The organism is Novosphingobium sp. (assembly GCF_031417815.1).
Taxonomy (GTDB): Bacteria; Pseudomonadota; Alphaproteobacteria; order Sphingomonadales; family Sphingomonadaceae; genus Novosphingobium.
In genome coordinates this window covers 115,344-169,493 of record NZ_JANOWI010000041.1, presented here as the reverse complement: position 1 = coordinate 169,493, position 54,150 = coordinate 115,344, and the positions used below count along the sequence as shown (strand labels likewise).

The window sequence follows — 54,150 nt, the reverse complement described above, 5'->3', positions numbered from 1 at the left end:
CGTTCTGCCCCCGATTGGCGTAATGGCGTTTAATTGAAGATGCTGAGCCGGACCCCGGCACCGAAGCGCGGGCTGGCATCATTCAGCCCGGCCAGGCCGTAAAGCGTGATCCCGAATTTATCAGAAACACGCTGGGTCAGATAGGGCGCGATCACCGCTTGCGATTCCAGACCGGTCGCCACCGGCTCGCGGTAGCTGAAGCTCGCGCCCAGATCGGTGCGCGGCGAAGGCTTGAAATTGATCCCGGCAGTCGCCGTGATGCCGTTGCTGAGCTGGTAAGCGGCGGGGCTGCCAAGCCATGAATAGCCGACCGAGCCGAACAGCATGGCGCCCGGCGCAACGGTCTTGAACGCGCTAAGCTGCACCGAATAATCCACTTCGCCCGTGCCGATGGTATCCGCAGCGGTTGGCACTTTGACCGTACCGCCCAGTTCAAACGCGGGCAGTGCGCCGTTTTCCAGTGTCAGCAAGTAGCCCGACGAAAGGGTCAGGTCACCAAGCCCCGAAGAGTTGACAGGGGTGGTGCTGTTGGGATCGAACACCACCACGCCGCCAACCACGCGGCCCGGTCCCTCGACCGAAACATAGGGCAGACTGGCGGAAACCCGGAACCGGCCCGAGCGCAGCTTGGCTTCGATCGGAATGCTCCAGACCTTGGTGTCAGTGGCCGCGCCGTAGCTGCCTACCGAATAGTCTGCCCCGGTGGACAGCTCGAATTCGGTGGTGTCGACGCTAACCGCGTCGTTCTCGTTGGTCGCTTGCGCAAAGGCGGCGGTGGACGTGGCCATCACCAGCAACGGTGCAGCAAACAAATGAACCTTGGACATTGAAAACTCCTGTTGCCTGCGGGCGTTTAGACTGCATGGCTGAATGGCAGACGAACAAACCCGCTTTTCGTGGTGTTAAGCAAACGAACGGATCGCGCATTTTCATGCACGTTCGTTGCTTTTTTCGGTAACGCGGTATCGGTTTGGGTCAGAGCGAAGCGGTCTTGCTCGCGAACCTGCAGTTCGCGGTGGTTAGCGCAGGGTTAATCCCCGAACCTCGGCGCCGTGCTCGTCAAGTTTTGGCGGCACGCGCCGCTCGTCCGGGGTGCCGCGGCCAAAGCGCACCGGCTGCGCCTGCTCGACGTAAGGTCCGACATGCGGGTGCTCGCGGCGGCGGAAAAATCCGGTTGCGTTCAGGTGCGGGTCGTCGATGACTTCGTCCAGATCGCGCACCGGCTGCGCGGGTAATTGCGCCGCGTGACAGGCATCCAGCAGCTGCGCCGTGGTCATTTGCGGGGTCAGTTCAGCCAGCCGCTGGTAAAGCGCATCCTGTTGGGCCACCCGTCCGCGGGCATCGGCAAAGCGCGGATCGGCAAGGAACGCGGCATCGTCCAGGATCCCGAAGATCCGGTCCCAGGCGTCGAGCGTATAAATCACGATGCTGATGTGCCCGTCGCTGGTCGCGAAGGGCTGGCGATAGGGATCGATCTGGCGGCCATAACCGGCCGGGCCGAGCGGTGGTTCAAAAGTCTGCGCGTCAAGGTGCTCAAGCAGCATGAAGCTGGTGAAGCATTCGAACATTGGCACTTCGACATATTGGCCCTCGCCCGTGCGCTGGCGGTGGAACAGTGCCGCCAGCGCGGCATAGGCACCGTGCAGGCCGGCTACCTTGTCGGCGATCAGCGAAGGCAGATAGCGCGGGCTGGGATTGCCATCGACCCGCGGCAACAGCGTGGCGGTGCCGCTCGCCGCCTGGATCACATCGTCATAGGCCTGCAGATCGGCATAAGGGCCATCCTGCCCGAAGCCGACGCAGTGCAGGTAGACGATCTTCGGATTGAGCGCGCTGACCGCAGCATAGTCCAGTCCGAGCCGCTCCAGCGCCTTGCCGCGCACGTTGACGGCGAACATGTCAGCATCGGCCAGCAGACCCAGCATCACCTGGCGGTCTTCCGGGTTCTTGAGATCAAGCACCACCGAGCGCTTGCCGCGGTTGAGCGCCAGGAAACCCGGCGCCATGCCGGGCCCGCCCGGCGATGCGCCCGACCAGCGAAAGGCATCGCCCGATCCGGGCACTTCCACCTTGATTACATCGGCGCCAAGATCAGCCAGGATTTGCGTGGAATAGGGGCCGAAGACCACCGAGGTCAGGTCGATTACCTTGATCCCATCGAGCATGCCCGGTTGCATCGCGTTCCTCCGTAAGCGTCAAAATGCAGTGTCGTTAATCGAACGATTAACACAAGCGTGAACTTCGCGTAACCTGCCCGGCATGACCCAGATTCGCCCATTCACGCTCGCCGTGCCGCAAGCCCAGCTTGATGACCTCAATTCCCGGATTGATCTGACCCGCTGGCCCGAAAAGGAATGCGTTGACGATTGGTCGCAAGGCACGCCGCTGGCCGCGCTGCAGGATTTGCTCGGGTACTGGCGCGGCGGTTATGATTGGCGGCGCTGCGAGGCGCGGCTTAACGCCTTGGGCCAATACACCACCGAGATCGATGGGCTCGACATCCATTTCATCCACCGCCGCTCCTCGCACGCCGATGCGCTGCCGCTGGTGATTACCCACGGCTGGCCGGGTTCGGTGGCGGAATTCCTGGGCGTGATCGATGCCTTGGCCGAGCCTGATGACGGCGGACTGGCGTTCCACGTTGTCGCGCCGTCGCTGCCGGGGTTCGGCTTTTCGGGCAAGCCGGAGCGGGCGGGCTGGGGCGTGGAAAAAATCGGCCAGGCCTGGGCGCAGCTGATGCAGCGGCTCGGCTACAGCCGCTGGGTGGCACAGGGCGGGGATTGGGGCAGCGCGGTGACCACCGCGATCGGGGTGCAGCAGCCAGAAGGCTGTCTGGGCATCCACCTCAACATGCCGATCGCCCGCCCCACGCCCGAAGACCTTGCCGCGCCCAGCCCGGCCGAGGTCAAGGCGCTGACCGCGCTCAAGCATTATCAGGATTGGGATTCGGGCTATTCGACCCAACAACGCACGCGCCCGCAGTCGGTCGGATATGGACTGGTCGATAGTCCAGCGGGACTGGCCGGGTGGATTCTGGAAAAGATGTGGGCCTGGACCGACAATCAGGGATCGCCTTACGACGCGCTCAGCCGCGATCAGATCCTCGACAACCTGATGCTCTACTGGCTTCCGGGCACCGGCGCGTCTTCGGCGCGGCTCTATTGGGAAAGCTTTGGCTCGTTCGCGCCGCATGCGATCAGCCTGCCGGTTGCGGTCAGCGCGTTTCCCAAAGAAATCCTGCCGACCCCGCGCAAGTGGGCCGAACGCAACTTCGCAAACCTGGTCCACTGGGGCGATATGGAGAAAGGCGGCCACTTTGCCGCATGGGAGCAGCCTGAGGCTTTTGTCCGCGAACTGCGCACTGCCTTCGCGCTGATGGCCTAGGCTACTTCGCTTTCACAAACCCGGCGCTGATTTCAAGATCAACCTGATCGCCAACCAGCCCCAGGTCCGCCGTCAGGCCAAAGTCTGACCGCTTGATCGATGTGGTGGCGTGAAAGCCGATGGTCAGCGCGCCGCCAAGCAGCCCTTTGCCCGCACCGACAAAGCTTGCATTCAGCGTGACCGGCTTTGTAACGCCGTTAAGCGATAGATTGCCGACGATCCTTGCGCTTTTGCCATCCGCACCGGGGACCACAGCGGTGGACGTGAACACGGCGTCAGCTGGCTGCGGGCCAAAATAATCAGGCGAGCCATTGCCATTGGGACGCAGCAATGCGCCAGTAAGCCCGACACTGGCGGTGGTAAGCTTGCGAACCGGGATCCGCACCGCCACCTTGGCCCGTTCGAGATGCGCCGGATCGATCACCAGGGTGCCACTGATCGTGCCAAACAGCCCCAGAGCATCGTTGAAGCCCATGTGGCTGACCCGCCAACCCACCACGGTGTGCGCCGGATCGGCTTGATAGGTCCCGGCAAGTACACGTGCCGGATCAGGCTGGCCAGGCAGCGGCCCCGCCGCCCACAGCATCCCCGCAAACGCGAGCGAAGCGATGATAGCGGAACCAAATCGGGCAGGAGCGGGGATGCGCATTGACAGTCTCCAAAGCAACACAGCGTCAAATCGTGGCGTTACGCCGCTTGATGCGGTCTGAACAGCCGCAGCCGCCACTTGCCTCGCGCCAGCCATTGGTTAAGCCTGTCTTTTGGGGAGACCAGCACCATGACGATCTATGCCGAAGCCGATGTTGCCGCCGCCGGGGATGCGCCAGGGCTGGGCCAGAGCCTTGAGAACCGCCACGTAACCATGATCACGCTGGGCGGGATCATCGGCGCGGGGTTGTTCGTGGGATCGTCGACCACCATTTCGCAGGTCGGCCCCGCAGCGGTGGTCTCGTTCGCGATTGCCGGCCTTGCGGTGATGCTGGTGATGCGGATGATCTCGGAAATGGCTTCCTCGCTCGATGGGGTGCAGGCCTTTCCCGATTTCGCGCGGGCGGGGCTGGGGCACTGGGCCGGGTATCTGTCAGGCTGGCTCTACTGGTATTTCTGGGCGGTGGTCGTGGCGATCGAGGCGGTGGCGGGAGCCAAGATCATCAACGCATGGTATCCACAATTTGCCGAATGGCAGATTGGTGTGGCGCTGATGCTGGCCTTGACGGCCGTGAACTTGCTGTCCACCCGCACCTACGGCGAGTTTGAATTCTGGTTCTCGCTGATCAAGGTCGCGGCGATTGTGGCGTTTATCGCGCTGACTGGCGCGTTCGTCTTCGGGGTCACCAATCCTGATGGCGCGAGTATTGCTGCATGGACCGGCTATGGCGGGTTTGCGCCCAAAGGCTGGGGCGTGGTGCTGGCTGCAGTGGCATCGACCATCTTCACGATGTGCGGGGCCGAGATCGCGACGATCGCCGCAGCCGAAAGCAAGGAAGGCGCGAAAGTCATCGGGCGGCTGTCGCTGTCAGTTTCGATCCGGATCCTGTTCTTCTACGTGATCTCGCTGGGGCTGATCGTGGCGGTGCTGCCGTGGAACGAAGTGCAGCCGGGCTATTCGCCGTTTGCCGCCACGCTGGCCGCGATCCAGATCCCCTATGGCAGCCAGATCATGACCGCGCTGGTGCTGGTGGCGGTGCTCTCGTGCCTCAATTCCAGTCTCTACATCACCTCGCGCACGCTGTTTGGCCTCGCGCGGCATGGCGATGCGCCGCAGTGGCTGGTTTCGGTCAATAGACGCAAGGTGCCGGCGCGGGCGATCGTGGTGGCCAGCCTGTTCAGCTACGCCGCCTACGCCGCTGAGCGGCTTTCGCCCAACACGGTGTTCAGCTTCCTGATCAATTCTTCAGGGGCAACGATGCTGCTGCTCTACATCATGTGCGCGGTCTCCCAATTGCGGATCCGCCGCAGACTTGAGGCGACCGCACCCGAAAAGCTGACGCTGAAGATGTGGTTGTTCCCGTGGCTGACCCTGGCAACGATCGGCGTGATGGCCGCGGTGCTGCTGTTCATGGCGGCATCGCCGATGCTGGCCAGCCAGTTCTGGCTGAGCTTGCTGGTCGCGGGGGGCTTGCTGGCTGCGTTTGCCGTCATGAAAAAGGCCCGGGGTTAAGCCCGGGCCTGTTTCGCTCGACAGATCTGCTGATTCTCAGTTCTTTTCCTGATCGACCAACTTGTTCTTGCCGATCCACGGCATCATTGCGCGCAGCTGCGATCCGGTCTTCTCGATCTGGTGCGCTTCGGCGGCCTTGCGCGCGGCCTTCAGCTCGGGCTGGCCGGCGCGGTTATCAAGCACGAAGTTCTTGACGAACCGGCCTGACTGGATGTCAGCCAGCACGCGCTTCATCTCGGCCTTGGTTTCGGCGGTGATGATCCGCGGGCCGGTGGTGATGTCGCCGTATTCAGCCGTGTTGCTGATCGAATAACGCATGTTGGCGATCCCGCCTTCATAAAGCAGATCGACGATCAGTTTGGTTTCGTGGAGGCATTCGAAATAGGCCATTTCGGGGGCGTAACCGGCCTCGACCAAGGTTTCGAACCCGGCCTGGATCAGATGGGTGATCCCGCCGCACAGCACCGCCTGCTCGCCGAACAGGTCGGTTTCGCACTCTTCCTTGAAGTTGGTTTCGATGATTCCGCTGCGGCCGCCGCCAACCCCGCTGGCATAGGCCAGCGCAACATCATGCGCGTTGCCGGTCGCATCCTGGTGCACCGCGATCAGGCACGGCACGCCGCCGCCCTTCTGGTATTCGCTGCGCACGGTGTGGCCCGGGCCCTTGGGCGCAATCATGATCACGTCGATATCGGCGGGAACCTCAATCAGCCCAAAGTGGATGTTGAGCCCGTGGGCGAAAGCCAGCGCCGCACCGGGCTTGATGTTGCCCGCAATGTCGTCGGCCCAGATCGCCGCCTGGTGCTCATCGGGGGCGAGGATCATCAGCACGTCGGCCCATGCCGCAGCGGCCTTGTTGTCCATCACGGTAAACCCGGCGGCTTCGGCCTTCTTGGCGCTGGCCGAACCGGGACGCAGCGCGATCGCCACATCCTTGACGCCGCTATCGCGCAGGTTCTGTGCGTGGGCGTGGCCCTGGCTGCCATAACCGACGATGGCGATCTTCTTGCCGGTGACCAGATTCAGATCGGCATCGGCGTCGTAGTAAACCTTCATTCTTCAGTCCCTTACCCTACATTCGTCATGCTGAACTCGTTTCAGCATCCATTGTGCCCCGTTCCCCGCCCTGTGCCTGTTGCACGATGGACCCTGAAACAAGTTCAGGGTGACGGAGGAAGGGGGCGGTGAAATCCTAGGCCGCCTCGGCCCCGCGCATCATGCCGACGACCCCGGTGCGGCCAACCTCGACCAGCCCCAGCTCGCGCATCAGGCCGACGAAGCGATCGATCTTGTCGGGCGCGCCGGTCAGTTCGAACACGAAACTGCTCGTGGTGGTGTCGATCACCGAGGCGCGGAACACTTCGGCCAGCCGCAGCGCTTCGACCCGGGCATCACCAACCCCTGCCACTTTGACCAGCGCCAGTTCGCGTTCGACGTGATCGCCCATTTCGGTCAGGTCGATCACCTTGTGGACCGGCACCAGCCGTTCGAGCTGGGCGTGAATCTGGTCGATCACTGCGGGCGGGCCGTGGGTCACGATGGTGATCCGGCTGACCGCGTGGTTTTCGGTAATGTCGGCCACCGTCAGGCTGTCGATGTTATAGCCGCGCGCGGTAAACAGCCCGGCGATCTTGGCCAGGATTCCGGCCTCGTTATCGACCATGATGGTCAGCACGTGCCGTTCCGAGGCTTCTTGCTTGATCTTCATCATCGTTACACCAGCGCCTTTGCCGCATCGTCCATCGAACCGGCGACCTTGTCACCATACAGGATCATATCGGTATGCGCCGCGCCCGATGGGATCATCGGGTAGCAATTGGCTTCCTTGGCCACGCGGCAATCGACGATCACCGGGCCATCATGATCGATCATCGCCTGAATCCCGGCGTCGAGATCGGCTTCATGTTCGATGCAGATGCCTTTCCAGCCATAGGCTTCGGCGAGTTTGACAAAATCGGGCAGGCTGTCCGAATAGCTTTCCGAATAGCGGCTTTCATAGGTCAGTTCCTGCCACTGGCGGACCATCCCCATCCATTCGTTGTTGAGGATGAACACCTTGACCGGAAGCCGGAACTGGGTTGCCGTTCCAAGCTCCTGGATGTTCATCTGGATCGAGGCATCGCCGGCGATGTCGATCACGAGCGATTGCGGATTGCCGCACTGCGCGCCGATCGCCGCCGGAAGGCCATAGCCCATCGTGCCGAGTCCGCCCGAGGTGAGCCACTTGTTGGGGGCATAGAAACGAAAGTACTGCGCCGCCCACATCTGGTGCTGGCCGACTTCGGTGGCGATAATCGGATCGCGGTGCTTGGTCAGCGCGAACAGCCGCTCAACCGCCAGCTGCGGCATGATCGCGCTGTTGTTCACCGGATAGGCCAGACTCAATCGCGCCCGCCAGCCGTCGATGCGGGCTTTCCACTCGGTCAGGTCCTGCGCCTTGCGGGTGCCCCAGGCTTCGATCAGCTGTTCCAGCACCATTGCACAATCGCCCAGGATCGGCAGATCGACCGGCACCGTCTTGTTGAACGAGCTGCGGTCGATATCGATATGAATCTTGGTCGAATGCGGCGAAAAGGCATCAAGCCGCCCGGTCACCCGGTCATCAAACCGCGCGCCGATACAGACCATCAGATCGGCCCGGTTCATCGCCATGTTGGCCTCAAACGTGCCGTGCATGCCCAGCATGCCCAGCCAATCGGGGTGATCGGCGGGGAACGCGCCCAGACCCATCAGCGTGGAGGTAACCGGCGCGCCGGTCAGGTCCTGCAGCCGGCGCAACAATTCAGACGCGCGCGGGCCTGAATTGATCACCCCGCCGCCGGTGTAGAAAATCGGCGCCTTGGCATTGGCAAGCAGTTCGATCGCCTTGGCGATATCCCGTTCGCCCGCGCGGCTGGGCGGATTGTAGCGGATCTTGCGCTGCGGCGGACCATCGAGCAGCGTAGCCGAGGCGACCTGAACGTCTTTGGGAATATCGATCACCACCGGGCCAGGGCGGCCGGTGGTGGCGATCTGGAACGCTTCATCGATGATTGCCGCCAGTTCCGCCGGGTCTTTCACCAGGTAGTTATGTTTGGTGCAGTGACGAGTGATGCCGATGGTATCGGCTTCCTGAAATGCGTCCGAGCCGATCAGCGGCGTGGCGACCTGTCCGGTGATCACCACCAAAGGGATCGAATCCATAAAGGCATCGGCAATCCCGGTGACCGCATTGGTTGCGCCCGGGCCGGAGGTGACCAGCACCACGCCGGGCTTGCCGGTAGAGCGGGCATAGCCTTCGGCGGCGTGGGCCGCGCCCGCTTCGTGGCGCACCAGAATGTGGCGAATGCGGGCATCGCCGAACAGCGCATCATAGATCGGCAGCACCGCGCCGCCGGGATAGCCGAACACGAATTCGACCCCCTGGCGGACCAGGCTTTCAACCAGGATACTGGCGCCGCTGCGCTCCTCGCTCACGATACATTCTCCAACTTCAATTCCCCTCCCGCTTGCCGGAGGGGTCAGGGGTGGGCTTGGGCCGCATATCAGGCCCGCCCCCGGTCCTTCCCGCAGGCGGGAGGGGCGTATCCCCCATTACAGGACCGACCCGGCACAGTTGCCTGTGCCGGGTCTCTCTCCAACTCGGATCGCTCTGGCAAGAGCGGATATGCCGCCAGCCTCTATGTATAACGAAATGTCATGTCAAGCGCTAAACACGCAATAATGATGCGAAAATGCTATCCACTTCGTAATCTTGACACTCGACCCGCAGCCAGTCGGCGGGCAGCTGGTTGCGCATCCAGGTATATTGGCGCTTGGCGTAATTGCGGGTGTTCTGCTGGCCCATGGCAATCGCACCATCGCGGTCCCAGCTGCCATGCTGCCAGCCGGCAATCTCGCGCACCCCGATTGCACCCATCACCGGCAGCAAAGGATCAAGCCCGCGCGCCAGCAGCACCGCGACCTCAGCCACCGCGCCGCCCTCCAGCATCGCCGCAAACCGGGCATCGCAGCGGGCATAGACCAGATCGCGCGGCGGCAGCAGCACGGCGGGGGCCAGGGCTACCGCTGCGCCGATCCCGCCCGCCAGCTCGCGCTGCCAGCTTTTGAGCGAGCGTCCGCTCGATCGCACCACTTCCAGCGCGCGGGCCAGCCGCTGCCGATCACCGCGGTTAAGTTGCAGCGCATAGCCTTCATCTTCGCGCAGCAGCGCCAGATACAGCGCAGGGGTATCCATCGCCCGCACTTCTTCCCGCACTGTGTCGTGGATCGGCGGCACCGGGGCAATCCCGTCGAGCAGCGTGCGGATATACAGGCCTGTGCCGCCCACCACGATCGGCACCGCACCGCTGGCATGGGCCGCAGCAACGGCCTTCCTGGCCTCACCAGCCCACTCCGCCGCAGAACAGGCATCGGCCCCGTCCCAAGCGCCGAACAGGCGGTGTTCGATCCCCTGCATATCTTCGGGCGAGGGGCGGGCGCTGAGCACGGCCAGATCGGCATAGACCTGTGCGCTGTCTGCATTGATAACGACGCCTTCGCGCCCGCGCGCCTTCAGCGCCAGTGCGAGGCGGACCGCCAGATCGCTCTTGCCGCTGGCGGTTGGCCCTGCGATGAGCGCCAGCGGCGGGAGATCGACCGATTCAGGGGAATGCGAAGTGCTCATTGCGCGGGTGATAGCAGATCAGGCGGCGCTGTCCGCCCATAGCGGCGCGGCAATCCACGCGATTGAGGCTTCGGGCGCAAAAGTGCTGGGCGCCGATCCACTGGCAAGCGATGATGGCGTGCTGCAATTGATGGTCGATCATGGCGAAGCGGCGGTCCTGCGCGGGGTGATCGATCGGCATTTTGTGCCGTCTGACCTGCTGATCACCGATCATCTGCCGCAAATGCCGCGGGTATTCGTATCGGACATGGATTCGACCATGATCGGCCAGGAATGCATTGATGAGCTGGCCGACTTTGCCGGACTCAAGGATCAGATTGCCGCAATCACCGAACGGGCGATGCAGGGCGAACTCGATTTTGTCGCCGCGCTGACCGAGCGGGTGCGGCTGCTGGGCGGGCTGGGTGAAGGTGCAATCCAGCAATGCCTCGATGAGCGCATCCGCGACATGCCGGGCGCAGCCACTTTGGTCGCAACGCTGAAGGCACATGGCTGCGTAACGGTGCTGGTCACCGGCGGCTTTCATGCCTTTGCCGATCCGGTAGCCGCGCGGCTCGGGTTTGAGCGGGTGGTCGGCAATCGGCTCGCGGTTGCGCAGGGCAAGCTGACCGGCGCCCTCATGGGGGATATTGTCGATAGCGCGGTGAAGGAACGCGTTCTGCGCGAATGCGTGGCGGCGGCTGACGGCGCGCACAGCCTTGCCACCGGAGACGGGGCCAATGATATCCCGATGCTGCAAGCCGCGGACTATGGCATTGCCTATCACTCTAAGCCCAAAGCCCGCGCTGCAGCCAACGGCGCGGTGGATCACGGCGATCTGACCAGTGTGCTGCGCTTGCTGGGGATTGCGCGCGGCGCGTGGGCCGAATAATCGGTATTGACACTTCTGTAAGTAAGTCACATTAACAGGCTTGCCATGAACATGATGACCCCGCCTCTCGATGCTCGGCCCTCACAGCGCCAAGCCCATGTCGATTTTGCTGCAGCCGATCTGCCGATCATGCTGCCGGGCCGCCCCAAGGCGCGCTACAATCTGCCCAAGGCCTGGCACCACTTCAAGGAACTGGTCAAGGACAAGGAAGATACCGCGCAGGTCACGCCGATCTTCGAAGCACTGCCGTGGCGCGGGATTTACAAAGCGGCGCTGGGCTTTTTGGGGACCGAGCGCGGGCAGGAAATCCGCCGCAAGGAGCCCTCGCTGGTCAAGATCCTCGATGATCACGCTGCGCTGCGAAAAATGCCGCCCGGCAGCCTCGCCCACGTCTATTGCGATTTCATGGAGCGTGAGGGCTTGTCCGCGCAGGGCCTGGTCGACGAACTCGACAAGAACCGCCCGGCTGAGATGTACTGGGACGATCAGGTCACCTGGTATTTCAACCGGATGCGCGACACGCATGATCTGATGCACATTCTCAGCGGTTTCGGCCGCGATGCACTGGGCGAACAGTGCGTGCTGGCCTTCACCTACAGCCAGCAGCCAAGCCCCGCGCACCTGTTCCTGGGCTATGCCGGCGGGCTCGAAATCCGCAAGCACCCGGTCAAGGTCCCGGTATTCCGCGCAGTGCGTGAAGCGCAGAACATGGGCAAGGCCTGCCCGCGGCTGGTCGAAATGTCGATCACCGAGCTGCTCGCGATGCCGATCGAGGATGTGCGGGCGAAACTGAACATCAAGCCGCCGAAGTTTTATAACGAGGCGCACGCCATCTGGCGCGCGGCCGGGGTTGATCCGTATGATCTGATGGCACCCGAGCAAGCGGCGGCCTGAACCCGCTAGGTCCTCTCCATTTTCGCGTAGTGCAACGGGGGAGGTGGCAGTCGCTTTAGCGACTGACGGAGGGGTCTCGACCCTCGCGCCATTACCCCTCCGTCAGCGGCTAGCGCCGCTGCCACCTCCCCATTTGTGGCCTTCGCCAAAAATGGAGAGGATCTTTGGTGGTCACCGCAATTCCTTGCGGATCACCAGCTTCAACCCTGACCACACATCGTCCACCGCGCAGACCTTGGTATCAACAAACCCCAGCGGCAGGCACAGCTCGCGGATGGTGTCTTCGGTTACGTCGGAGGCCACGCCTGAGGCCTGTTTGGGCCAGCTGACCCAAACCTGACCGTCCGGCGTGATCTGGTGGCGCAGGCTCGTCAGCCGCGCGTCCAGCGCGCTGCGCTCTGTCACAAACACATGCGCCGCATCGATCCCTTCGGCCGGATTGGCCACGAACATCAGCTCCAGCGCATATTCGGCGATTTCGTCGAACACGTCTTCGGGCATGCCATCGAACCACACCCGCATGCCGTCGCGCAGCGAGAGCTTTTTAGCGAGCGGGGTGGTTGAGTAGCCTGTGGTCATGCCAACCGTTCCTTCCAAATCCAAGGTCGTCACCCTGAACTTGTTTCAGGGTCCATCGTGCCATCCGCCCGAAGCGCGGAATCGTTAGCAAACCTCGCAGTCAGCTCATTCCACGCAGCAACTGGGCCATCTGCGAAATGGACCCTGAAACGAGTTCAGGGTGACGGGTGTGGTGGGGCGATAGTGGAGTGCACCCTCAATCCCCGCGCTTGCCCTTGTGCTCACCAATCAGGCCATCAAGCGCCGCAATCCGGTCGCGCTCCGGGGTGCCGCGCGCCAGACCCTTGAGCCGGCACGTCGCCCACAACTGCTTGCGCTCGCTCTCCAGCGCCTTGAGGTACAAATCGGCCATCAGCTTTCCATCCAATCGCGGAAGAAGCTGTCACTGGCTTCACGCAGGGCGGTGAGGGAAACTGACTGCTCGCTGCCGCTTTCGATGTATTTGAAAGTGCAGGCTTGGCCGCCGGTTTGACCAACCGGAACCGCTATCAATCCGGCGGCATCGGTGCGGGCCTTGATCGCGGCAAAATCCTTGGTGGTCACAAGGTAGCGGCCCTGGTCTTCGCCGAAGTAAAGTCCTGCCAGTGACGGCATACCGGGGGCGATCTGGCTGACGAAGCCGATGTTTCCGGCCAGCGCCATTTCGGCCATGGCCACCGCTGCGCCGCCATCCGCGCAGTCGTGCACCGCGCTGACAAGGCCATCGGCGATCAGAGCGCGCACTATTTCGCCCGCTGCGCGTTCCTTGACCAGATCAACCGGCGGCGGCGCGCCCGCTTCGCGGCCATGCAATTCGCGCAAGTAGAGCGATTGACCCAGATGGCCTGAGGAATGGCAGATAAGGACGATCAGATCACCCTCAGCCTTGAACCCAATCGTCGCCATCGTCTGATGGTCGTCAATTATACCAACCCCGCCAATCGCCGACGTCGGCAGGATGGCCGAGCCACCGCCAGTCGCCTTGCTCTCGTTATACAGCGACACATTACCGCTCACGATCGGATAGTCCAGCGCACGGCAGGCATCGCCCATGCCGCGCAAGCACTCGACGATCTGGGCCATGATTTCGGGCCGCTGCGGGTTGGCGAAGTTGAGGCAATTGGTGATTGCCAGCGGCTTGGCACCGACTGCTGACAAATTGCGATAGGTTTCCGCCACCGCTTGCTTGCCGCCTTCGTAGGGGTCGGCGTAGCAATAGCGCGGGGTGCAATCGGTGGTGATCGCCAGCGCCTTCTTGTGCCCGTGGATCCGCACCACTGCCGCGTCGCCGCCGCTTTTCTGCAGCGTATCGGCGCCGACCTGGCTGTCATACTGCTCCCAGATCCAGCGCCGGCTGGCGAGATCAGGGCAAGCCATCAGCTTGAGCAGGTCCGCGCCGATATCGGTGCTTTCGGGCACATCGCCCAGCGGCGCGACATTTGCCCAGACCTTGTAGTCCGCAAGGCTCAGCGCCGGGCGATCATACAGTGGCGCGTCCTCGGCCAAGGGACCCAGCGGAATGTCGCAGACCACCTCGCCCTGCCAGGTCAGCACCATGTGGCCGGTATCGGTCACTTCGCCGATCACCGCGAAGTCCAGCTCCCACTTCTTGAAAATCGCCTCAGCCATCGGCTCCTTGCCGGGCTTGAGGACCATCAGCATCCGCTCCTGGCTCTCGCTCAGCATCATTTCGTACGGCGTCATGCCCTGTTCGCGGCACGGCACCTTGTCCATGTCGAGAATGATCCCGGCCTTGCCGTTGGTGGCCATTTCGACCGAGCTGGAGGTCAGCCCGGCCGCGCCCATGTCCTGGATCGCGACGATCGCGTCGGTCGCCATCAGTTCAAGGCAGGCCTCGATCAGCAGCTTTTCGACGAATGGATCGCCGACTTGCACCGTCGGGCGTTTTGCATCGATATCATCGCCGAAATCGGCGCTGGCCATGGTCGCGCCGTGAATTCCGTCGCGTCCGGTCTTGCTGCCGACATAGACGATCGGATTGCCAAGGCCAGTGGCGGCGGAATAGAAGATCTTGTCCTGATCGGCCACGCCAACGGTCATCGCGTTGACCAGGATATTGCCATCGTAAGCGCTGTGGAAATTGGTTTCGCCGCCCACGGTGGGCACGCCCACGCAGTTGCCGTAACCGCCGATCCCCGCGACCACGCCCTTCACAAGCGACTTCATCTTGGGGTGCTTGGGATCGCCAAAACGCAGCGCGTTCATGTTGGCAATCGGCCGCGCGCCCATGGTGAAGACATCGCGCAGGATGCCGCCCACGCCGGTCGCCGCGCCCTGATAGGGTTCGATGTAGCTCGGGTGGTTGTGGCTCTCCATCTTGAAGATTGCCGCCTGGCCATCGCCGATATCGATCACGCCCGCGTTCTCGCCCGGGCCGCAGATCACCCACGGCGCTTCGGTGGGCAGTTTCTTGAGGTGCAGGCGGCTCGATTTGTAGCTGCAATGCTCGGACCACATGACCGAGAAGATGCCCAGCTCGACCATGTTTGGCTCACGCCCCAGCGCGTGGAGTACGCGGGCATATTCTTCCTCGGACAGCCCGTGCTGGGCAACGACATCAGCAGTAATTTCGGCCATGCGCGGGCGCATAGCGGCGGAGCGCGATTCTCGCCAGTGCTCAAACACCCTTTGGCGGGGAAATCTGCCTAGCCTGGCCTTCGTATGACCGGCAGCAACGTTGCTTCAGGGCTTGGTGTGGGGTCGGGCTGTGGAACCGGCGGTAGTCGGCGGACCGGTCCCACCGGCGGCGGTTCCACTTGCGGACTGGCGCTTGGGCGAGTGGTTGGGGCGGGACTGGGACTTGGCCCGGGCTGTGTGCGGCGCTGGATCGGCACCTTGCTGAAAAGACCAGGAAAGACCGGCTGCCGTGCTGTAGCCACCCGGCAATACTTGTTATCGAAGGGCGCATAGGCTTCGCGGCATAACTCAACCGGGACTACGCCGATGCTGCTCTGCGCCTGCACAACCTTTGGGCCATCGGGGGTCATCACAACTTTGGGACCTGCAGGCACTGTTTTGGGTTCAGCCGGGCAATCGAGCCCTTTCTCCCCGTTTTTGCGGCGTACGCAGCCCCAGCTGATAGCCGCATCAAACGACTGGCGGCGACCGGCCAGTTCCAGATTGAAGGTGTCGCCACACCAATTGCGCGATCTCCCAGCCCAATAGGCCGGTCCTTGGCCGCCAACCAGGGTTGCAGGTCCGCTATAGCCATTGTCATGCGCGCGCGCGGCACCGGCGCCCCAGTTGACCAAGGTCCGAAGCGGCGCTTCAACGCTATCGCGGCAGGCCTGCAGCAGCGGTTCCTGCCATTTGCCGATATGCGGAATGGCCCAATCGAAATGATCGACGGCCAGTTTGGGCAATGTGTCGTTCCGCCACGATTGCTGCGCCATCTGAACCTTGACCGGGTAATCGGCCAACAGTTCCCCGGCCGCCTTGTTTACTTCCTGAACCCAACGCGCGTTCAGTTCCTTGGCAAGAGGTTCAAAGGCTTGGGCATTGACGTCAAGCAGGTTGGCGGGAAGCGGCGAAACCTTATGTATGGCCAGCAATTCGGAAACCCTTTGGTTGACCGTTCCCGAACCCAGCGCATCACCCGACAGGAAATAGCTGGCCACGCCGACTTGATCGATCACAGCGTCGATCGCTGGTGAATTTGGGGAACTGCCACCACTGGGGTTGGACCACGAACCAAGCCTTGGCTGTGGGACCGCGATCATCCGTGCCAGATGGTCAGGATCGGTCAGTCGTGCGGCAATCCCTTCGCCAAGGCGCGGCACGAAGTCATTCTGCCACACAGCGGCAATATCGAACTTGACGATCGAGAGCTTCCCTCCCGGGAAATGATAGTTGAACTTGTTCGGATCATCCTTGTCATCGTCGGGGCAATAGATTCCGGTGAAGCAGGTAACTGCAGTACCCGCGCCGACCAGACTGTTGACCACCGTTGTGCCGACTTCCTTGGCAATGGAGCCGGTTTTGTTGATCGCGGAGGCACTGAAATTGACGATGGCTCCGGCGTACGTGTTGCAAACGATACCGCTTCCCGGCACCTGCCCGAATGCGGCGCAGGCCACGGTCAATCCCAGCGAGCTCACCAATTTGGGGAAGTTGCCCGATTTGGCCAGCTCGTAGATATAAACGGTGTAACTGATGTCAGCCATCAGGCTGCCCATCTTTTCGCTGATCTGGCCATTCGCGGCATTTTTTGCGCAGGTTTCAACCGCAGTGCCGCCGATGGCACAAACAATTATCGGTCGGGCCGGGCGCAGGTCTGGATTTACAGCGCCGATCGCCAGGTCAATCAGCTCGTCATTTGAAAGAGCTTGGCTGGGTGTGCTCGACGTGGCCATCAAGAACATGGCCGACAGTGACGCCAGTGTTGGATATCGCATCAGCCGATCCTCCTCGCGCCATTTTTGGCGAATGCGGCTCCACACTGCCCAAGAGAGTTGGCTGGACAGTTCAGCTTCGCGCGCTTTCTCCTATCCACCATGCCGTCCAGGTCGACAGGCCAAAGGCGAAGAACGCCAGCAAGCTGGTGGCCATCGTTACTTCAGTATCAACCGGGCCAAACCAGTTGACGGCTTGCAGCACCAGCAGGATCAGGCCCAGAGCATAGACCCGGCCAATCGCGGGCCGGCGATGCTTGTTGTAGAACCACAGCGCGCCAAAGGTGATGCCCAATTCCAGCGGCATTTCGATCCATGGATAGTTCCACAGACCAAGGCCCAGCTTGGGCGGCGATCCGGTGATCGTCAGATCAGGGATATGGACCAGCAGATCGAGCAGCCAGTGCGATACCACCACCGCGGCGGCGAACACCCCGGCGGTCCGGTCCTTGGTCAAGAGCCAGACCAGCCCGAAATAAACCATCGCAAAACCCAGCGTGCCTTTCAGGCTGTGGGTGGCCGGCATGTCATAGAGGTCCATCGGGTTCATCGCCGAGATGCCCGGCGTGATCCGCATATGCTCCCACCCCAGCAGCAGGAACCCAAAGAACAGCCAGTCAACCAGCTGGGCGGCGATGAACAGTGTGGCGAGGCCCGGTTTCTTCCGGACCGCGCCGACTACCAGCGCCGGTGCCCAGTGGCCGATGAACATGGCTGGATCAGCCCATTTCGCCGCCGGCAGCCTTGCCGAGCTGCTCAAGCAAACCCAGCTTGGTCAGTGCCAGCACGGCAAGACCGGCCGCAAGCCCGCTGGCCGCCGCGCCCCAGGCCAGATCGATCAGCGTGACTTCGGTGGGCCAGCGCCTCAGCGTTGCCTGGTTGGTCAGATCATAGGTCGCGTAGGCGGCAAAGCCGAAGAAGGCCCCGCGCATCACCGCCACTGCGGTGCCCTGGATCGTGCCCCCGGCCTGGTTGAACATCAGGCCCGGAATAACCGCGAAGAACGTCAGCGCGGCAACGTAGATGAAATAAAACGCCACCGCCGGGCCGACGCGGATCTTTTCGGCCAGCAGATCGCCCAGCGCCGGGCGATAGAGCAGCGGAGCGGTAAAGCGTAGCCACACAGCGTCAAGCGCTCCGAAGAACAGACCGGTCGCGATATAGGCGAGAAACCATTTGAGGATCATGAAAACTCCTGTGCGCGGCCTCGATGCCGCGTTGCCATGCAACTTGACCGCTGCGCCGCGCGCGGTCAATGCTTGTGTCATGAGTGATACCGAACCCGACATTGCCGCGATGAGTTTTGAAGATGCGCTGCGTGCGCTGGAAGACATCGTTCGCAAGCTGGAAAGCGGCGAAGTGCCGCTTGATGCCACGATCGGACTGTATGAGCGCGGTGAGCAGTTGCGGCAGCACTGCCAGGCGCGGCTTGATGCGGCACAGATGCGGATCGAAAAGATTGTGGCCGGGGCTTCGGGCGAAGCGGCCGGCACCGCCCCGTTCGACGCCTGACCATGGCTCCACCCGATCCGCTGCTGGCCGCTTCGCTTGGTGCCATCGCGCGCGATATCGACTCGCTGTTCGATGCACTGCTGCCTGCTGGCGCAACGGGTGTGCTGGCGCAGGCCATGCGCCATGCCGCGATCGGCGGGGGCAAGCGGCTTCGCCCGCTGCTGCTGACCGCCACCGCCGCGATGTATGGGGTTGATCGCACGCAGGCGCTGCGGGCCGGAACCGCGATCGAGGCGATCCATGCCTATTCGCTGGTGCATGACGACTTGCCCTGCATGGACGATGACGATCTGCGCCACGGCAAGCCAACGGTCCACAAGGCCTTTGGCGAGGCAATGGCGGTGCTGGTCGGCGATGCCTTGCAGGCGTTTGCGTTCGAAGTGATCGCCGATCCTGCCACCAGCGGCGATCCGTTCGTTCGGGCGGAACTGGTCGAAGTGCTGGCGCGCGGAGCCGGGGCCGGGGGCATGGTGGGCGGTCAGGCGCTTGACATTACGGCCGAAGGAGCGGCGCTCGGCATGCGCGAAATCACCCGCTTGCAACAGCTCAAGACCGGCGCGCTGCTTGGCGCAGCGGTGGAAATGGGCGCGGTGATGGGCAAGGTTGCGTCCGAAGGCCGCTCACACTTGCGCGGTTATGCCCGCGATATCGGACTGGCCTTCCAGATCGCCGATGATCTGCTCGACCATCAGGGTGATGCGGCCAAAGCCGGCAAGGCGCTGCGCAAGGATGCCGCCGCTGGCAAGGCTACCTTTGTCGGCCTGATGGGGGCAGAACGGGCGCGCGAACAGGCGCAGATGCTGGTCGATCAGGCGATTGCTCAACTCGCCAGCCATGGCAACGAGGCAGACGTGCTGCGGGCGCTGGCCCGGTACATTGTGGAAAGGGACCATTGATGAAGCGCATCGGCGTATACCCCGGCACTTTCGATCCGATCACGCTGGGCCACATGGACATCATCGAACGCGGCGCGAAGCTGGTCGATGAACTGATCATTGGCGTCACCACAAACATCGCCAAGAGCCCGATGTTCAGTGATGACGAGCGCATGGCGATGGTCGAGCGCGAAATTGCCGGGGTCGGCAATGCCAAGATCCGTGTGGTCGGTTTCAATTCGCTGCTGATGGATTTTGCTGATGCCCAAGGGGCTCAGGTGGTGATCCGCGGCATCCGCGGGGTGACCGACTTCGAGTATGAATATCAGCTCACCGGCATGAACCGGCAACTCAACCACGATGTCGAAACGGTGTTCCTGATGGCAGACGTGGCGCTGCAGCCGATCGCATCGCGGCTGGTCAAGGAAATTGCCATCTATGGCGGCGATATTTCCAAATTCGTCAGCCCGGCGGTGCGCGATGATGTGGTGGCGCGGATTGCCGGCCAGCGCTGATCCGCCGCTTTCGAAATCCCGTTCATTGCCTTGTCAGGCAGCGAAGGCTATTCGGACGCCGCAATTGCCTTACCGTGAGTCACACACCCTTATGAAAACCCGCCTGATCGCCGCTGCCCTGCTGGGTTTGACGCTTGCCGCTGGCCCGCTTTCCGCCAAGGACAAGCCCGCGCCCACACCTGCACCGGTGCAGCTTAGCGCATACGTTGATCCCGATCCGGCCAAGGATCCTGACAACATTCTGGTGCTCGATCTGTCGAACGGCGGACGGGTGATGATCCGGCTGATGCCAGCCTGGGCGCCGGGCCATATCGAACGGATCAAGCTGCTGACCCGTCAGGGTTTCTACAACGGGATCGTGTTCCACCGCGTGATCGATGGCTTCATGGCGCAGACCGGTGATCCCACCGGCACCGGCACCGGCGGCTCGTCCATGCCCGACCTCAAGGCCGAATTCAACTTCATGCCACATGTGCGCGGCACTGTTTCGATGGCGCGGACCGAACAGCCCGATACTGCCAACAGCCAGTTCTTCATCGTGTTCTATCCGCGCTTTGCACTCGATCACCGCTACACCAATTTCGGCCGGGTGATTTCGGGCATGGATATTGTCGATGCAATCCAGCGCGGCGAACCGCCCGCCAGCCCTACCAAAATTGTCCAGGCCTCGATCCTGTCCGATGGCAAGGCGCAGCCGGCCCCTGTAGCGGCCCCCGCGATGCCGTCGATTTCGGCCAGCCAGCTGAACAATTCGAAATCGAATTGATGGCGTCGTCCTGGGTCAGGCCCGGGATGACGAGGTATCATGCGCGTTGATCTGTTTGATTTTGAGCTTCCGCCAGAACGGATAGCGCTGCGCCCGGCGCGGCCGCGCGATGCGGCGCGGATGCTGGTGGTAACGGGCGAGGGCGCCTTTCAAGACCGCGGCGTGCGCGATCTGCCCGGTCTGTTGCGCAAGGGTGATGTGCTGGTCTTCAACGATACCCGCGTGATCCCGGCGCAGCTTGAAGGGCGACGCGGTGCGGCAAGGATCGGGGCAACGCTGCACAAGCGGATCGACCTGCGGCGCTGGCAGGCGTTCGTGCGCAATGCCAAGCGGCTGCGCCCCGGCGATGTGATCGAATTTGCTGGCGGGGTTGCCGCCAGCGCCGAAGCGCGCGGCGATGATGGCAGCTGGACCTTGGCGTTTCACGGCGAAGAACCCGTCGAACTGCTGCTCGAACGCGCTGGGCAGATGCCGCTGCCGCCGTACATCGCGGGCAAGCGCCCGACCGATGCGCTGGACCAGGCCGATTATCAGACGATGTTTGCGGCGCAGGATGGGGCTGTTGCGGCACCCACCGCGGCATTGCATTTCACCCCCGGCCTGATGGCTGCGCTGGCCAAGGCCGGGATTGGCCATGAAACGCTGACCTTGCATGTCGGGGCGGGGACCTTTCTGCCGGTCAAGGCCGAGGATACCGCCGATCACAAGATGCACGCCGAATGGGGCACGATCTCTCCGCAAGTGGCTGCGCGGCTTGGCGCGGTGCGCGCGGGTGGGGGCAGGGTGATTGCAGTCGGCACCACCAGCCTGCGTCTTCTCGAAAGCGCGGCAGATGATGCCCGGACGATCCATCCCTTCAGCGGCGATACCGCAATTTTCATCACCCCGGGCTACCGCTTCAAGGGCGTTGACGGGCTGATGACCAACTTCCACCTGCCCAAATCGACGCTGTTCATGCTGGTTTCGGCGTTGATGGGGCGCGCGCGGATGCAGGCGGCCTATGCATATGCTATCACGCAGGATTACCGCTTTTACAGCTACGGCGATGCGTCGTTGTTGCTGCCCGAGGGCTGAGCGGGGAACAACGACTTTGTATCGATTACCCGGTTGATCAGGGCATCGTCAGGTGGCAATCGGCCGTCGAGCATCAGCATGGCGAGGCCGTGTGCCACGGCCCAGGCCTGCAAGGTCAGCCGTTCGGCATTTTCGCCGCCAAACTGTTCGGAATAGCTGCGCAACAAGCGCGAGGGTTCGTCGCTGCTGTTGGTTGGCGATCCGGCGTGGCCGGCGTGGGTGAAGGTCAATCTGAACAGCGCGGGATTGTCCAAAGCAAAGTGGACATAGGCGCGCCCGGTGGCCGCAAATCCGGCTGGCCCGCCGCCGGCATGTTCCGATGCGATGCGCTGTGCTTCGCCCAATCTGGCAATTCCGCTTTCAGCCAGCGCAGCCAGCAGCGCCTTCTTGTCGGGAAAGTGGCGATAGACAGCCGTTGCCGAGACGCCAACCTCGCGGGCCAGCTGGCGCAGCGAAATGTCCGTTTCGCCGCCCGCTTCGAGGTGGCGCAGCCCCGCCTCGACCAGCGCCGTGCGCAGATCGCCGTGGTGATACGCTTTCGATGTTGACACTGTTACCATGGCCTCTATGTTTACAGCAGAAACATTAAGAGGAGATTCGCGAGATGGCAAGCGTAGTCGAAACTGCAATCCGCGGCGTGGTGACCAAGGGCATCCAGGCAGTGGCCGGATTCAACCGCGTGCGGATGGATGGCGAAGCCGAACATCCGTTCCTGACCGGCATCCACACCCCGATGCATGAAGAGCGCACGCTGACCGATCTCAAGGTCACCGGATCGATCCCCGCGCAGCTCGCCGGGCGTTACGTCAGGATCGGGCCCAACCCGTTCAAGCCCGATCCGCGCGGGCATCACTGGTTCATTGGTGATGGCATGGTCCACGGCGTGCGGCTGAAGGATGGCAAGGCCGAATGGTATCGCAACCGCTATATCCGCAGCCAGATGCTTGAAGCTGCGGGAGGCCCCAAGGCCGCACCGGGTCCGCGCCGGTCGCAGCGCGACGGGGTCAACACCAATGTGGTCCAGATCGCCGGCCAGATCACCGCGATCGTCGAAGCCGGGTCTTCGCCGGCGCTGCTTGACGACAATCTGGAAACCGTGGCCTACACCGATTTCGGCGGCACCTTGACCGCGCCGTTCACCGCCCATCCGCACGAAGACCCGCTAACCGGTGAATTCCACGCAATCACCTATGATGCGATGGCGCCCGACCGGGTGTGGCACGTGGTGCTGTCCCCGGAAGGCAAAGTGGTGCGCGAACTTGCGATCCCGGTTGAACACGGCCCTTCGATCCACGAATGCACGATCACTGAAAACTATGTGGTGATCCTCGACCTGCCGGTGACGTTCTCGATGAAATCACTGATCGCGGGGCAGGGCTTCCCCTATCGCTGGAACCCGGAACACAAGGCCCGGGTCGGCCTGCTGCCCAGGACCGGCGGAGCGGACAACGTGATCTGGTGCGATGTCGATCCGTGCTATGTCTTTCACGTCGCCAATTCCTATGAAGACGCTGAAGGCAAAGTCATCATCGATAGCGCGGTCTATGAAACGATGTTTTCCGAAGGCGCCGAAGGACCGAACGGCAATTCGGCCGGGTTCGAACGGTGGACCGTCGATCCGGCGACCCGAAAGGTTGCCCGCCGCACCATCGATGCTGCCCCGCAGGAATTCCCGCGTCCAGACGAGCGCTTCTTCGGCCAGCCCTATCGCTATGCCTGGGCAATCGGCATTCCCGGTGATGCCAACCCGGCGTACCTTGGCGAACAACCGCTGTACCGCCACGATCTCGCAACGGGTGAGCGCCAGGTTTGCCACTTCGGGGCAGGGCGCGTTCCGGGCGAATTCGTGTTCGTGCCGCGCAGCCATGACGCACAGGAAGGCGATGGCTGGATGATCGGTTACGTGATCGATACCATCAGCGATACTACCGATCTGGTCATCCTTGATGCCGCCGATATCACCAAACCGCCCGTTGCGGCCGTGCATATTCCGCACCGCATTCCGCCAGGCTTCCACGGCAATTGGCTGCCCGACGCTTGACCGAGGTCATGACAAGCTGCCGCTCCCTGGTCTAAGCCGGGCCGGGGAGGGCGGCGTGACAGATCCACGTTCTGAACAGATCGAGACCGGTCTTGGCCGCGCGGCTGAGGCACTGGGCGATGTCACCCAGCCGGTGATGGATCTGTTTTACGCGCGCTATCCCGGTGCGCGGGCCAGCTTTGTCCACCATTCCCCGCACAATCCCGCCAGCCTTGAGGCCGAGATGGTCGGCAACACGCTCTATTATGTGATGCGCTGGTTTGAAAACCCGGTGGAGGCGCGGATCTATTTCGATACGTCGGTGCCGCAGCACCGCGTCGCGCTGGGCGTGCCGCCTGATTGGTATCGCGGATTTATCGAGGCCTTCCTCGACGTTGTCGAACCTGCCGCAGCGCCCGCCACCGAATCCGAGAAGGCGGCCTGGGCTGCGGTACGTGATGGGCTGGTCGGGCTGGTCGAACGCAACAGGCATATTTGAAACCCTTGCATTTCAATTTCAAATCGCCACTTGTTGCCGCGATGAATCAACCGATCCTGTCGCTGCGCGGCCTCACCAAACATTACAAGGATGGGCCGACGGCGCTGGAAGCGGTCGATCTGGATATTCGCCGCGGCGAAATTTTTGCGCTGCTGGGGCCGAACGGGGCAGGCAAGACAACGCTGATCGGCGCGGTCTGCGGTCTGGTGCGACCATCGGGCGGGACCATCACCGCGTTTGGTCAGGATCTTGCGAAGCAGTGGCGCGATGCGCGCCGCCGGATTGGTCTGGTCCCGCAGGAAATGGCCACCGACATGTTCACCAAGGTGATCGATACGGTGCGCTTTTCGCGCGGGCTGTTCGGCCTTGCGCCCGATGCGGCGAAGATAGAGACGATCCTGCGCAACCTTTCGTTGTGGGATAAGCGCGACAGCCAGATCCGGCACTTGTCAGGCGGGATGAAGCGCCGGGTGCTGATTGCCAAGGCGCTGGCGCACGAACCCGAACTGCTGTTCCTCGACGAACCCACCGCCGGGGTCGATGTCGAGCTGCGCCGCGATATGTGGCGCCAGATCGGCGAACTGCGTGATGCCGGCACCACCATCATCCTGACCACCCACTACATCGAAGAGGCCGAGGAGATGGCCGACCGGGTGGGTGTGATTGACAACGGCAAGCTGCTGCTGGTCGAGGAAAAGCGCGCGCTGATGGCGCGGATGGGCAGCGTGACGGCCGAGATCATGCTGGCCCAGCCGCTGACCGCGCTGCCGGCGGCTTTGGCGGGCAAGCAAGTCGCGTTGAAGGACGAGGGCAGGCTGCTGGTCTTCACCGGCGATGGCGGGACCGATGCAGCGCGCGAAGGCGTGGCCGACCTGATCCGCACGCTGGTGGCGCAAAACATTGTGTTCACCGGGATCGACCAGCACCAGTCGAGCCTGGAAGACATCTTCGTGCGTCTGGTGGAGAACGCGTGATGGGCCACTTCAACGCGCGCGGCGCCTTCGCGATCTACTGGAACGAACTGATGCGGGCGTTCCGCACCTTCTTCCAGTCGATCTTCGCCCCGGTGCTCACCACTTCGCTTTATTTCGTGGTGTTCGGCGCTGCGATCGGCGGGCGCATCGCCGAGGTTGGCGGAGTAAGTTACGGGGCCTTCATCATCCCCGGCCTGCTGTTGCTGACCTTGCTGGGCGAAACGACCAGCAACGCCAGTTTCGGGATCTATATGCCGCGGTTTACCGGCACGATCTATGAACTGCTGTCGGCACCGGTCGGCGTTGCCGAGACGTTGGTCGGCTTTGTCGGCGCGGCGGTGACGAAATCGCTGATCCTGACCGCGATCATCCTGATGACGGCCAGCTTTTTCGTCGATTACCATATCGTTCACCCGTGGCTGGCGCTGATGTTCGTGGTGCTGGTGGCATCGGCTTTCGCGCTGTTCGGGTTTATCCTGGGCTGCTGGGCCGATGGGTTCGAGAAGCTGGGCATCGTCCCGCTGCTGATCCTGCAGCCGCTGACGTTTCTTGGCGGCACCTTCTATTCGATCGACATGCTGCCCGATCCGTGGCGCACCGTCGCGCTGTTCAATCCGATCGTTTATCTGGTCAGCGGGCTGCGCTGGTGCTTCACCGGCCAGGCCGACATTGCCTTTGGCACCAGCATGGCCATCACCTTTGGCTTCCTGCTGCTGTGCATCGGCGTGATCACCACGATCTTCCGCACCGGCTGGCGTCTGCGCGCCTGACCGTATAGAGGGCGGCGCCATGTCTGCCGTCCCGCGCTTCGATTTCGCCGTCCACGCCCGCGATGGCAAGGCCCGCACCGGTATGATCCGGATGCGCCGCGGCGAAATCCGCACGCCTGCGTTCATGCCGGTCGGCACCGCCGCCACGGTCAAGGCGATGAAGCCCGAAACGGTGCGCGCCACCGGGGCAGATATCCTGCTGGGCAACACCTATCACCTGATGCTGCGCCCCGGCGCAGAGCGCGTGGCGCGGCTGGGCGGGCTGCACACGTTCATGAACTGGGACCGCCCGATCCTGACCGACAGCGGCGGCTATCAGGTGATGAGCCTTTCGGAACTGCGCAAGATTACCGAGGACGGGGTGACCTTCGCGAGCCATATCGACGGTTCGCGCCATTTGCTGACCCCGGAACGGTCGATGGAAATCCAGCGGCTGCTGGGCAGCGATATCGTCATGGCGTTCGACGAATGCCCGCGCGCCGATGCCCCGCCCGATGTGATCGCAGAATCGATGCGGATGTCGATGCGCTGGGCCAAGCGCAGCCGCGACGGGTTCGATTCGGGGTCGGAACATGCTGAGCGAGCGGCATTGTTCGGGATCCAGCAAGGCGCATTGGACCAAGTCTTGCGCCGCGAAAGCGCCGAAGCGCTGCAGGCGATCGGCTTCGATGGCTACGCGATCGGCGGGCTGGCGGTGGGCGAAGGGCAAAAGGCGATGTTCGCCGTGCTCGATTATGCCCCCGATATGCTGCCGCAAGATAAGCCCCGCTACCTGATGGGGGTCGGCAAACCCGACGATCTGGTCGGCGCGGTGGAACGCGGGGTCGATATGTTCGATTGCGTACTGCCGACCCGCTCGGGCCGCAACGGGCAGGCCTTTACCTGGGCGGGACCGGTCAACATCCGCAATGCAAAGCACGCCGAAGACAGCGCCCCGCTGGCGCAAGGCTGTCCGTGCGATGCCTGCAGCAAATACAGCCGGGCCTATCTGCACCACTTGGTCAAATCGGGCGAAATCCTTGGCGCGATGCTGCTGACCGAACATAACCTGACTTTTTATCAGGCCTTGATGGCGGGCATGCGCAGCGCCATCGCGGAAACGCGCTTTGTCGCATTTGCTGCCGATTTCCGGCGTGATTATCTGCGCTGAGCCGATTGCATTCGCAGCCCGCACATAACAAATTCGTATGCGGCCATTTCCCTTACGGGAGCTTGGCCCTATAGGCCGAAATCGACGTCCCAATCCCCAGGGGAGCCCAACTTGGCCAAGACTGCACCGAAGAGCAAAGCTGACGCCGCCGACGAACCCTTTGCGCTGCGCAGCTTGCAAGACGCACTTGAGACCAGCCCGCGCTACGCGGCAAGCGATGCGGAATTGCTGCAGTTCTACGAGACGATGCTGCTGATCCGCCGGTTTGAAGAAAAGGCCGGGCAACTTTATGGCCTCGGGCTGATCGGCGGGTTCTGCCACCTCTACATCGGCCAGGAAGCGGTTGCGGTGGGGCTGCAATCGGCGCTTGAGGAAGGCAAGGACAGCGTCATCACCGGTTACCGCGATCACGGCCACATGCTCGCCTATGGGATCGACCCCAAGGTTATCATGGCCGAGCTGACCGGGCGCGGTGCCGGGATTTCCAAGGGTAAGGGCGGGTCGATGCACATGTTCTCGACCGAGCATAAATTCTATGGCGGCCACGGCATCGTCGGCGCACAGGTGCCGCTGGGTGCAGGGCTGGCGTTCGCGCACAAGTACCGCGAAGATGGCGGCGTCTGCATGGCCTATTTCGGCGATGGCGCGGCCAACCAGGGCCAGGTCTACGAAGCCTTCAACATGGCTGCGCTGTGGGCCCTGCCGATCGTGTTCGTGGTGGAAAACAACGGCTATGCGATGGGCACCGCGGTCAACCGCGGCAGTGCAGAAACCCACTTCCACCGCCGCGGTACCGCGTTCCGCATCCCCGGCATCAGCGTCAACGGGATGGACGTGCTCGAAGTGCGCGCCGCCGCCGAAGTGGCGCTGAAGCACGTCCGCGGCGGCAAGGGTCCGGTGCTGATGGAACTGGTAACCTACCGTTATCGCGGCCACTCGATGTCCGATCCGGCCAAGTATCGCAGCCGCGAGGAAGTGCAGGAAATGCGCGACAAGCACGATCCGATCGACGCTGCCAAGGCCGAGCTGCTGAAGCGCGGCGTAACCGAGGAGCGGCTCAAAGAGCTCGAAAAGACGATCCGCGCTGCGGTGGGTGAAGCTGCCGATTTTGCCGAAAATTCGCCCGAGCCCGAAATGAGCGAACTCTACACTGACATTCTGGTGGAGCGCTACTGATGGGTATCGAGCTGAAGATGCCGGCGCTTTCGCCGACCATGGAAGAGGGCACCCTGGCCAAGTGGCTGGTCAAGGAAGGCGACACGGTCAAATCCGGCGACATCCTTGCCGAGATCGAAACCGACAAGGCGACGATGGAGTTTGAATCGATCGATGAGGGCGTGATCGGCAAGATCCTCGTGGCTGAGGGCACCGAGGGGGTGAAAGTCGGCACTGTGATTGCGGTGATTGGGGAAGGCGAAGAAGCCCACCCCCGACCCCTCCCGCAAGCGGGTGGGGTGCCTGTCGCGCAACCTTCCCCCCTCCCGCTGGCGGGTGGGGTTGGGGGTGGGCCAGTGCGTCCCGAAGCGGCAGCCCGACCGTTAGACCCCAGCATCCCCGCCGGCACCAACATGCGCCAGATCACGCTGCGCGAAGCCTTGCGCGATGCCATGGCCGAGGAAATGCGGCGCGACGACCGCGTGTTCGTGATGGGTGAGGAAGTGGCGCAGTATCAGGGCGCCTACAAGGTCACCCAGGGGCTGCTCGACGAATTCGGTCCCAAGCGAGTGATCGATACCCCGATCACCGAATACGGCTTTGCCGGGATCGGCACCGGGGCAGCGATGGGCGGCCTGCGTCCGATCGTCGAATTCATGACCTTCAACTTCGCGATGCAGGCGATCGATCACGTGATCAATTCGGCGGCCAAGACCAACTACATGTCGGGCGGGCAGATGCGCTGTCCGATCGTGTTCCGCGGCCCCAACGGCGCGGCCAGCCGGGTGGGGGCGCAACACAGCCAGAACTATGGGCCGTGGTATGCCAGCGTGCCCGGGTTGATCGTGATCGCGCCGTATGATGCGGCAGACGCCAAGGGGCTGTTGAAGGCCGCGATCCGCAGCGAGGACCCGGTGGTATTCCTCGAAAACGAGCTGCTCTATGGCCGCACTTTCGAACTGCCGGAACTTGACGATCACGTGTTGCCGATCGGCAAGGCGCGGATCATGCGCGAGGGCAAGGACGTGACGATCGTCAGTTATTCGATCGGCGTCGGACTGGCGCTGGATGCCGCCGAGGCGCTGGCCGCAGAGGGCATCGACGCCGAAGTGGTCGATCTGCGCACGCTGCGCCCGCTCGATACCGAAACGGTGCTCGCCTCGCTCGCCAAGACCAACCGGATCGTGGTGGCGGAAGAAGGCTGGCCGCAATGCGGCATTGCCAGCGAGATCATCGCAGTGTGCATGGAGCAGGGCTTCGACAATCTCGATGCGCCGGTGCTGCGGGTCTGCAACGAGGATGTCCCGCTGCCTTATGCCGCCAATCTGGAAAAGGCCGCGATCATCGATGCGCCGCGGATCATCGCGGCGGTCAAGCAGGTCTGCTATCGCTGATCAGGTGAACGTATCGTAGATTTTGCAATCGGCGATCGGCGTGCCGGCGTTGCGCTTGTAAATGTCCCATTGGTCGCGAACGTCCCGCACGACGAAGCTGGAATAGGATTTTATCGTGGTGGAACTGATGAATCCTGTGCTGAATATCGGCTGATAATCATATGTAATTTCAACAAAAATAATCGGGGTTTCGGGTTCGGGGTAAACCTCCTCACCGGCTGGACCCAATCCTTTTTTCATCGCGGAATTCTGGACCCCATAGTCCGATTTGATCGGCTTGACGCCTTTGCAGCGCTGCCAGGCAATGTAAGGCGTCCCGCCGGTGGTTACGACGCCGTTGGCCTTGTGATTGTCGGGCTTCCAGATCTCGTAGCTGGATACGATGACCCGTCCGCGTTGATACAGATTGAGACCTTTGCCGGCCTGGATGTTCGCGCCCAGCAGCAAGTCATTGACGTCCTCTTCAAAGATCTTGCGGTCCTGCAGGGTGGCGCTATCGCCAATTCTTGAGGCATTGTCAGCGACGTGGATCGCCAGCTGATTGACCTTCATCGTGACCAGGGCGTAATTGGCAAGCTCGATACCCCACAGGCCCGCCATCAGCAGGAATGGCGCACCAAGGGCAAATTCGACCATTGCAACCCCGGCGTTACACCTGGTCAGTCGTGGATCTTTGAACGTGCCAGTCATATGCAGTTTCCGGTCTTCGGAAGCGTTTGCCCCTGCTGGCCGTAAGGCTGATTGCGCAGCACCGTGGAGGTCGCCATTGTGAAGGTCTTGGATTGGCCGGGGATGAATGCCGCAATCGGGAAAAGCCGGTTGTAGGACACGGACACGGTATAGAGCACGGCATCGCGTGCCCCTCCAAAGCCGTCCTTGCCCATGTCCTTGTCCCACGTACCATTGCCGTTGGCATCCTCGAACGCCTCGCCATTGTCGCATATGCCTGAGGCATTGAGGTCGGTGTAATCTTCAGGCCGCGCAACCGCAGTGAAGTTCGAATAGGACTTGCGCCTGAAAGTCAGCGTGGCACCTGGCGCGATCGCGCGCACTGCTTTGGTTACCATGCTGTCGAGCTGGGCAGAACTGGTCGCGGCGCTTTCGATTGTGGAATCGCGCGCGGATTTCTGGATCGCGCCTTGCAGCATCTGCGCCGTGTACATGTTGTGGCCCAGGTCAAACAGACCGAACAGCATCGTCAGCAGGACCGGCGCGACCATCGCGAATTCGACAGCGGTGGCGCCGCTTTCATCGCGCATAACCGTTGCCGGGCCCCGCAACGTCATTTCGAGATCCTCAGATCGCCCATCTGCGCAGCGATCTTGTTGAAAACATCGCCAAGCTGCGAGGCCGTGGATGCCTCGAAATAGTGACCCGGGCCAGCGCATTGCGTCATGACCGGGTTGAGCGCGGTGCCAAAGCCGATCACCCAGACCGTGATGTTGCGCTTCTTGACCTCATCACAGGCCACGCCGAAGCGCTTTTCGACCACTTCGTCGAGGCTGATCCCCGATTCCGCCTGCGAGCGCCAGCGCCGCCGGTCAAGGCCGTCAACTCCGTAAGATCCATAGACGATATCACGGGTATTGGTCTCGCCATCGGTCAGAAAAATCATGTGGCGCGATGTTGGCTTGCCCGGCACATCGGCGTTCTCGCTGGCAAACAGACCGGTGGGCGAGAGGATCCTGCCGCCCCAGATCATGCCGATGTCGTGATAGGTAGCGCCGTCTGGGTTCAGGGTATTGAGATAGGCCTGGACATCTGACGCGGTCATCTCGCCCATCTTGCGCGCCGCTGCCGGGCACGCGGCATTGCCGGCCCAGGCGGGATTGAGATAGTAGTCCGCAGTGTCGACCGCGGGAACGCTGAAACTGCCGGAGCCATCGGAGTCTAACGTGCGTTCGAAGATCATCTCCGGCAGCATCGGGCGCCATTGGGTTTTGGCCTGGCCGGGAGTCGGAACCAGATCGATGTCAAGATCAAGCGCGCGCGTCAGGTCGACATTGGCCCAGTCGGTGATCTCGTATGTGTCGCGTTCTTCGACACAGCCGGTGTTGTAGATTGGATAGGGATTGGGCGCCGAGCTGTAGTTGTTGCCTTCGATTTCAGCCTGGACGCTGCCATAGACCGGAGCGTCCTGGCCCGTGGCGCCTTTCAGCGAGGACACGTCCACTTCAACCGGAGCGTACTTGTAGGTATAGTTGAAATAGGGGGCGTTCTTGGCATATTTCCAAGTCGTACGCTGGGAAAAATTCGTAAACACGTCACCGGTGATGGTATAAAGACCATCGGCCAGCATGCAGTTATAATCGGTCCCGTTTGACAGGGAGTCGTAATAGTATTCGTGGGGCGATGCGCTCACCTCCACCGTCGGACCATATGTCGTTCCCTTGGTGTCTGCGGGGCACGTGGCACTTTTCGGAAATGTCTTGCTTTCGGACGTTCCACCCAGCTGTGTGTATGTCACAGTATAATAAGAGGCGGTGGTTTGCGTGGGCGTGTTGGGCCGGCGCGATTGATAGCTCCACTTGTCGACCATCCAGTCAGACTTGAGGATATCGGCGACGCGAACGTTGGCGGAATAGGGCAAAAAGCCATAGCGCACTCGCGTGCCCGGTGACTTGCTGCCTTCAAGCTGGGCGTGGAAATCCTTGACGACCTTTTTGAGGACATCGATCCGCGGGATGTTGTCGCTGGTCTCCTGGGCCATCGAACCGGTGGTATCGAGCACGAACATGATGTCGGTGTTCGAAAAGTTCAGTTTCGCGGCGCATTTCACATCAACCGCGACATTGGTGGCGCCGAACAGGTACATGATTGAAGTGGGCACATCGACATGAGCGACCCCGCTGATCGCGAAATCGGATTCCAGCGTCATGACGAAGCTGCGGTTCCTGGTGCCGTAAGATCCGTTGCGGAAGTTCTGGTTGAAGAACCTTTCGCCCGTGGTCTGAACGTCGGCCGGGACCGTTCCCGTCAGCACGATCTGCGAACCAAGCTTCTTGCGCGCGGCCAGCACGCCGGCGTCGCAGGCCTGTTGCAGCCGGCTTTGCGACAGATAGCTGCGCCCCATGTCAATCCCGCCGCCGACCAGCGCCAACAGCGGGAACAGGCCCGCTGCGATCATCGCGATGGTGTTGCCCGCACGGTCACGCAGCAGCTGGCGAGAGAGGCCGGCGGCGGCATGGGTGCTAGCAATGCGATTGCGACCGGTCATCAAAGGGCCTTTGACAAGGAATCCTGCAACCTCAGCCATAGCCGCAAGGCGTAAGGCATTGATGAATGCGCCTGGTTAATATGTTGATGTAAGTTAGGCACTTGTGCCCATCACCGCGGAGCAGGTGAGTAACTTCGGAACTATTGGTCGACGTAGATCGGACGCGTTACCGAAAGCGTCGGCGATGAGACTCCGATGAAGTTCAGCACATTGCGTGGCACATAGCTGACCTGGACGAGCATCTTGATCGTGCCCGTAACATCGGTGGTTGGCCGGCTCGTCGTGGTCGTCAGATTGTCGGCTTCAAGCAGATAGGGTGCATTGACCGCGTAGGCCGTCGCCTTGCTCTCAATCTGTTCGTCGGTAAGGGTGTTGCCCTTCTGGTATTCCACGATTACCCAGCGCGCGGTATCAGTAGCTACCGATCGCACAGCGTTATAATTGTGCATGTGCAGCCCAAGCTGCAGCACACCCAGCATCAGCGAGAAAATCACCGGCGCCAGAATCGCGAATTCGACCGTCGTGCTGGCGCGGTCGCTGCGGGGCAGCGTGGTCAGGCGGCGCAGCATCGTCACGATACCTGCACCGTGCGCACGAGGCTGTAGTTGACTGTCGAACCCAGCCCGAATTTCGTCCACATCGGTGTGTAGCTGTCAGTCAGGGTCACCTGGACGTAGGTTGAAAGCACGTCGTTCGAGCCACAATCGCCGTTGGTCGTGGTCAATGTGGTCTGCACATTGCAACGGTACATCTTGACCACGGTTACCTTGTTTGCACTGAGCGAGAGCGAGTTCATCAGCACCGATTTGATCGTGCTTACATTGGTTGCCGTGCTGGTGCCAGCCACTGCCAGGACAATGCCTTCGACGTCGGTTGAACCGGCCTGCAATTCGGACTGGCGCGCGATCAGCCGGCTGATATCGAATGCCCCCAGACCCAGCGTGACCAGCACCGGGGCGACGATCGCGGTTTCCACCACGACCGAACCGGCAGTGTCGCTGCGCAATCGCGCCAGACATGCTGTGATCCGCCCGATCATGCGACCAGGTTCACTTTTGCAATGGAAGTACCGGCGCTGTTGGTCTGGTTGCTGTTGCAACGGGTATCGAGATAGGCGTTGCCCAGAATCTTGATCTTGAAGGCCGAGATCTGCAGGCAGGTGCTGCTGATGCTCGACGTGCCGTTCAGCCGCGCGGTGCCATCGGGCAGATAGATCGTGCCCTGGAACAGCGAGTTCGAATTGCCATTGATGATGTGATCGCCCGGCGGGTTGTTGTTGCGATCTTCAAAGATCAGCATGTTGGCATAGCGGCTCGCCATCGTTGCCGAATAGCCCAGCGCGGTGAAATCCGCGGCCTGCATCGGGGTCAGCGAGAGCGTATTTCCGTTCCCGCTACCGCCCAGCTTCAAAGTGGCGCCGTCCTTGAGCACGAACATCACGTTTGTGCCGGTTATCGTATAGTTGGCAGTCAGATCGAGATCGCCGCCTTTGACCACGTAGATGCCTGCAGCAAACGTGGTCTTGCATTTCACCTGAAGTCCGCCGGTATACGTGCCGGGACTCGGCGATGCCTGCTTGTTGTTGCCGGTTGAACAGGCATAAGTGCGGGCTGTGGGATTGTTCGGCGGAACCAGATCGGCGTACTGATCCGAGAGCACACCTTCACCCACCTCGGCGACCACCGATTGATTGACGGTGGGAACCGAAGCCGTGCCGCAGGTGACGATCGAATCGGTGACCACGGTTGCCGAGGCATCGATCACCAGCGCGTCGTTCGAACAGGACAGGGCGGCCAGGCCGCAGTGTGCCTGAACGTTCGCATTGCCACCAATTTCAAAAGTCGTCCCGGTCTCGCCAAGCGAGGTCAGGCACGCCGAGAAGTTGGTGCCGGCGCGAAAGGACGCCTGCGAATTGGCAAACACGGTCACGCCGCGTCCGGTCAGGAACGAGGAGAATGGCAGCGACTTGGTTGCGCTCGCGCTGGCGATCACGCTGTTGTTGGTGCCGTTCGAATAGCTGGCCAGCCGGAACGTAACGTCGGTTGCGAAGCCCTTGGTCAGCGCCAGGTTGTTGTTGTAGTCCTGACGCCCGCGGGTGGTGTACTTATCGCGCATGCTGGTGTTGGACAGCGCCCAGGCGGCGGCCATCGCGCCCTGATCGGTCGCCTGCTGCAGTTCGCGCTTCCAGGTATACCACTGGGTAATATCGACCGCGGCACCGCCGGCGCCGATCAGCATCGGGATGCCCACGGCCACGAGCAGGATCGCGTTTCCGCCGGTGTCGGCCTTCAATTGCGCGAGTTTGCGTCGAATCGTGTTGAGCATGATGCCCCCAGTTGGTTTTGAGACAACCTGCCAATAAGCGAAGCTGGTATCCGCACCTTGAAAGTTTCCGGTTAACATGTGTTTAGCAATGCAAGAAAATTTCGGGTGCGGCGTTGCCTGATCGGCCTCCGGCGATACAATGTCGGCCATGGCCGAAACCGAACTGCTGGGGCTGCTCGCGCCCGACCGGCGCTTGGCACTGAGTTATGCGCCGCGCGCCGCGCGCTGCCTGTTCCTCGGGCTCTACGCGCTCGATGCGCGGCTGGGGGCGGTGGTGCGATCAGCGCGCGAACCGGTACTCGGCCAGATCAAGCTGGCGTGGTGGCGCGAACGCATCGCTGAAAATCCGGCCCAGCGCCCGCGCGGCGAGCCGGTGCTGGGCGCTTTGGCCGCCTGGGGAGAATCCGGCTCTGCTTTGACCGCGCTGATCGATGGCTGGGAGCAGCAACTTGGCAAAGAGCCGACCAGCACCGAAAGCATCCGTGCTTTCACGCAGGGACGGGGCGAAGCTTGCGCTGCGCTGGCCGGCCTGCTTGGCGCAGATCCGATCATGGCGAACCGGGCCGGGCGTGGCTGGGCGCTGCTTGATCTTGGCGCGTTGCAAGGGCCATCGGCTGGCCTGCGCGCCGTTACAGACGAATCCGATTGGCAATTGCCGAAGCTGCCGCGCGCTCTGCGCCCGCTTTCGGTCCACTTCGGTTTGGCACAGCGGACCAGAGACCGCGAATTTGCTGTTGGAGGTATTGGCGATTTATTGGTTGCCATGCGGCTTGGCTTGCTAGGTATTTAGAATATACTGTTTCTGCGTGCAGCAGGAGCGAATATGAACCGGATGATACTTGGCGCTGTTTCGGCACTTTTGCTGGCCGGGGCGGGGCTGTTCTGGTGGCAGGGACAAGCGTCGGTCGATGCCAGTGCGCCGCCGCCGCCACCGGCCTTGGGGATCGAGGACGACCAACCCAGCGGGCTGCCGCTTGAAGAGCTTCCCGATGAGGACGGTTCGGGCATGCGCGGGGCAGCGCCGCCTGAGGCGGATGACGCATCGAAAGAGGAGAAGCGCTTCAACCGCGTTGATCGCAACCGCGACAATCTGGTCAGCCGCACCGAAATGCTGCAGCCGCGGGTCGCCGCGTTCCGCAAGCTCGATACCGATCACAACAATCTGCTCAGTTTCGACGAATGGTCGGTCGCGACCAACAATCGCTTCAGGGGCGCTGATGGCAATGGCGATGGCACCCTCAACCGCGGTGAATTTGCCAAGACCCGGCCCAAGCCGTCGAAGAAGCCCGCTTGCCGCTGCTGACCGGTCAGGCCAAGGCGGCGATCTCGCTGATGCTTTGCCAGGTGGCCAGATCGGCCTTGGCACGCTGGGTATAGCCAGCCTTGCGCTGCTTCTTTTTGACCTCATCCGGGAGCGGCGGGAACAAGCCGAAATTGATGTTCATCGGTTGATAGCTGTCTGCCTCGGCATCGCCGGTGATGTGGGCCAGCAAGGCACCAAGCGCAGTGGTTTGCGGCGGGCTGGCCCAATCCGATCCGGTTAGTTGCGCGGCAGTCATCAAGCCAGCCAACAGCCCCACCGATGCGCTTTCAACATAGCCTTCGCAGCCGGTGATCTGTCCGGCAAAGCGGATGTGGGGGGCCCGCTTCAGGCGCAGCTGCCGATCGAGCAGTTCGGGCGCATTGAGGAAGGTGTTGCGGTGCAGCCCGCCCAGCCGCGCGAACTCTGCCTGCTCCAGCCCCGGGATGGTGCGCAGCAGGCGAACCTGCTCAGCGTGCTTTAGCTTGGTCTGGAACCCGACCATGTTCCACAGCGTGCCCAGCTTGTTGTCCTGGCGCAGTTGCACCACAGCATAAGGCCAGCGCCCGCTGGGATGTTCTTCGGTGGCCCAATGCGGGTTGTCGAGCCCGACCGGTTTCATCGGTCCGAACCGCAAGGTTTCCACCCCGCGCGATGCCATCACCTCGATCGGCATGCAGCCTTCGAAATAGGGGGTGTTGGCCTCCCACTCGCGGAATTCGGTCTTTTCGCCGTCCATCAGTCCTTGGTGGAAGGCGTAGTACTGTTCGCGGGTCATCGGGCAGTTGATGTAATCCTTGCCCCCCTTGTCCCAGCGCGCCGCCTTCCAGGCGATGTCCATGTTGACCGAATCATGGTGGATGATCGGTGCGATCGCATCGAAGAACGCCAGGCTATCCGCACCGGTTGCCGCGCCGATGCTGGCGGCAAGCGCCGCTGCGGTCAGTGGGCCCGTAGCGACGATGGTGAGGCCAGCAGCAGGCAGAACGTCGATCCGTTCGCGCACCACTTCCAAAGTCGGCTGCGCCGCCAGTGCCTTTTCCACTTCGGCCGAAAAGACATCGCGGTCGACCGCCAGGGCAGAACCCGCCGGAACCTGCGCCACGGCAGCGGCGCGCATGATCAGCGAATCTAATGCGCGCAGCTCTTGATGGAGCAGCCCGACCGCGTTGTTTTCGTGATCGTCAGAGCGGAAACTGTTCGAGCAGACCAGTTCGGCAAGGCCGATGCCCTGATGCGCCGGGGTGCTATCCCCGCTGCCACGCATTTCCGACAGGCGCACGTGAATGCCGCGCCGGGCGAGCTGCCAAGCGGCCTCGCTGCCGGCCAGGCCGCCGCCGATAATGTGGACCTGGCGGGTCAAGGCATGTCGGGCTGGAGCAGGCGGTGGAGATGGACCACCACGTACCGCATTTCGGCATCGTCCACCGTGCGCTGGGCGCTGCTGCGCCAGGCGTCTTCGGCCTCGGCGTAATTGTCGTAGACGCCGACATAGTCCAGCGCTGCAAGATCGACGAATTCGAGGCCTTGCGGGTCCTTGACCCGGCCTCCGATGACAAGGTGCAGTTTCTGGCTGCTCATGGCTGGTTTACCCTGGGGAAAGAGAAGCCGCGCCAATAGGGCGGGATCGCCTTCCAATCAAGGGCGGGGCGCTCGGGTCTTATCGCTATTTGCGCAGCCGCGCCGCCAGCTTGATCGCTTCCCCGGCCAGCCGCGCGCCCTGGCTGCGAGCCGCACCACCGGCGCGGGCGGCACGCTGGCGCAAAGGCGCGGTGCGATCGTCAAGCTGGGTAAGGCCTTCCCGCCCGGCATCTTCGGCCCGTTCGCGCGTTTGCTTGCTGAGTACGAAGCCAAGTTCAGCCGCCGCCGTGGCAACGGTGAAGGCTCGCTTGCCAAATCTCCCGCCGATCCCTTTGGGCACCAGCGCGCCGATCAGCAGGCCAATGCCAAGGCCCGCAGCCAGAGTCAGCACGGGATATTCGGCAGCCAGGCTACGATAGTCCTCGGGCGGATAGCGATCGGGCAGCGGATCGCGGCGCGGCAGCGCGGGCAGGTCTGCGCTTTCGCGGTCAAGCCGGGCCTGCGACGCGGCTATGCGTTGCTTGATCCGGTCGCGGCGATCATCGGCTCCACTCACGTTGGGTCACTCCTCGTTGTCTGCTTCGTCGCTAGACGGCTGATCCTGAACCGTATGTTGATCGGCCCCGGCAAGGCGGCGTAGCAGCGCGAGCAGTGGATTGCGAAAGAACCACAGCGTCAGCGCTGCGCCGGTTGCGGCAACCACGCCCTTGTTTTCGCGGGCGACATCAAGCCCCTGGGCCATCGCGTCAGCGCCCTTGCTGGCTGCGCCGTGCTTGATCCGCCCGGCGATCCCGCGCGCGCCAAGATCGCTTTTCACTTGCGCCAGTCGCTGATCGAACAGCGCCCGTGCGCTGGCGCGGTTCTGGCGATCTTCGGCAAGCTGGCGCTCGGTGTCGCTCATGGCGCAGGATCCTGATCGGCCAGCTGGCGCGCGGTGTGTGCCCACTTGCTGCGCGCGGCGAGCGCGGCACCAAGGGTGGCCATCAGCAGCACGCCGGTCACCATCCCTGTCGCCAGCACCGGCCCGAGGTAATGCGCCAGCACCAGCAGCGCACCGACGATTAGCGCCATCAGCGTGAAAAACACCAGCGCCAGCGCCAGCGCGCCCCACACCGCCACGCCCTTGGCCCCGACGCCCGCCACTGCAGCGCGGCTTTTCTGGTAAGCCAACTCCGCTTCGAGCAGCGTCCGCCCGTCGGAAACCATCTGGCGCACATCATCGACCAGCGAACGCTGCGCCGGGTCGTCGCAATGCTCCGCAATCAGCGGCGGGGATTCATCGTTCATGGTTGACGACAAGACGCAAAGCCGGGTGGCCTGTCAACGCCCGCAGCTCAGCTTTGGTCCGACGATCCACCGCGGAACAGCCGGGCCAAGAAGAAACCGGCCACTGCGGCGATCCCCACAGCCAGGCCCGGGCTCTTGCGGACGAATTGCTTGGCGTCGTCGCCCAGTTCGCCCAGTTCCTTGGATTCGATCTTGGCGGCGGTTTCCTGCATCGACCGCGCGGCGGTACGGGCATAGTCGCCATAGCGGGTGCCCAGCTTTTCATCGATCGTGCCAGCGTTTTCCGAGACGATCTTGCCAAGGCTGGCAATCGCGTCGCTGGTGCGGGCCTTGCCTTCAACCGCCAGATCGCCGGCGCGGGTCTTGGCCTGCGCGGCAAGATCCTTTGCGTCTTCGGCCCAATCGCCGCTTTTGGCGGAAAGCTGATCGCGATAGGCACCGGCCTTGGCCTGGGCTTCGCTCTTCAGAGCAGTGGCACCGGCCTTGGCTTCTTCGATCGCCTTGCTGAATTTGGCCTTGGCATCGACTGTTGAAGCCGCCGCAGGTGCTGCGGCCTTCTTGGGCGCGGCGGGCTTCTTGGCGGGGGTTGCTTTTGCGGCGGTACTCTTGATCGGGGTCTTGGCCATGCTGAATGCCTTTCGTTGGCCCCAGTGGGGCAATAGATTCCATGTGGTAACGCAGCTTGCGACCTGCAAGTTCCAATTGTGCATAGCTATTATGCTGCATTGCAACTTGCCTGCCTAGTCCCCGCTGCTAAGGCAGCGCAAACGCCGCTTGAGGAGGCCCCGGCCATGACCGCAATCATCGATATCCACGCCCGCGAAGTGCTTGACAGCCGGGGCAATCCCACCGTCGAAGTCGATGTCCTGCTTGATGATGGCAGCTTTGGACGCGCCGCCGTGCCTTCGGGCGCATCGACCGGGGCGCACGAAGCGGTTGAGCTGCGCGATGGTGACAAGGCGCGGTATCTGGGCAAGGGCGTGCTCAAGGCGGTGGCTGCGGTGAACACCGAAATTACCGATGCGCTGCTGGGCTTCGACGGCGAAGACCAGCGCGATATCGACCGGTTGATGATCGAGCTGGACGGGACCGAAAACAAGGCCCGCCTTGGCGCCAATGCGATCCTTGGCACCAGCCTGGCGGTGGCCAAGGCCGCGGCGAATGCGCGGGGCCTTCCGCTCTATTCGTATATCGGCGGGGTTTCGGCGCATGTGCTGCCGGTGCCGATGATGAACATCATCAACGGCGGCGAACACGCTGACAATCCGATCGATTTCCAGGAATTTATGATCATGCCGATCGGTGCGGACAGCCTGGCTGAAGCGGTTCGCTGGGGATCGGAGATTTTCCACACGCTGAAAAAAGGCTTGCACGACAAGGGTCTGGCCACCGCAGTGGGCGATGAGGGCGGGTTCGCGCCCAACCTTTCCAGCACCCGCGCCGCGCTCGATTTCATCATGGAATCGATCGCCAAGGCCGGGTTCAAGCCGGGCGAAGAAATTGCGCTGGCGCTTGATTGCGCGGCGACCGAATTCTTCAAGAACGGCAAGTATGAAATCAGCGGTGAAGGCCTTTCGCTGAGCCCGGTGGCGATGGCCGATTACCTTGCCGCATTGTGCAAGGACTATCCGATCCGCTCAATCGAAGACGGCATGGGCGAAGACGATTTCGAAGGCTGGAAGGCGATCACCGACCTGGTCGGGGACAAGGTCCAGCTGGTCGGCGACGATCTGTTCGTCACCAATCCGAAGCGTCTGACCATGGGGATCGAGATGGGTCTGGCCAATTCGCTGCTGGTCAAGGTCAACCAGATCGGCACGCTGTCGGAAACGCTGGATGCGGTCAGCATTGCCAATCGCAATGGCTACACTGCGGTCATGTCGCACCGTTCGGGCGAAACCGAGGATGCCACGATTGCCGATCTGGCGGTGGCCACCAACTGCGGCCAGATCAAGACCGGCAGCCTCGCCCGCTCGGACCGGCTCGCCAAGTACAACCAGTTGATCCGGATCGAAGAAGAGCTGGGCGACGCGGCGCACTACGCCGGCGTCGGAGCATTTGGCCGGCTGGCTTGAGGTCATGCGAATTTGAATTGCTAAGAGCCGTAATTCGATCATATTTCGCCTCGGTCGCGATCTGGGGGGAACTATGGCGACCGGCACGAGACCAATTGCGCGCGGCACCTGGCGGGATCGGTTCCTCAACCGGGTCGAGCTGCTCGGAAATGCCTTGCCTGATCCCGTTGCGATTTTTGCAGGGATAATCCTCATCCTGATGATGGTTTCGGCGATCGGCGCCGCACAGGGCTGGACTGTGACCAACCCGGTCACCGGGGAAGTGCTGAAAGCCAGAAACCTCCTCTCCGAAGATATGATCCGCCAGTTGCTTACCGAAGTACCCAAGACCTACACCGGGTTTACCCCGCTGGGTTTTGCCCTGACAATCATGCTGGGGGCCGGGGTGGCAGAACATTCCGGGCTGCTGCCGGCGCTGCTGCGGCGGATGATGCAGGGCGTGCCTCCGGTTCTACTGGTTCCGGCAACAATCCTGCTTGGCATGTTAACGATCCATGCTTTTGATTTCGGGTTTCTGGTGTACGTGCCGCTCGCCGGGATGATGTTCGCGGCGGCCGGTCGCAACCCGGTTCTGGGCTGTATCCTGGGATTTACTGGCTGTTGCACCGGCCTGGCCGGCAATTTGTTGCCCGGCCAGTACGACGTTCTGATATTCGGTATTACGCAGACCGGGGCCAGGTTGCTGTCACCGCAATGGGAAATGAACCCGTTCGGAAACTGGTGGTACCTGATCGCAATCGCGGTGGCCTTTATCGGGCTTGGCTGGCTTCTCGCTGAAAAAGTTGTCGGGCCGAGGCTGGGAGATTGGCACGGTCACAGCAACGGCAGCTATGAATCCCCCGCACCGCTGAGCAAGACGGAACTGCGCGGGCTGCGCCGGGCGGGCGCGGTGACGGTTCTGTTCGTCGGGATCGTGCTCGCGCTGATTTTCGTGCCCGGCTATGCGCCGCTTTATGATTCTGCGGCAGAACCAGCGCAGCGGATCCTGCCATTCTACCGGGCTACCGTTCCGTTGTTGACGGGTCTTATGGTCGGTGCGGGATGGATTTATGGCAAGGCGGTCGGCACGATCACCACGCACCGTGATGTTGTGGTGATGATGGGCAAGGGGCTGGAGGGCATGCTGCCCTACCTGGTCCTGGCTTTTTTCGCGGCGCATTTCGTGGCAATGTTTGGGTGGTCCAACCTTGCCCCGATTGTCGCAATTCAAGGTGCCGGAACGCTGCGCGAACTGCATGCGCCGCCCGCTTTGCTACTGCCTTTGCTGGCTACCGCTTCGGCCTGGCTCGACTTTCTGATCGCCTCGGGCTCGGCCAAGTGGACGGCAATGGCGCCGGTTGTCGTACCGATGTTCATGCTGCTCGGCGTTTCGCCTGAAATGACCACCGCAGCTTACCGGGTGGGCGATGTGGTGACGAACCTGATCTCGCCGCTCAACGCCTACTTCATCCTCACGCTGATCTATTGCCAGCGCTGGAACCCGGCGTTCCGGCTAGGCTCGCTGCTGTCGGCGACACTGCCTATTGCGATCGCCTTTTACCTGGCCGGACTGGTGATCACCGCAGGCTGGGTGGCGCTCGACCTGCCGGTCGGGCCAGGTGCTGCGGTCTCGTACCAGGTGCCGGGCCAGGTACTACCCGCCCCGGCGCAGTGAATGAGGTTGTCCTAAGCCTCTGGCAAGAAGGGCAAAGCCACCAGTCCGAACAGCGCGCTGACCAGCCGGACCGGCAGGTAGCACACGCTATTGCTCAGCCCGGTTAGGTGCCGTGCGACCGGGTGGCCCTCGGCGCGCCAGGCGATTGGCGGAGGCGGCCCGGCAAAACCATAGGTGCCATTCCACTTGCCGGGCTGCCAGCGCGGGCCGACCGGGCCGGAATTGTCTGCCGCGCTGCCGAGCAGCCTGGTTCCCAGCTTTCCGCCCAGGATCACCGCCGCAAAGGCGAAGGCCAGCGCGGAAAGGCCCAGCGTAAGGATGTGCAGCAACAGCACGGTGGTCGCCATCCGCCCTTCAAGCAGGGCCTTGAGCGCATCGACAAATCGCCGGGTAAACCGCCCCCCGGCCGGATCGCGCGCGCCCCAGCGCCACGGGAATTGCAGCCAGCCAGGCTCGGGCAACGCGGGATCGTTCCACGAAGTTGAAATCAGCAGATGGTGTTCGGGATGACCAAGGTTCCAGGCCCGGCCCGGGCGGGTCTGATCGATCAAGGCCAGCTCAATCCCGCAAATTACCAATGGCTTCCAGGTGTAGAACAGCTTGCGTTCCTCGGCATGGGCATAAGTGGCATGGCCATAGAGCGACGAATAGAGCCGGATCCGCCCGGTTTCGTCGCGCTCAAGTTTACGCATTGCTTCGGCCCCGGCATGGCAATCGCCGTCCTTGTGCTGCGAAGTGAAGACCGCGCAGGGTTCCAGCGTGGCATGGTCGATCCTGATGGCGGCCAGCTCCCAATCGGCCTCGTGCATCCCGCCGGGCCACAGGTTGAGCAGATGATCGGCGCGCATCGCCCCCAACTCGACCGGGCGCAGCCGCGCCAGGCCGGGGCCGTCGTAAGGATAGAACATCCAGAATTGCAGGTCGGTGGCGCCCAGATCGGGATGGTGCACCGCACGGACATAGGCCCTTGCACTGTCAAGATTGCCGCGGCGCGGATCATCGGCGGGGGCGAGGTGTGGCTCGATCGCCGGGCCGGCAATTTCGGGATCAAGCGTCAGCCAGAACGGATCGGGCGAGGCGGGATCCAGCGGACCCGCTGGCAAGTCGGCCGGGGCAGGGCGGCGCAGCACCACCGAACCATCCGCCGCATCCACCAGCACCGCGCGCGCCAGGTACCATTCGATGCTGGCGGGGAAATAGGCTTCGTCGGGATGGAAATAAACGATCGGGGCATGGCGCGCGATCAGCGCCGCGATTTGCACAAGCGATAGTGGCCGATCTGCGGCATGCCCGCCGCCAAATGTTTCGTCGCTCATCCCCTGCCTCTCCCCGTTTGGCGCAAACCTATCGCCATTTTGCGCGCGGGGCTTGCATCTATTCGTCAGAAGGCCAGACATAGCGGTTGCCAGATCGCGCTGCAGCCGTTTTATCAGGCGATTAAATTAGTGGGCAAGGAGAGGGCATGGCCGGTTTTCCGTCTCATCCGGCCGCAGTGTCGGCCGCATGGCTGACTGCGGCCTTGCGCCATCATGGCCTGCACGCCGATGCTTCGGTGGTAGATGTGCAGTGGGAACCGATCGGCACCGGCCAGGTGGGCGATAGCGCGCGCTTTCACCTGACTTTCGATCACGAACAGGGCGGCCCGGCGACGGTCGCGGGAAAATTTCCGGCCGAAGACGCCGCCAGCCGCGGCACCGCCGGCGCGTTTGGACTCTACGCCAAGGAAGTCGGGTTCTACCGCGATCTTGCCCCGCATCTGGATGTTCGGGTGCCAAAGGTGCTGGGCGCCGAACTGGCCGAGGACGGGATCGAATTCGTCCTGATCTTCGAGGATCTGGGTCCGGCGCGTGGCGGCAACCAGCTTGAAAGCTGCACGCTGGCCGATGCCCGCGAAGGGTTGCGTCAGGCCGCGGGCCTGCATGCGCCAAGCTGGAACAACCCCGCGCTGATCGACACGCCATGGCTGAAGCCGAAAGATGGCCACATCGATCAGGTGAAAGCGCTTTATGGCAATGCTCAGACAGTGTTTCGCGAACGCTATGGCGATTTGCTCGAACCCGAATTCATGGCGATCTGCGAGGAATTGAGCGAAGGGCGCGACGCCTGGTTCGGGATTGATCACGGCACCAAGTGCCTGATCCACGGCGATTTCCGGCTCGATAACATGCTGTTCGATATCCACGGCGGGGCCGAACCGATCGCGGTGCTTGATTGGCAGACCGTGGCGGTGGGCAATGCGATGACCGACATCGGCTATTTCATGGGCACCGGCATCGGCGATGTGATGCGCCGCCAGCACGAAGCCGAACTGCTCGATCTCTACTGCGCCGAAATGACCGAGCGCGGCGTGGCGCTGAGCCGCGATGCGATCTGGGACGAATATGTGGTGGGTGCATTGCACGGGGTTTCTACCGCAGTATTCAGCGCCGCCTATGTCGAACGCACGCCGCGCGGCGATGCCAATTTCCTGTCGATGGCGCGCGGCGGCTGCGCGCTGGCGCTGCAGCACGGCAGCTTATCGAAACTGAAAGGCTGATCCAATGGTCCTGACCAAGTGCGACGATTATCCGCTGCACCAGACCCCGGAACCGGTGGCCTATGCCGGCACCGATCGCAATTTCTACGACCGCTATTTCTTCAACGGCTATGCCGGCGATGGCTCGGGCTTCTTTGCCGCGGCGATGGGGATCTATCCGCACCTCAATGTGGCCGACGCGCATTTCTGCGTGATCCGTGACGGGGTGCAGCACAATCTCCACGCCAGTCGCGAGCTGGGGATGGAGCGGCTGGATATGCAGGTCGGCCCGATCCGGATCGAGATCATCGAGCCGCTGCAGAAACTGCGCGTCATTGTCGATGGCGATGGGATCAAGGCCGAGATCACCTTTACTGGCCGCGCCTTCCCGATCGAGGAGCCGCGCTTCATCCACCGGATCGGCCCGCGCACCTTCATGGACTATACCCGGATGACCCAGAACGGGCATTACACCGGGTGGATCGAGGTCGACGGGGTGCGGATGGATTGTGCGCCGGGAACCATGGGCACCCGCGATCGCAGCTGGGGGGTGCGCCCGGTTGGCAGCCGCGATGAACAGCCGCATGGCACCGGCGTAGTTCCGGGATTCTTCTGGCAGTGGACCCCGCTCAATTTTGCCGATCGCAGTGTGTTCTTCCACGTCAATGCCGATGCCAGGGGCCACCAGTGGAACACCCGCGCGGTGATCGCGCCCGATGGGGCCGGGCCCGAAGCCCTGTTCGATACCGAAGGCGAGATGGCGGCGCCGCTGACGCCGGGGACGCGCTGGCCCAGGGACGGCGTGCTGACCATCGCAGGCCCGGACGGACCCGAGACCCTGACGTTGACCCCGGTCGGCCGGTTCCAGATGCGCGGGCTGGGCTATACCTCGCCCAAATGGAACCACGGGCTTTATCACGGACCCCTGGTGGTGGAGCGCGAGGATTTCGGGCTGGAGCAATGCAGCCCCGGATCGATGGACAACTACCACGTCCAGCTGCCTTGCAAGGTCACCAGCGACAAGCACGGCGAAGGCTTCGGCGTGTTCGAGCAGCTGATCATCGGTCCTTATGCGCCGATGGGGCTGAAGGAGTTCATGGACCTTGGCTGAGACCCGCGCATACGCCCGCCTGGCCATCGCGGCGACAATTGCGCTGGGCCTGATCGCCGGGCTGCTCAGCGGCTGGTGGGCCATCACCGGCGGAATGGGCGGCAAGAACTATGCAGGCTGGTACGGCAGCAGCGTAACCGGTTCGGCCGACGCCGGACCGTGGCTGCGCGCCCGCGTAGCGGTCAGCGGGCTGCTCGCGCTCAACAAGAGCCAGGCGATCTATTTCACCCGCAAGACCGACGATGCCGGGCAGGCACTGCGGGAAGGGTGTCAGTACAAGGTCAGCGGCGGTGCAATGCCTGGACGCTGGTGGTCGGTGACGGTCTATGCCGCAGACAATTTCCTGCCGCGCAACGATGACGATGCGCTGTCGTTCGATGCCACCGAAGTGACCCCCGCTGCAGACGGGCGGTGGAGCGCGCTGCTCTCGCCCGCGCGCCCGCAGGCGGGTGCTTGGGCATCGACCCGCAATGCCGGCAGCTTCGACATTACCTTGCGTATTTATCAGCCGACAGCCGCCGCCCAGCAGGATTTTGCGACGATCCCGATGCCTGAAGTGACGCGGCTTGATTGCAAAGGTGCAGCATGAACCGGACGCTCAAATTGCTGGCGCTGTTTGGTGCCGCCGCCGCCGTGGGCCACGTCGGCCTGGTGCTTGCCACCCCGCACGTGCTGATGCGCGCGGCGATGAACAAGCTTGGCGGGCCCGACAAGGCCGTGAACGCTTTTCTGTTCGGCCCGCGAACGACACAGAATTCGCGCGGCGTGGTGCGGCCTTCGCCCGATCTGGCCTATTCGACCTGCGTCTATGATCTGTCGAATGGCCCGGTGCGGATCAGCGCCGCGCCCAGTCCGGACGAGGGCTACGTCTCGCTTTCGGTCTTTGCGGCCAACACGGATAATATCGCAGTGTTCGATACCACCCGGCAGCCGCAAGGCATCGTTTTCGTGCTGGCGCGCGAAGCGCAGAAAACTCCGCCAGGTGTGACAGTGGTGATCTCGCCATCGGACCGGGGGATTGTGCTCGATCGGCGTCTGGCGCCCAATGCCGAACGATTTGCCGCGGCAGATGCGGCGCGCAGCGCGGATCGCTGCGCGCCGCTCTAGCCGCTATTTGAGCAAGGTAACGTGGCCGCTCTTGGTGTGCTTCATCTGCCCACCGGTGAAAGTCATCGTTACAGTGCCGCTGCTGGCAAGCGCTGGCTGTACCTTCTCGCCAAACGTGGCGCCCTGGGTCTGTTTGCCGACCGTCATGTTGGTGCTGATCCGGGCCGGGGTGGAATCGATCCGCGTGATCCCGCTGCGGGCGTAGCTTGCAGCGGCTGCGCCGCCGCCTGCGCCGCCCTTGGTGCAGACCACGCTGACGCTGGAGACAGCGAAGCTTTCGGTGCCGTTGGTCAGCGTAGCGGAAGCAATCTTGCCTGTTGCACAAGCCGCAGCAACGCCCGGTGATGCCGCGTCGAGCGTCAGGCTGAAGCCATAGACCGTGCTCTGGCTTGCCGAGAAGATCAGATCGGGGCTGCCATCGCCATCGACATCACCGGTGGCGACGCTGACCTGGCCGCCCGAACCGCCGCCACCACCGGCAGCCATGCGGCCGCCCTTATTGGTGGCAAGATCCCAGCTCGCGGTGCCGCTGCCGCCAGTTCGGCCGCTGGACTGGCCGGTCGATGTATCGCGCGATGCTGTGCTGGACGTGCATTGCCCCGAATTGCAGACCCCGAACGACCAGCTGTCGACGGCCACCGGTGTGGCGGCCGACTCTCCCTTTACGTCGTCGATTTGCAGCAGATAGTCGCTGGCAGCCATCGCCGGCGCGGCGCTGGCCAGCATCGCGGCCAATGCGAAAAATGCGGTTGTCTGTTTCATGTGCCCCTCTCCCGTGTTGCGGTGTTCAGTTGTGATGTGATCAACCTGAACGGATCATGGGCCTTTGGTAATCTGCGCGCAAGGTTTCACAGTGCCAGCAGAACGGCGCTGCCCGCAGCAATCAGGCCTGCACCCAGCGCGCGCCCGGGGCTGATCCGTTCCTTGAGGAAAAAGAACGCGATAGCGACCGCGAACAGGATTGAACATTCGCGCAAGGCGGCCAGGCGGGGGACATCACCAAGGCGGTAGGCCCACAGCGCCAGCCCATAGGTTACCAGTGAGAGTGCCCCGGCGAACAGCCCCGGCTTCCATTGGCTGCGCGCCTCGGCGATGAAGCGCGGGCCGCGCCACAACGCAAACAGCACGGCAATGCATCCGCCCAGCGCCAGAAACACCCAGACGAAATAACTGAAGGCTGAAGGGGCTGCGCGCACGCCTTTGGCATCGATCACGGTATACAGCGCGATCGAGGCCCCGGTCGCCAAAGCCCAGCCGAGTGCCTTGCGGCTTGGTGGGTTCCACCACGCCACCACCATGGTCCCCAGGCTGACCAGCAGCACCCCTGCGGCGACTGGCACCGTCATCGGATCGCGCAACCACAATGCGGCTGCAACGGCGGAAATTACCGGAGCGGTGCCGCGCATCACCGGATAGACCGCGCTCATATCGGCGGCTTCAAATGCCTTTACCAGGCAGACCAGGTAAACCAGATGCACGATCAGCGATCCTGCCAGATAGCCCCAGGCCCCGCTTGGCAGCGAGGCCACGAAGGCCAGCGGCAAGACCAGTAGCGCGCTTGATCCATCGACCAGCGCCCGGCTCGACATCTTGTCGCCGCCGCTTTTGACCACGGCATTGACCACCGCATGTGCCGCACCTGATGCCACCATCAGCAGCGACGCGGTTTCGATCACGCGGCCGTAACGGACTTGGTCAGCAAGGTCAGATGATCGGGCATCAGTTCGATGTCGACCGCTTCGACCAGTTCATCGAGCTGGTCGGCGGTGGTCGCGCTGGCGATCGGCGCGGCAATCCCGGGCTGGTCCAGCAGCCAGGCCAGCGCGACCTGCGCGACGGTGGCTTCGCAATCCTTCGCGATGCGGTCCATTACGGCGAGCAGCGCCGGGCCCTTGCCTTCGTGATACTTCTTGACCCGTTCACCGCGGGGATAGCGCGTGAAATCGGCGTCCTTGCGGTACTTGCCGGTCAGGTACCCGCTGGCGAGCCCGAAGAACGGCAGCATCGCCACATCATTCACGACACAAAAGTTCTGATAGTCGGAATCGAAAGCGTCGCGCTCCAGCAGGTTGTATTCGTTCTGCAGCACGCTGAACCCGCGCACGCCGGCGGTTTTGGCAGCGGCGAGGGCCGAACGCAGGCGGGCTTCGGTGAAGTTCGAGGCACCGGCCTCGCGCACTTTGCCCTCAGTCATCAGCGCAGCGAAGCCCTCGGCCACTTCGTCCTGCGACGTTTCGGGATCATCGCGGTGGGCATAGTAGAGATCGACGTAGTCGCTCTGCAGCCGGTCCAGCGATCCCGCCAGCCGTTCGCGCAGCTTTTCGGGCTTGAGATCGCCGGGCTGGCCCATCACCCCGGTCTTGGTGGCGATGCGCATTTCTTTGCGCACCCCGCGAGCCTTCATCCAGTTGCCAATGACGGTCTCGCTTTCGCCGCCCTTATGGCCCGGAACCCAGGCCGAATAGGCTTCGGCGGTATCGATCATCCGCCCGCCGGCTTCGTAGAACGCGTCAAGAATTTCAAAGCTGGTGTCCTCATCCGCGGTCCAGCCAAAGACATTGCCGCCCAGGACCAGCTTGAGGCCCGAAAGCGAAGGGTGGCGGCTCATGCAAATTTCTCCTTGAGGGCGAGCAGGGCGAGCGCGGCCTTGGCCGCTTCCCCGCCCTTGTCTTTCTGTCTGGGGTCGGCGCGGACCAGTGCCTGCGCTTCGTTTTCCACAGTCAGCACACCGTTGCCGATGGCGATCCCGTCCATGGTCAGCGCCATGATCCCGCGCGCGCTTTCACCGGCGACGATTTCGAAGTGATAGGTCTCACCCCGGATCACCACGCCGATGCCGACATAACCTTCATAGAGGCCGGACTGTTCGGCCAGCGAGATCGCGCCTGGAATTTCAAGCGCGCCGGGCACGGTGATGACATCGACCTGATGGCCCGCCGCCTTGAGCGCGGTATTGGCGCCTGCGATCAGCATATCGTTGAGATGATCGTAGAAGCGCGCTTCGACGATGAGGAATCGGGCCATGGGTTACTCCGCCGGGATCGGGCGTTCGCCCACGATGTTGATGCCGTAGCCTTCGATGGCGACGACATTGCGATGCGAATTGGTCAGCAGGATCATATCGTGCACGCCCATATCGGCAAGGATTTGCGCGCCGATCCCGTAACTGCGCAGGTCCATGTCCTGCGCCGGGCCTTCGCCGGGCAGGGTGCCGCCTTCGCGCGGCTGGATCAGCAGTACGATCATCCCGGTGCCTTCGCGGCCGATTTCGGCCATGGCGCGCTGCAGCGTGCGCTTGCGCGGGCCGGGCTGGCCCAGCATGTCATCCAGGATCGAGATGGTGTGAACCCGGGCCAGGGTCGGTTGGGCCGGATCGACCTGGCCTTTCTGCAACACGAAGCTGGTGGTATCGTCGACCTTGTTGCGGAAGGTCAGCAGCTTCCAGTCGCCGCCATAGTCAGAAGTGAACGGCACTTCGCTGATCCGTTCGACCAGGTGGTCGTTCTTGCGGCGATACTCGATCAGATCGCGGATCGTCCCCATCTTGAGGCCGTGCTTGCGCGCGAACGGCACCAGATCATCCATCCGCGCCATCGTCCCGTCCTCGTTCATGATCTCGCAGATCACGCCCGAAGGATTGAGACCGGCGAGGCGCGAGATATCGACCGAGGCTTCGGTATGCCCGGCGCGCACCAGGGTGCCGCCATCGCGCGCGATCAGCGGAAAGACATGCCCCGGGGTGACGATATCCTGGCGGCCTTTGCCGCCATCGATTGCCACCGCCACGGTGCGGGCGCGGTCAGCTGCGGAAATGCCGGTGGTCACCCCTTCGCGCGCCTCGATCGAGACGGTGAAGGCGGTTTCGTGGCGGGTGCCGTTGTTGCGGGCCATCAGTTCAAGCCCGAGCTGCTCGGTCCGCTCGCGGGTGAGGGTAAGGCAGACCAGCCCGCGGCCATGCATCGCCATGAAGTTGATCGAATCGGGCGTGGCCATCTGCGCGGGGATCACCAGATCGCCCTCGTTCTCGCGATCTTCGTCGTCGACCAGGATGAACATCCGGCCGTTGCGGGCCTCGTCGATAATCTCTTCGATCGGGACAAGCACCGGGCTCTCGTCACTATCCCACAAAAACACCTCCAGCTTGCGCAGTGTTTCGGTGGTCGGGTTCCATTCGTCATCGGTACAATCACGCAAGGTGTTGGCATGAAGCCCCGCCGCGCGGGCAAGGCCAGAGCGGGACATACCGCCATCGCTGACGAGGCGGCGGACGCGTTCGATGATGTTCGTGCTCATGGTCAAGCGGCTATCACATTAAAATGTGATACTCAACACTCAAATCACATCGCTTGTGGATCAGTCGCCCTTGAACACGGGTTTGCGCTTTTCGAGGAAGGCGTTGACCGCTTCGGCATTGTCTTTGGTGGCGTGAGCCACCGATTGCATCGCCGCCGACATTTCCAGCACCTGGCCGATCGACATCGACTGCGCGTCCCAGATCAGGCGCTTGGCCATGCGCACCGCAAACGATGGATTACAGGCGATGCGCGCGGCCATGGCGTGCGCCGCTGAAAGAAGCTCGGCATCGGGCACCACCTTGCTGACGAGCCCGATCCGCAGCGCCTCGGCGGCATCGATTGTCTCGCCGGTCAGTGTCATTTCCGCAGCCTTGGAAAAGCCGACAATCCGCTGCAGCAACCAGGCCCCGCCATCGCCCGGGATGATCCCCAGCTTGACGAAGCTTTCGGCGAACTTCGCGCTTTCGCTGGCCACGCGCAGATCGCACATACAGGCCAGATCAAGCCCGGCCCCAATCGCCGGGCCGTTGACCGCCGCGATCACCGGCACTTCAAGCGCGGTGAATGCCAGCGGCAGACGCTGGATCCCGCTCTTGTAATTACGCCGCGTGCGCGCCGGGAGGCTGGCATTGAGGCCGCCGCTGTCGGGCATCATCGCCTTGAGATTGCCGCCCGCCGAAAAGGCGCTGCCCGCCCCGGTCAGGATTGCGCAGCGGACATTGGCATCGTCTTCCATCGCCGCGAGCGTGGCCAGCAGCGCCTCGATCAGATCGAGATCGGAGATCGGATTGCGCAGGTCTGCACGGTTGAGCGTGATCGTGGCGATGCCCTGGTCATCCAGGCTGTAAAGGACGGGGGCGTCAGTCATCGTGGGCTCTCCTCAACCGATCATGCGTTCCATGAACCAGAAGCTGGCCGTTATCCCGATTGCATAGCTGGCCGCAAGCACTGTCGGACGCAGCACCGGGGGTACAAACCGCCTGAGCAGTGCGAGGACAGCCACGCAGCCCGCCACGATCAGCAATTGTCCGGCCTCTACCCCCAGGTTGAAGGTCAGCAGCGCCATCGGCACATCGCTTTCAGGCAGGCCGATTTCGCGCAGCGCCCCGGCAAAGCCGAAGCCGTGGATCAGCCCGAAAGCGAAGGCCACCAGCCACGGCGCGCGCTGCGACAACCGTGGGTGGGCCGGGTCGTGCTTGATGATCTCGACCGCAAGGAACACGATCGACAGCGCGATCAGCGCCTCGACCGGGGCCTGCGGCAGGCCGATCAGGCCCAGCGTGGTGCCGATCAGCGTCAGCGAATGGGCCACGGTGAACGCGGTGGCGGCGCGAACCACGGCCCAGGGCCGAAGCAGCAGCAGCACCAGCGCGATGACGAACAGCAGGTGATCGTAACCGGCCAGGATATGCTCCACCCCCAGCATGAAATAGCTACGCGCGACTTCCCAGCGATCAGGCACCATGGTGACTTCGACCATGGCTGCGGTGGGCGTCAGCCGGGCCGCCTGGACCGGGCGGCCCAGCGGCGCCACGCGCAGCAGGGCATCGGTGAACGCGGCGTCCATTCCCGCAAGCCCGACTTTGCTGCCAGCCAGATCGCGGGTGCAGATCAGCGTGCTTTTGGCCACCAGCGCTGCGCCTTCGATCCGCGCGCGCGGCGGGCCTTGCGTGCAGAACGGCGGAAAGGCCGGCCGGGTGCGCGTGGCCAGCCCGCCAAGGACCGGAGCCTTCCACACCACTTTCCAGGTCTGTGCATCGCGCTGGGTGACCTCGAGATAGCCGGGCCGCAATTCATCGGCCTGCGCGGGCAAGGCCAGCAGAGCCGCTATCAATGCAAATAGCATCAGCACTATAGTCTGAAGCCCCTCCCGCTTGCGGGAGGGGGAAATAGTACGGATCAACTTCGCCCTCATTTCACCGGCACTATGACCACGTCGTAGCCTTCGAGCATGTCGGCATAGGCCTTGCCCTGCGCCTTGGCGGTAGCCGCCGCGCGCCAATCGTTGGTCACGCGTTGGCGCACCTTGGCCAGTGTGGGCGGGCTGGGGGCCG

General features: G+C 62.7%; 59 protein-coding genes (1 of these 59 cut by a window edge). 24 read left to right on the top strand and 35 right to left on the bottom strand.

The features are described from left to right. Nucleotides 1-29 precede the first annotated feature (29 nt). Both RMN99_RS10560 and RMN99_RS10555 read right to left on the bottom strand, forming a co-directional pair. Nucleotides 30-827, bottom strand: a complete 798-nt coding sequence (locus tag RMN99_RS10560) for a transporter (RefSeq protein WP_309623279.1) — start codon at nucleotides 825-827, stop codon at nucleotides 30-32. 192 nt (nucleotides 828-1,019) lie between these two features. After that, nucleotides 1,020-2,177 (bottom strand): CoA transferase, encoded by a 1,158-nt coding sequence (locus RMN99_RS10555; protein ID WP_309623278.1) that lies wholly within the window; start codon nucleotides 2,175-2,177, stop codon nucleotides 1,020-1,022. A gap of 82 nt (nucleotides 2,178-2,259) precedes the next feature. Between RMN99_RS10555 and RMN99_RS10550 the strand changes: the two genes are divergently transcribed. Continuing rightward, on the top strand, nucleotides 2,260-3,384 hold the full coding sequence (locus tag RMN99_RS10550) for an epoxide hydrolase (RefSeq protein WP_309623277.1): 1,125 nt from the start codon (nucleotides 2,260-2,262) through the stop codon (nucleotides 3,382-3,384). A gap of 1 nt (nucleotide 3,385) precedes the next feature. Here RMN99_RS10550 and RMN99_RS10545 read toward each other — a convergent pair whose 3' ends face one another. Continuing rightward, the gene (locus RMN99_RS10545) at nucleotides 3,386-4,033 is read right to left on the bottom strand and encodes a YceI family protein (protein ID WP_309623276.1); all 648 of its coding nucleotides are present in this window, start codon (nucleotides 4,031-4,033) and stop codon (nucleotides 3,386-3,388) included. Nucleotides 4,034-4,162: 129 nt separating this feature from the next. Here RMN99_RS10545 and RMN99_RS10540 point away from each other — a divergent pair, with 129 nt between their 5' ends. Next, a complete protein-coding gene (locus RMN99_RS10540) occupies nucleotides 4,163-5,545 on the top strand; it encodes an amino acid permease (protein ID WP_309623275.1) in 1,383 nt (460 codons plus the stop codon). 36 nt (nucleotides 5,546-5,581) lie between these two features. Here the strand turns inward: RMN99_RS10540 and ilvC are convergent, their stop codons facing one another. The 4 genes from ilvC to miaA form a co-directional block, all read right to left on the bottom strand. Continuing rightward, nucleotides 5,582-6,601: a ketol-acid reductoisomerase gene (ilvC, locus tag RMN99_RS10535; RefSeq protein WP_309623274.1), complete on the bottom strand. Its 1,020-nt coding sequence runs from the start codon at nucleotides 6,599-6,601 to the stop codon at nucleotides 5,582-5,584. A 136-nt stretch (nucleotides 6,602-6,737) separates the two neighbouring features. After that, the gene (gene ilvN, locus RMN99_RS10530; protein ID WP_309623273.1) at nucleotides 6,738-7,253 is read right to left on the bottom strand and encodes an acetolactate synthase small subunit; all 516 of its coding nucleotides are present in this window, start codon (nucleotides 7,251-7,253) and stop codon (nucleotides 6,738-6,740) included. A gap of 5 nt (nucleotides 7,254-7,258) precedes the next feature. Next, nucleotides 7,259-9,001, bottom strand: a complete 1,743-nt coding sequence (ilvB, locus tag RMN99_RS10525) for a biosynthetic-type acetolactate synthase large subunit (RefSeq protein ID WP_309623272.1) — start codon at nucleotides 8,999-9,001, stop codon at nucleotides 7,259-7,261. A gap of 232 nt (nucleotides 9,002-9,233) precedes the next feature. Further along, entirely contained in the window at nucleotides 9,234-10,190 is a 957-nt protein-coding gene (gene miaA / locus RMN99_RS10520) for a tRNA (adenosine(37)-N6)-dimethylallyltransferase MiaA (protein ID WP_309623271.1), read from the bottom strand. On the opposite strand from miaA, the gene serB reads away from it, so the two are divergent. Further along, nucleotides 10,183-11,061, top strand: coding sequence for a phosphoserine phosphatase SerB (serB, locus tag RMN99_RS10515; protein ID WP_309623270.1), 879 nt, complete (start codon nucleotides 10,183-10,185; stop codon nucleotides 11,059-11,061). The two genes, miaA and serB, sit on opposite strands and share 8 nt — an antisense overlap. A 45-nt stretch (nucleotides 11,062-11,106) precedes the next feature. Beyond that, on the top strand, nucleotides 11,107-11,955 hold the full coding sequence (locus tag RMN99_RS10510) for a Coq4 family protein (RefSeq protein WP_309623269.1): 849 nt from the start codon (nucleotides 11,107-11,109) through the stop codon (nucleotides 11,953-11,955). A 171-nt stretch (nucleotides 11,956-12,126) separates the two neighbouring features. Here the strand turns inward: RMN99_RS10510 and RMN99_RS10505 are convergent, their stop codons facing one another. The 6 genes from RMN99_RS10505 to RMN99_RS10480 form a co-directional block, all read right to left on the bottom strand. Further along, nucleotides 12,127-12,534: a DUF3052 family protein gene (locus RMN99_RS10505; protein ID WP_309623268.1), complete on the bottom strand. Its 408-nt coding sequence runs from the start codon at nucleotides 12,532-12,534 to the stop codon at nucleotides 12,127-12,129. A gap of 196 nt (nucleotides 12,535-12,730) precedes the next feature. Continuing rightward, nucleotides 12,731-12,886: a hypothetical protein gene (locus tag RMN99_RS10500; RefSeq protein WP_309623267.1), complete on the bottom strand. Its 156-nt coding sequence runs from the start codon at nucleotides 12,884-12,886 to the stop codon at nucleotides 12,731-12,733. Next, the gene (purL, locus tag RMN99_RS10495; protein WP_309623266.1) at nucleotides 12,886-15,111 is read right to left on the bottom strand and encodes a phosphoribosylformylglycinamidine synthase subunit PurL; all 2,226 of its coding nucleotides are present in this window, start codon (nucleotides 15,109-15,111) and stop codon (nucleotides 12,886-12,888) included. Before purL ends, RMN99_RS10500 begins: the two co-directional genes overlap by 1 nt. Before the next feature lie 68 nt (nucleotides 15,112-15,179). After that, nucleotides 15,180-16,928 (bottom strand): hypothetical protein, encoded by a 1,749-nt coding sequence (locus tag RMN99_RS10490; protein ID WP_309623265.1) that lies wholly within the window; start codon nucleotides 16,926-16,928, stop codon nucleotides 15,180-15,182. 70 nt (nucleotides 16,929-16,998) lie between these two features. After that, complete coding sequence (locus tag RMN99_RS10485) at nucleotides 16,999-17,685, bottom strand: hypothetical protein (RefSeq protein WP_309623264.1); 687 nt, start codon at nucleotides 17,683-17,685, stop codon at nucleotides 16,999-17,001. Continuing rightward, on the bottom strand, nucleotides 17,645-18,112 hold the full coding sequence (locus RMN99_RS10480; protein WP_309623263.1) for a DUF2177 family protein: 468 nt from the start codon (nucleotides 18,110-18,112) through the stop codon (nucleotides 17,645-17,647). Before RMN99_RS10480 ends, RMN99_RS10485 begins: the two co-directional genes overlap by 41 nt. A 79-nt stretch (nucleotides 18,113-18,191) precedes the next feature. On the opposite strand from RMN99_RS10480, the gene RMN99_RS10475 reads away from it, so the two are divergent. The 5 genes from RMN99_RS10475 to queA all read left to right on the top strand — a co-directional run bounded on the left by RMN99_RS10475 (nucleotide 18,192) and on the right by queA (nucleotide 21,667). Next, nucleotides 18,192-18,437, top strand: a complete 246-nt coding sequence (locus RMN99_RS10475) for an exodeoxyribonuclease VII small subunit (protein ID WP_309623262.1) — start codon at nucleotides 18,192-18,194, stop codon at nucleotides 18,435-18,437. Between the two features lie 2 nt (nucleotides 18,438-18,439). Next, nucleotides 18,440-19,333, top strand: coding sequence for a farnesyl diphosphate synthase (locus RMN99_RS10470; RefSeq protein ID WP_309623261.1), 894 nt, complete (start codon nucleotides 18,440-18,442; stop codon nucleotides 19,331-19,333). Next, on the top strand, nucleotides 19,333-19,827 hold the full coding sequence (gene coaD / locus RMN99_RS10465) for a pantetheine-phosphate adenylyltransferase (protein WP_309623260.1): 495 nt from the start codon (nucleotides 19,333-19,335) through the stop codon (nucleotides 19,825-19,827). Before RMN99_RS10470 ends, coaD begins: the two co-directional genes overlap by 1 nt. Nucleotides 19,828-19,918: 91 nt before the next feature. Then, nucleotides 19,919-20,593, top strand: coding sequence for a peptidylprolyl isomerase (locus tag RMN99_RS10460; RefSeq protein WP_309623259.1), 675 nt, complete (start codon nucleotides 19,919-19,921; stop codon nucleotides 20,591-20,593). A gap of 39 nt (nucleotides 20,594-20,632) precedes the next feature. After that, nucleotides 20,633-21,667, top strand: a complete 1,035-nt coding sequence (queA, locus tag RMN99_RS10455) for a tRNA preQ1(34) S-adenosylmethionine ribosyltransferase-isomerase QueA (RefSeq protein WP_309623258.1) — start codon at nucleotides 20,633-20,635, stop codon at nucleotides 21,665-21,667. Here the strand turns inward: queA and RMN99_RS10450 are convergent. Next, nucleotides 21,631-22,227, bottom strand: coding sequence for a TetR/AcrR family transcriptional regulator (locus RMN99_RS10450; protein WP_309623257.1), 597 nt, complete (start codon nucleotides 22,225-22,227; stop codon nucleotides 21,631-21,633). The genes queA and RMN99_RS10450 overlap by 37 nt on opposite strands. Before the next feature lie 44 nt (nucleotides 22,228-22,271). On the opposite strand from RMN99_RS10450, the gene RMN99_RS10445 reads away from it, so the two are divergent. From RMN99_RS10445 to RMN99_RS10415, 7 genes are all read left to right on the top strand, one after another. Beyond that, complete coding sequence (locus RMN99_RS10445; protein ID WP_309623256.1) at nucleotides 22,272-23,708, top strand: carotenoid oxygenase family protein; 1,437 nt, start codon at nucleotides 22,272-22,274, stop codon at nucleotides 23,706-23,708. A 55-nt stretch (nucleotides 23,709-23,763) separates the two neighbouring features. Continuing rightward, the gene (locus tag RMN99_RS10440) at nucleotides 23,764-24,186 is read left to right on the top strand and encodes a hypothetical protein (RefSeq protein ID WP_309623255.1); all 423 of its coding nucleotides are present in this window, start codon (nucleotides 23,764-23,766) and stop codon (nucleotides 24,184-24,186) included. A gap of 41 nt (nucleotides 24,187-24,227) precedes the next feature. Next, nucleotides 24,228-25,160, top strand: coding sequence for an ABC transporter ATP-binding protein (locus RMN99_RS10435; RefSeq protein ID WP_309623254.1), 933 nt, complete (start codon nucleotides 24,228-24,230; stop codon nucleotides 25,158-25,160). After that, complete coding sequence (locus RMN99_RS10430; protein ID WP_309623253.1) at nucleotides 25,160-25,930, top strand: ABC transporter permease; 771 nt, start codon at nucleotides 25,160-25,162, stop codon at nucleotides 25,928-25,930. Before RMN99_RS10435 ends, RMN99_RS10430 begins: the two co-directional genes overlap by 1 nt. A 19-nt stretch (nucleotides 25,931-25,949) precedes the next feature. After that, a complete protein-coding gene (gene tgt, locus RMN99_RS10425) occupies nucleotides 25,950-27,080 on the top strand; it encodes a tRNA guanosine(34) transglycosylase Tgt (protein WP_309623252.1) in 1,131 nt (376 codons plus the stop codon). 111 nt (nucleotides 27,081-27,191) lie between these two features. Next, nucleotides 27,192-28,256 carry a pyruvate dehydrogenase (acetyl-transferring) E1 component subunit alpha gene (gene pdhA / locus RMN99_RS10420; protein ID WP_309623251.1) on the top strand — a complete coding sequence of 355 codons (1,065 nt, stop codon included), beginning with the start codon at nucleotides 27,192-27,194 and terminating at the stop codon, nucleotides 28,254-28,256. Next, nucleotides 28,256-29,629 (top strand): pyruvate dehydrogenase complex E1 component subunit beta, encoded by a 1,374-nt coding sequence (locus RMN99_RS10415; RefSeq protein ID WP_309623250.1) that lies wholly within the window; start codon nucleotides 28,256-28,258, stop codon nucleotides 29,627-29,629. Before pdhA ends, RMN99_RS10415 begins: the two co-directional genes overlap by 1 nt. On the opposite strand, the gene RMN99_RS10410 is transcribed toward RMN99_RS10415, so the two are convergent. From RMN99_RS10410 to RMN99_RS10385, 6 genes are all read right to left on the bottom strand, one after another. Further along, nucleotides 29,630-30,265, bottom strand: a complete 636-nt coding sequence (locus RMN99_RS10410) for a pilus assembly protein (protein ID WP_309623249.1) — start codon at nucleotides 30,263-30,265, stop codon at nucleotides 29,630-29,632. It abuts the gene before it with no gap. 50 nt (nucleotides 30,266-30,315) lie between these two features. Continuing rightward, nucleotides 30,316-30,915 (bottom strand): TadE/TadG family type IV pilus assembly protein, encoded by a 600-nt coding sequence (locus tag RMN99_RS10405; protein ID WP_309623248.1) that lies wholly within the window; start codon nucleotides 30,913-30,915, stop codon nucleotides 30,316-30,318. Further along, nucleotides 30,912-32,846, bottom strand: coding sequence for a VWA domain-containing protein (locus RMN99_RS10400; protein WP_309623247.1), 1,935 nt, complete (start codon nucleotides 32,844-32,846; stop codon nucleotides 30,912-30,914). The genes RMN99_RS10405 and RMN99_RS10400 overlap by 4 nt, the downstream gene beginning before the upstream one ends. Before the next feature lie 140 nt (nucleotides 32,847-32,986). Next, nucleotides 32,987-33,415, bottom strand: coding sequence for a pilus assembly protein (locus tag RMN99_RS10395; protein ID WP_309623320.1), 429 nt, complete (start codon nucleotides 33,413-33,415; stop codon nucleotides 32,987-32,989). Nucleotides 33,416-33,417: 2 nt separating this feature from the next. Beyond that, nucleotides 33,418-33,885: a TadE/TadG family type IV pilus assembly protein gene (locus RMN99_RS10390; protein WP_309623246.1), complete on the bottom strand. Its 468-nt coding sequence runs from the start codon at nucleotides 33,883-33,885 to the stop codon at nucleotides 33,418-33,420. After that, nucleotides 33,882-35,171, bottom strand: a complete 1,290-nt coding sequence (locus RMN99_RS10385) for a pilus assembly protein TadG-related protein (protein WP_309623245.1) — start codon at nucleotides 35,169-35,171, stop codon at nucleotides 33,882-33,884. The genes RMN99_RS10390 and RMN99_RS10385 overlap by 4 nt, the downstream gene beginning before the upstream one ends. Nucleotides 35,172-35,319: 148 nt before the next feature. Here RMN99_RS10385 and RMN99_RS10380 point away from each other — a divergent pair, with 148 nt between their 5' ends. Further along, nucleotides 35,320-35,961 (top strand): squalene/phytoene synthase family protein, encoded by a 642-nt coding sequence (locus tag RMN99_RS10380; RefSeq protein WP_309623244.1) that lies wholly within the window; start codon nucleotides 35,320-35,322, stop codon nucleotides 35,959-35,961. Nucleotides 35,962-35,994: 33 nt separating this feature from the next. Further along, nucleotides 35,995-36,474, top strand: coding sequence for a hypothetical protein (locus RMN99_RS10375; RefSeq protein WP_309623243.1), 480 nt, complete (start codon nucleotides 35,995-35,997; stop codon nucleotides 36,472-36,474). Nucleotides 36,475-36,478: 4 nt separating this feature from the next. Here the strand turns inward: RMN99_RS10375 and trmFO are convergent, their stop codons facing one another. The 6 genes from trmFO to RMN99_RS10345 form a co-directional block, all read right to left on the bottom strand. After that, nucleotides 36,479-37,834: a methylenetetrahydrofolate--tRNA-(uracil(54)-C(5))-methyltransferase (FADH(2)-oxidizing) TrmFO gene (gene trmFO, locus RMN99_RS10370; protein WP_309623242.1), complete on the bottom strand. Its 1,356-nt coding sequence runs from the start codon at nucleotides 37,832-37,834 to the stop codon at nucleotides 36,479-36,481. After that, the gene (locus RMN99_RS10365; protein ID WP_309623241.1) at nucleotides 37,831-38,052 is read right to left on the bottom strand and encodes a DUF4170 domain-containing protein; all 222 of its coding nucleotides are present in this window, start codon (nucleotides 38,050-38,052) and stop codon (nucleotides 37,831-37,833) included. The genes trmFO and RMN99_RS10365 overlap by 4 nt, the downstream gene beginning before the upstream one ends. Nucleotides 38,053-38,137: 85 nt before the next feature. After that, the gene (locus RMN99_RS10360; RefSeq protein WP_309623240.1) at nucleotides 38,138-38,608 is read right to left on the bottom strand and encodes a hypothetical protein; all 471 of its coding nucleotides are present in this window, start codon (nucleotides 38,606-38,608) and stop codon (nucleotides 38,138-38,140) included. A gap of 6 nt (nucleotides 38,609-38,614) precedes the next feature. After that, entirely contained in the window at nucleotides 38,615-38,953 is a 339-nt protein-coding gene (locus tag RMN99_RS10355) for a hypothetical protein (RefSeq protein ID WP_309623239.1), read from the bottom strand. Then, a complete protein-coding gene (locus tag RMN99_RS10350; protein WP_309623238.1) occupies nucleotides 38,950-39,339 on the bottom strand; it encodes a phage holin family protein in 390 nt (129 codons plus the stop codon). Before RMN99_RS10350 ends, RMN99_RS10355 begins: the two co-directional genes overlap by 4 nt. Before the next feature lie 47 nt (nucleotides 39,340-39,386). Further along, nucleotides 39,387-39,965, bottom strand: a complete 579-nt coding sequence (locus tag RMN99_RS10345; protein ID WP_309623237.1) for a hypothetical protein — start codon at nucleotides 39,963-39,965, stop codon at nucleotides 39,387-39,389. Nucleotides 39,966-40,130: 165 nt separating this feature from the next. Between RMN99_RS10345 and eno the strand changes: the two genes are divergently transcribed. Together eno and RMN99_RS10335 are read left to right on the top strand one after the other, a co-directional pair. Beyond that, nucleotides 40,131-41,414 (top strand): phosphopyruvate hydratase, encoded by a 1,284-nt coding sequence (gene eno / locus RMN99_RS10340; RefSeq protein ID WP_309623236.1) that lies wholly within the window; start codon nucleotides 40,131-40,133, stop codon nucleotides 41,412-41,414. A 73-nt stretch (nucleotides 41,415-41,487) separates the two neighbouring features. Further along, the gene (locus tag RMN99_RS10335; RefSeq protein ID WP_309623235.1) at nucleotides 41,488-43,068 is read left to right on the top strand and encodes an AbgT family transporter; all 1,581 of its coding nucleotides are present in this window, start codon (nucleotides 41,488-41,490) and stop codon (nucleotides 43,066-43,068) included. A gap of 11 nt (nucleotides 43,069-43,079) precedes the next feature. Here RMN99_RS10335 and RMN99_RS10330 read toward each other — a convergent pair whose 3' ends face one another. After that, nucleotides 43,080-44,384 (bottom strand): Vps62-related protein, encoded by a 1,305-nt coding sequence (locus RMN99_RS10330; RefSeq protein WP_309623234.1) that lies wholly within the window; start codon nucleotides 44,382-44,384, stop codon nucleotides 43,080-43,082. Nucleotides 44,385-44,530: 146 nt separating this feature from the next. On the opposite strand from RMN99_RS10330, the gene RMN99_RS10325 reads away from it, so the two are divergent. The 4 genes from RMN99_RS10325 to RMN99_RS10310 are packed head-to-tail and all read left to right on the top strand — an operon-like array spanning nucleotide 44,531 to nucleotide 47,801. After that, entirely contained in the window at nucleotides 44,531-45,604 is a 1,074-nt protein-coding gene (locus tag RMN99_RS10325) for a phosphotransferase (protein WP_309623233.1), read from the top strand. 4 nt (nucleotides 45,605-45,608) lie between these two features. After that, nucleotides 45,609-46,694: a hypothetical protein gene (locus RMN99_RS10320; RefSeq protein WP_309623232.1), complete on the top strand. Its 1,086-nt coding sequence runs from the start codon at nucleotides 45,609-45,611 to the stop codon at nucleotides 46,692-46,694. Further along, complete coding sequence (locus RMN99_RS10315) at nucleotides 46,687-47,283, top strand: DUF1214 domain-containing protein (protein ID WP_309623231.1); 597 nt, start codon at nucleotides 46,687-46,689, stop codon at nucleotides 47,281-47,283. The genes RMN99_RS10320 and RMN99_RS10315 overlap by 8 nt, the downstream gene beginning before the upstream one ends. Continuing rightward, nucleotides 47,280-47,801: a DUF1254 domain-containing protein gene (locus RMN99_RS10310; protein ID WP_309623230.1), complete on the top strand. Its 522-nt coding sequence runs from the start codon at nucleotides 47,280-47,282 to the stop codon at nucleotides 47,799-47,801. The genes RMN99_RS10315 and RMN99_RS10310 overlap by 4 nt, the downstream gene beginning before the upstream one ends. 3 nt (nucleotides 47,802-47,804) lie before the next feature. Here RMN99_RS10310 and RMN99_RS10305 read toward each other — a convergent pair whose 3' ends face one another. The 8 genes from RMN99_RS10305 to RMN99_RS10270 form a co-directional block, all read right to left on the bottom strand. Further along, complete coding sequence (locus RMN99_RS10305) at nucleotides 47,805-48,563, bottom strand: hypothetical protein (protein ID WP_309623229.1); 759 nt, start codon at nucleotides 48,561-48,563, stop codon at nucleotides 47,805-47,807. Between the two features lie 86 nt (nucleotides 48,564-48,649). Then, complete coding sequence (locus tag RMN99_RS10300; RefSeq protein WP_309623228.1) at nucleotides 48,650-49,477, bottom strand: DMT family transporter; 828 nt, start codon at nucleotides 49,475-49,477, stop codon at nucleotides 48,650-48,652. Continuing rightward, nucleotides 49,474-50,409, bottom strand: a complete 936-nt coding sequence (locus RMN99_RS10295) for an aldo/keto reductase (RefSeq protein WP_309623227.1) — start codon at nucleotides 50,407-50,409, stop codon at nucleotides 49,474-49,476. The genes RMN99_RS10300 and RMN99_RS10295 overlap by 4 nt, the downstream gene beginning before the upstream one ends. Beyond that, nucleotides 50,406-50,825 (bottom strand): 6,7-dimethyl-8-ribityllumazine synthase, encoded by a 420-nt coding sequence (gene ribH, locus RMN99_RS10290; protein WP_309623226.1) that lies wholly within the window; start codon nucleotides 50,823-50,825, stop codon nucleotides 50,406-50,408. Before ribH ends, RMN99_RS10295 begins: the two co-directional genes overlap by 4 nt. A 3-nt stretch (nucleotides 50,826-50,828) precedes the next feature. Continuing rightward, a complete protein-coding gene (gene ribB, locus RMN99_RS10285) occupies nucleotides 50,829-52,094 on the bottom strand; it encodes a 3,4-dihydroxy-2-butanone-4-phosphate synthase (protein WP_309623225.1) in 1,266 nt (421 codons plus the stop codon). Between the two features lie 60 nt (nucleotides 52,095-52,154). Then, nucleotides 52,155-52,964 (bottom strand): crotonase/enoyl-CoA hydratase family protein, encoded by an 810-nt coding sequence (locus tag RMN99_RS10280; RefSeq protein ID WP_309623224.1) that lies wholly within the window; start codon nucleotides 52,962-52,964, stop codon nucleotides 52,155-52,157. A 12-nt stretch (nucleotides 52,965-52,976) separates the two neighbouring features. Further along, nucleotides 52,977-53,942: a HupE/UreJ family protein gene (locus RMN99_RS10275; protein ID WP_309623319.1), complete on the bottom strand. Its 966-nt coding sequence runs from the start codon at nucleotides 53,940-53,942 to the stop codon at nucleotides 52,977-52,979. A gap of 65 nt (nucleotides 53,943-54,007) precedes the next feature. Further along, a protein-coding gene (locus RMN99_RS10270; protein WP_309623223.1) for a peptidylprolyl isomerase crosses the window boundary here: on the bottom strand, nucleotides 54,008-54,150 show its final stretch. 685 nt of this gene lie beyond the right edge of the window; 143 of the gene's 828 nt are visible here — the last part of the coding sequence; its start codon lies off the right edge, out of view; its stop codon occupies nucleotides 54,008-54,010.

Excerpts from the sequence above, each read along its gene's own strand:
- RMN99_RS10415 (WP_309623250.1), top strand. The coding sequence starts at position 28,256 with ATGGGTATCGAGCTGAAGATGCCGGCGCTTTCGCCGACCATGGAAGAG.
- ribB (WP_309623225.1), bottom strand. The coding sequence starts at position 52,094 with ATGAGCACGAACATCATCGAACGCGTCCGCCGCCTCGTCAGCGATGGC.
- RMN99_RS10310 (WP_309623230.1), top strand. The coding sequence starts at position 47,280 with ATGAACCGGACGCTCAAATTGCTGGCGCTGTTTGGTGCCGCCGCCGCC.
- RMN99_RS10350 (WP_309623238.1), bottom strand. The coding sequence starts at position 39,339 with ATGAACGATGAATCCCCGCCGCTGATTGCGGAGCATTGCGACGACCCG.
- purL (WP_309623266.1), bottom strand. The coding sequence starts at position 15,111 with ATGGCCGAAATTACTGCTGATGTCGTTGCCCAGCACGGGCTGTCCGAG.
- RMN99_RS10405 (WP_309623248.1), bottom strand. The coding sequence starts at position 30,915 with ATGACGTTGCGGGGCCCGGCAACGGTTATGCGCGATGAAAGCGGCGCC.
- RMN99_RS10450 (WP_309623257.1), bottom strand. The coding sequence starts at position 22,227 with ATGGTAACAGTGTCAACATCGAAAGCGTATCACCACGGCGATCTGCGC.
- RMN99_RS10470 (WP_309623261.1), top strand. The coding sequence starts at position 18,440 with ATGGCTCCACCCGATCCGCTGCTGGCCGCTTCGCTTGGTGCCATCGCG.
- RMN99_RS10335 (WP_309623235.1), top strand. The coding sequence starts at position 41,488 with ATGGCGACCGGCACGAGACCAATTGCGCGCGGCACCTGGCGGGATCGG.
- ilvC (WP_309623274.1), bottom strand. The coding sequence starts at position 6,601 with ATGAAGGTTTACTACGACGCCGATGCCGATCTGAATCTGGTCACCGGC.
- RMN99_RS10555 (WP_309623278.1), bottom strand. The coding sequence starts at position 2,177 with ATGCAACCGGGCATGCTCGATGGGATCAAGGTAATCGACCTGACCTCG.
- eno (WP_309623236.1), top strand. The coding sequence starts at position 40,131 with ATGACCGCAATCATCGATATCCACGCCCGCGAAGTGCTTGACAGCCGG.
- RMN99_RS10375 (WP_309623243.1), top strand. The coding sequence starts at position 35,995 with ATGAACCGGATGATACTTGGCGCTGTTTCGGCACTTTTGCTGGCCGGG.
- RMN99_RS10320 (WP_309623232.1), top strand. The coding sequence starts at position 45,609 with ATGGTCCTGACCAAGTGCGACGATTATCCGCTGCACCAGACCCCGGAA.
- RMN99_RS10400 (WP_309623247.1), bottom strand. The coding sequence starts at position 32,846 with ATGACCGGTCGCAATCGCATTGCTAGCACCCATGCCGCCGCCGGCCTC.
- RMN99_RS10500 (WP_309623267.1), bottom strand. The coding sequence starts at position 12,886 with ATGGCCGATTTGTACCTCAAGGCGCTGGAGAGCGAGCGCAAGCAGTTG.
- RMN99_RS10395 (WP_309623320.1), bottom strand. The coding sequence starts at position 33,415 with ATGCTGCGCCGCCTGACCACGCTGCCCCGCAGCGACCGCGCCAGCACG.
- RMN99_RS10410 (WP_309623249.1), bottom strand. The coding sequence starts at position 30,265 with ATGGTCGAATTTGCCCTTGGTGCGCCATTCCTGCTGATGGCGGGCCTG.
- RMN99_RS10385 (WP_309623245.1), bottom strand. The coding sequence starts at position 35,171 with ATGCTCAACACGATTCGACGCAAACTCGCGCAATTGAAGGCCGACACC.
- RMN99_RS10280 (WP_309623224.1), bottom strand. The coding sequence starts at position 52,964 with ATGACTGACGCCCCCGTCCTTTACAGCCTGGATGACCAGGGCATCGCC.
- RMN99_RS10305 (WP_309623229.1), bottom strand. The coding sequence starts at position 48,563 with ATGAAACAGACAACCGCATTTTTCGCATTGGCCGCGATGCTGGCCAGC.
- RMN99_RS10295 (WP_309623227.1), bottom strand. The coding sequence starts at position 50,409 with ATGAGCCGCCACCCTTCGCTTTCGGGCCTCAAGCTGGTCCTGGGCGGC.
- RMN99_RS10545 (WP_309623276.1), bottom strand. The coding sequence starts at position 4,033 with ATGCGCATCCCCGCTCCTGCCCGATTTGGTTCCGCTATCATCGCTTCG.
- RMN99_RS10355 (WP_309623239.1), bottom strand. The coding sequence starts at position 38,953 with ATGAGCGACACCGAGCGCCAGCTTGCCGAAGATCGCCAGAACCGCGCC.
- RMN99_RS10325 (WP_309623233.1), top strand. The coding sequence starts at position 44,531 with ATGGCCGGTTTTCCGTCTCATCCGGCCGCAGTGTCGGCCGCATGGCTG.
- RMN99_RS10435 (WP_309623254.1), top strand. The coding sequence starts at position 24,228 with ATGAATCAACCGATCCTGTCGCTGCGCGGCCTCACCAAACATTACAAG.
- RMN99_RS10275 (WP_309623319.1), bottom strand. The coding sequence starts at position 53,942 with ATGCTATTTGCATTGATAGCGGCTCTGCTGGCCTTGCCCGCGCAGGCC.
- RMN99_RS10460 (WP_309623259.1), top strand. The coding sequence starts at position 19,919 with ATGAAAACCCGCCTGATCGCCGCTGCCCTGCTGGGTTTGACGCTTGCC.
- RMN99_RS10445 (WP_309623256.1), top strand. The coding sequence starts at position 22,272 with ATGGCAAGCGTAGTCGAAACTGCAATCCGCGGCGTGGTGACCAAGGGC.
- RMN99_RS10540 (WP_309623275.1), top strand. The coding sequence starts at position 4,163 with ATGACGATCTATGCCGAAGCCGATGTTGCCGCCGCCGGGGATGCGCCA.
- RMN99_RS10550 (WP_309623277.1), top strand. The coding sequence starts at position 2,260 with ATGACCCAGATTCGCCCATTCACGCTCGCCGTGCCGCAAGCCCAGCTT.
- ribH (WP_309623226.1), bottom strand. The coding sequence starts at position 50,825 with ATGGCCCGATTCCTCATCGTCGAAGCGCGCTTCTACGATCATCTCAAC.
- coaD (WP_309623260.1), top strand. The coding sequence starts at position 19,333 with ATGAAGCGCATCGGCGTATACCCCGGCACTTTCGATCCGATCACGCTG.
- RMN99_RS10560 (WP_309623279.1), bottom strand. The coding sequence starts at position 827 with ATGTCCAAGGTTCATTTGTTTGCTGCACCGTTGCTGGTGATGGCCACG.
- miaA (WP_309623271.1), bottom strand. The coding sequence starts at position 10,190 with ATGAGCACTTCGCATTCCCCTGAATCGGTCGATCTCCCGCCGCTGGCG.
- RMN99_RS10330 (WP_309623234.1), bottom strand. The coding sequence starts at position 44,384 with ATGAGCGACGAAACATTTGGCGGCGGGCATGCCGCAGATCGGCCACTA.
- RMN99_RS10365 (WP_309623241.1), bottom strand. The coding sequence starts at position 38,052 with ATGAGCAGCCAGAAACTGCACCTTGTCATCGGAGGCCGGGTCAAGGAC.
- ilvN (WP_309623273.1), bottom strand. The coding sequence starts at position 7,253 with ATGAAGATCAAGCAAGAAGCCTCGGAACGGCACGTGCTGACCATCATG.
- RMN99_RS10380 (WP_309623244.1), top strand. The coding sequence starts at position 35,320 with ATGGCCGAAACCGAACTGCTGGGGCTGCTCGCGCCCGACCGGCGCTTG.
- RMN99_RS10390 (WP_309623246.1), bottom strand. The coding sequence starts at position 33,885 with ATGATCGGGCGGATCACAGCATGTCTGGCGCGATTGCGCAGCGACACT.
- queA (WP_309623258.1), top strand. The coding sequence starts at position 20,633 with ATGCGCGTTGATCTGTTTGATTTTGAGCTTCCGCCAGAACGGATAGCG.
- tgt (WP_309623252.1), top strand. The coding sequence starts at position 25,950 with ATGTCTGCCGTCCCGCGCTTCGATTTCGCCGTCCACGCCCGCGATGGC.
- RMN99_RS10505 (WP_309623268.1), bottom strand. The coding sequence starts at position 12,534 with ATGACCACAGGCTACTCAACCACCCCGCTCGCTAAAAAGCTCTCGCTG.
- RMN99_RS10430 (WP_309623253.1), top strand. The coding sequence starts at position 25,160 with ATGGGCCACTTCAACGCGCGCGGCGCCTTCGCGATCTACTGGAACGAA.
- RMN99_RS10490 (WP_309623265.1), bottom strand. The coding sequence starts at position 16,928 with ATGCGATATCCAACACTGGCGTCACTGTCGGCCATGTTCTTGATGGCC.
- RMN99_RS10510 (WP_309623269.1), top strand. The coding sequence starts at position 11,107 with ATGAACATGATGACCCCGCCTCTCGATGCTCGGCCCTCACAGCGCCAA.
- RMN99_RS10345 (WP_309623237.1), bottom strand. The coding sequence starts at position 39,965 with ATGGCCAAGACCCCGATCAAGAGTACCGCCGCAAAAGCAACCCCCGCC.
- RMN99_RS10480 (WP_309623263.1), bottom strand. The coding sequence starts at position 18,112 with ATGATCCTCAAATGGTTTCTCGCCTATATCGCGACCGGTCTGTTCTTC.
- RMN99_RS10475 (WP_309623262.1), top strand. The coding sequence starts at position 18,192 with ATGAGTGATACCGAACCCGACATTGCCGCGATGAGTTTTGAAGATGCG.